General features: G+C 63.9%; 74 protein-coding genes and 1 pseudogene (1 of these 75 only partly in view). 13 read left to right on the plus strand and 62 right to left on the minus strand.

The features are described from left to right. From NN4_RS09610 to dapF, 5 genes are all read left to right on the plus strand, one after another. Positions 1-50: the 3' end of an acyl-CoA dehydrogenase family protein gene (locus NN4_RS09610; protein WP_246180802.1), read on the plus strand. Its footprint begins 880 nt before the window's first position; the window shows 50 of its 930 coding nt (coding positions 881-930); the start codon falls outside the window, past its left edge; it ends in the stop codon at positions 48-50. Positions 51-52: 2 nt separating this feature from the next. Next, entirely contained in the window at positions 53-1966 is a 1914-nt protein-coding gene (locus NN4_RS09615) for an aminotransferase class III-fold pyridoxal phosphate-dependent enzyme (protein ID WP_147129582.1), read from the plus strand. A 13-nt stretch (positions 1967-1979) separates the two neighbouring features. Then, positions 1980-3812, plus strand: a complete 1833-nt coding sequence (glmS, locus tag NN4_RS09620) for a glutamine--fructose-6-phosphate transaminase (isomerizing) (RefSeq protein WP_147129583.1) — start codon at positions 1980-1982, stop codon at positions 3810-3812. A gap of 141 nt (positions 3813-3953) precedes the next feature. Continuing rightward, positions 3954-5480 carry a class I tRNA ligase family protein gene (locus NN4_RS09625; RefSeq protein ID WP_147129584.1) on the plus strand — a complete coding sequence of 509 codons (1527 nt, stop codon included), beginning with the start codon at positions 3954-3956 and terminating at the stop codon, positions 5478-5480. A gap of 28 nt (positions 5481-5508) precedes the next feature. Then, positions 5509-6336, plus strand: a complete 828-nt coding sequence (dapF, locus tag NN4_RS09630; RefSeq protein ID WP_222595012.1) for a diaminopimelate epimerase — start codon at positions 5509-5511, stop codon at positions 6334-6336. 64 nt (positions 6337-6400) lie between these two features. On the opposite strand, the gene NN4_RS09635 is transcribed toward dapF, so the two are convergent. The 26 genes from NN4_RS09635 to NN4_RS09750 form a co-directional block, all read right to left on the minus strand. Then, on the minus strand, positions 6401-6721 hold the full coding sequence (locus NN4_RS09635) for a hypothetical protein (protein ID WP_147129585.1): 321 nt from the start codon (positions 6719-6721) through the stop codon (positions 6401-6403). A gap of 101 nt (positions 6722-6822) precedes the next feature. Further along, the gene (locus NN4_RS09640) at positions 6823-7191 is read right to left on the minus strand and encodes a hypothetical protein (RefSeq protein WP_147129586.1); all 369 of its coding nucleotides are present in this window, start codon (positions 7189-7191) and stop codon (positions 6823-6825) included. Then, complete coding sequence (locus NN4_RS09645; protein WP_147129587.1) at positions 7188-7553, minus strand: hypothetical protein; 366 nt, start codon at positions 7551-7553, stop codon at positions 7188-7190. The genes NN4_RS09640 and NN4_RS09645 overlap by 4 nt, the downstream gene beginning before the upstream one ends. Positions 7554-7797: 244 nt before the next feature. After that, on the minus strand, positions 7798-8982 hold the full coding sequence (locus tag NN4_RS09650) for a DUF7275 domain-containing protein (protein WP_147129588.1): 1185 nt from the start codon (positions 8980-8982) through the stop codon (positions 7798-7800). Beyond that, positions 8982-9299 (minus strand): hypothetical protein, encoded by a 318-nt coding sequence (locus tag NN4_RS09655; RefSeq protein WP_147129589.1) that lies wholly within the window; start codon positions 9297-9299, stop codon positions 8982-8984. The genes NN4_RS09650 and NN4_RS09655 overlap by 1 nt, the downstream gene beginning before the upstream one ends. A 1-nt stretch (position 9300) precedes the next feature. Next, entirely contained in the window at positions 9301-9573 is a 273-nt protein-coding gene (locus tag NN4_RS09660) for a DUF7427 family protein (RefSeq protein ID WP_147129590.1), read from the minus strand. Between the two features lie 5 nt (positions 9574-9578). Next, positions 9579-9806: a hypothetical protein gene (locus NN4_RS09665; RefSeq protein ID WP_147129591.1), complete on the minus strand. Its 228-nt coding sequence runs from the start codon at positions 9804-9806 to the stop codon at positions 9579-9581. Continuing rightward, a complete protein-coding gene (locus NN4_RS44865) occupies positions 9799-9936 on the minus strand; it encodes a hypothetical protein (protein ID WP_186818337.1) in 138 nt (45 codons plus the stop codon). The genes NN4_RS09665 and NN4_RS44865 overlap by 8 nt, the downstream gene beginning before the upstream one ends. Further along, positions 9933-10154: a hypothetical protein gene (locus tag NN4_RS09670; protein ID WP_147129592.1), complete on the minus strand. Its 222-nt coding sequence runs from the start codon at positions 10152-10154 to the stop codon at positions 9933-9935. Before NN4_RS09670 ends, NN4_RS44865 begins: the two co-directional genes overlap by 4 nt. Further along, the gene (locus NN4_RS09675) at positions 10141-11079 is read right to left on the minus strand and encodes a phosphatase domain-containing protein (protein WP_147129593.1); all 939 of its coding nucleotides are present in this window, start codon (positions 11077-11079) and stop codon (positions 10141-10143) included. The genes NN4_RS09670 and NN4_RS09675 overlap by 14 nt, the downstream gene beginning before the upstream one ends. A 3-nt stretch (positions 11080-11082) precedes the next feature. Then, a complete protein-coding gene (locus NN4_RS09680) occupies positions 11083-11280 on the minus strand; it encodes a hypothetical protein (RefSeq protein WP_147129594.1) in 198 nt (65 codons plus the stop codon). After that, entirely contained in the window at positions 11277-11615 is a 339-nt protein-coding gene (locus NN4_RS09685; protein ID WP_147129595.1) for a hypothetical protein, read from the minus strand. Before NN4_RS09685 ends, NN4_RS09680 begins: the two co-directional genes overlap by 4 nt. Further along, positions 11612-12034 (minus strand): hypothetical protein, encoded by a 423-nt coding sequence (locus NN4_RS09690; protein ID WP_147129596.1) that lies wholly within the window; start codon positions 12032-12034, stop codon positions 11612-11614. Before NN4_RS09690 ends, NN4_RS09685 begins: the two co-directional genes overlap by 4 nt. After that, entirely contained in the window at positions 12031-13347 is a 1317-nt protein-coding gene (locus NN4_RS09695) for an RNA ligase family protein (protein WP_147129597.1), read from the minus strand. The genes NN4_RS09690 and NN4_RS09695 overlap by 4 nt, the downstream gene beginning before the upstream one ends. 37 nt (positions 13348-13384) lie before the next feature. Next, positions 13385-13552 (minus strand): hypothetical protein, encoded by a 168-nt coding sequence (locus tag NN4_RS44870; protein ID WP_186818338.1) that lies wholly within the window; start codon positions 13550-13552, stop codon positions 13385-13387. A 19-nt stretch (positions 13553-13571) separates the two neighbouring features. Further along, on the minus strand, positions 13572-13982 hold the full coding sequence (locus NN4_RS09700; protein ID WP_147129598.1) for a hypothetical protein: 411 nt from the start codon (positions 13980-13982) through the stop codon (positions 13572-13574). Continuing rightward, a complete protein-coding gene (locus NN4_RS09705; RefSeq protein WP_147129599.1) occupies positions 13979-14332 on the minus strand; it encodes a hypothetical protein in 354 nt (117 codons plus the stop codon). Before NN4_RS09705 ends, NN4_RS09700 begins: the two co-directional genes overlap by 4 nt. Before the next feature lie 64 nt (positions 14333-14396). Further along, the gene (locus NN4_RS09710; RefSeq protein ID WP_147129600.1) at positions 14397-14993 is read right to left on the minus strand and encodes a DUF7341 domain-containing protein; all 597 of its coding nucleotides are present in this window, start codon (positions 14991-14993) and stop codon (positions 14397-14399) included. A gap of 111 nt (positions 14994-15104) precedes the next feature. Then, a complete protein-coding gene (locus NN4_RS09715; protein ID WP_147129601.1) occupies positions 15105-15656 on the minus strand; it encodes a hypothetical protein in 552 nt (183 codons plus the stop codon). 13 nt (positions 15657-15669) lie between these two features. Continuing rightward, positions 15670-16434: a hypothetical protein gene (locus NN4_RS09720; RefSeq protein ID WP_147129602.1), complete on the minus strand. Its 765-nt coding sequence runs from the start codon at positions 16432-16434 to the stop codon at positions 15670-15672. Positions 16435-16472: 38 nt separating this feature from the next. Next, positions 16473-16694 carry a cold-shock protein gene (locus NN4_RS09725; RefSeq protein WP_147129603.1) on the minus strand — a complete coding sequence of 74 codons (222 nt, stop codon included), beginning with the start codon at positions 16692-16694 and terminating at the stop codon, positions 16473-16475. A gap of 426 nt (positions 16695-17120) precedes the next feature. Next, on the minus strand, positions 17121-17486 hold the full coding sequence (locus tag NN4_RS09730; protein WP_147129604.1) for a hypothetical protein: 366 nt from the start codon (positions 17484-17486) through the stop codon (positions 17121-17123). A gap of 36 nt (positions 17487-17522) precedes the next feature. Continuing rightward, complete coding sequence (locus NN4_RS09735; protein ID WP_147129605.1) at positions 17523-18038, minus strand: hypothetical protein; 516 nt, start codon at positions 18036-18038, stop codon at positions 17523-17525. Positions 18039-18041: 3 nt separating this feature from the next. Further along, positions 18042-18296 carry a hypothetical protein gene (locus NN4_RS09740; protein WP_147129606.1) on the minus strand — a complete coding sequence of 85 codons (255 nt, stop codon included), beginning with the start codon at positions 18294-18296 and terminating at the stop codon, positions 18042-18044. Beyond that, a complete protein-coding gene (locus NN4_RS09745) occupies positions 18293-18796 on the minus strand; it encodes a hypothetical protein (RefSeq protein WP_147129607.1) in 504 nt (167 codons plus the stop codon). Before NN4_RS09745 ends, NN4_RS09740 begins: the two co-directional genes overlap by 4 nt. Before the next feature lie 261 nt (positions 18797-19057). Further along, complete coding sequence (locus NN4_RS09750; RefSeq protein WP_246180796.1) at positions 19058-19324, minus strand: hypothetical protein; 267 nt, start codon at positions 19322-19324, stop codon at positions 19058-19060. A 208-nt stretch (positions 19325-19532) separates the two neighbouring features. Here NN4_RS09750 and NN4_RS09755 point away from each other — a divergent pair, with 208 nt between their 5' ends. Next, entirely contained in the window at positions 19533-20363 is an 831-nt protein-coding gene (locus tag NN4_RS09755; protein ID WP_147129609.1) for a DUF5753 domain-containing protein, read from the plus strand. Positions 20364-20368: 5 nt separating this feature from the next. Beyond that, complete coding sequence (locus tag NN4_RS09760; RefSeq protein ID WP_147129610.1) at positions 20369-20743, plus strand: DUF397 domain-containing protein; 375 nt, start codon at positions 20369-20371, stop codon at positions 20741-20743. Between the two features lie 110 nt (positions 20744-20853). On the opposite strand, the gene NN4_RS09765 is transcribed toward NN4_RS09760, so the two are convergent. The 21 genes and pseudogenes from NN4_RS09765 to NN4_RS09860 all read right to left on the minus strand — a co-directional run bounded on the left by NN4_RS09765 (position 20854) and on the right by NN4_RS09860 (position 32473). Further along, complete coding sequence (locus NN4_RS09765; RefSeq protein WP_147129611.1) at positions 20854-21150, minus strand: hypothetical protein; 297 nt, start codon at positions 21148-21150, stop codon at positions 20854-20856. Further along, positions 21147-21347, minus strand: coding sequence for a hypothetical protein (locus NN4_RS09770; RefSeq protein ID WP_147129612.1), 201 nt, complete (start codon positions 21345-21347; stop codon positions 21147-21149). Before NN4_RS09770 ends, NN4_RS09765 begins: the two co-directional genes overlap by 4 nt. 3 nt (positions 21348-21350) lie before the next feature. Next, positions 21351-21560 carry a hypothetical protein gene (locus NN4_RS09775; protein WP_147129613.1) on the minus strand — a complete coding sequence of 70 codons (210 nt, stop codon included), beginning with the start codon at positions 21558-21560 and terminating at the stop codon, positions 21351-21353. Positions 21561-21562: 2 nt separating this feature from the next. Next, complete coding sequence (locus tag NN4_RS09780; RefSeq protein ID WP_246180797.1) at positions 21563-22018, minus strand: RusA family crossover junction endodeoxyribonuclease; 456 nt, start codon at positions 22016-22018, stop codon at positions 21563-21565. Positions 22019-22029: 11 nt separating this feature from the next. Then, complete coding sequence (locus NN4_RS09785) at positions 22030-22299, minus strand: WhiB family transcriptional regulator (protein ID WP_147129615.1); 270 nt, start codon at positions 22297-22299, stop codon at positions 22030-22032. 48 nt (positions 22300-22347) lie between these two features. Beyond that, entirely contained in the window at positions 22348-23004 is a 657-nt protein-coding gene (locus tag NN4_RS09790; RefSeq protein WP_186818339.1) for a PE-PPE domain-containing protein, read from the minus strand. Positions 23005-23114: 110 nt separating this feature from the next. After that, positions 23115-23561, minus strand: a complete 447-nt coding sequence (locus NN4_RS09795; protein WP_147129617.1) for a hypothetical protein — start codon at positions 23559-23561, stop codon at positions 23115-23117. A 62-nt stretch (positions 23562-23623) separates the two neighbouring features. Next, a pseudogene (locus NN4_RS09800) lies at positions 23624-24037 on the minus strand (single-stranded DNA-binding protein); the annotation flags it as partial. Between the two features lie 200 nt (positions 24038-24237). Further along, positions 24238-24501 (minus strand): FDXHR family putative zinc-binding protein, encoded by a 264-nt coding sequence (locus NN4_RS47120; protein ID WP_425574262.1) that lies wholly within the window; start codon positions 24499-24501, stop codon positions 24238-24240. Between the two features lie 116 nt (positions 24502-24617). After that, a complete protein-coding gene (locus NN4_RS09805) occupies positions 24618-25307 on the minus strand; it encodes a hypothetical protein (protein ID WP_147129619.1) in 690 nt (229 codons plus the stop codon). Then, positions 25304-26833: a DnaB-like helicase C-terminal domain-containing protein gene (locus tag NN4_RS09810; protein WP_147129620.1), complete on the minus strand. Its 1530-nt coding sequence runs from the start codon at positions 26831-26833 to the stop codon at positions 25304-25306. The genes NN4_RS09805 and NN4_RS09810 overlap by 4 nt, the downstream gene beginning before the upstream one ends. Then, entirely contained in the window at positions 26833-27072 is a 240-nt protein-coding gene (locus NN4_RS09815; protein ID WP_147129621.1) for a hypothetical protein, read from the minus strand. The genes NN4_RS09810 and NN4_RS09815 overlap by 1 nt, the downstream gene beginning before the upstream one ends. Continuing rightward, positions 27069-27653, minus strand: a complete 585-nt coding sequence (locus NN4_RS09820) for an NUMOD4 motif-containing HNH endonuclease (RefSeq protein WP_147129622.1) — start codon at positions 27651-27653, stop codon at positions 27069-27071. The genes NN4_RS09815 and NN4_RS09820 overlap by 4 nt, the downstream gene beginning before the upstream one ends. Then, positions 27619-28137, minus strand: coding sequence for a hypothetical protein (locus NN4_RS09825; protein ID WP_147129623.1), 519 nt, complete (start codon positions 28135-28137; stop codon positions 27619-27621). The genes NN4_RS09820 and NN4_RS09825 overlap by 35 nt, the downstream gene beginning before the upstream one ends. Further along, positions 28134-29027 carry an LvrA C-terminal domain-related protein gene (locus tag NN4_RS09830; RefSeq protein WP_147129624.1) on the minus strand — a complete coding sequence of 298 codons (894 nt, stop codon included), beginning with the start codon at positions 29025-29027 and terminating at the stop codon, positions 28134-28136. Before NN4_RS09830 ends, NN4_RS09825 begins: the two co-directional genes overlap by 4 nt. 3 nt (positions 29028-29030) lie before the next feature. Beyond that, positions 29031-29336 carry a hypothetical protein gene (locus NN4_RS09835; protein ID WP_147129625.1) on the minus strand — a complete coding sequence of 102 codons (306 nt, stop codon included), beginning with the start codon at positions 29334-29336 and terminating at the stop codon, positions 29031-29033. Further along, positions 29336-29716 carry a hypothetical protein gene (locus NN4_RS09840; protein WP_147129626.1) on the minus strand — a complete coding sequence of 127 codons (381 nt, stop codon included), beginning with the start codon at positions 29714-29716 and terminating at the stop codon, positions 29336-29338. The genes NN4_RS09835 and NN4_RS09840 overlap by 1 nt, the downstream gene beginning before the upstream one ends. Positions 29717-29850: 134 nt before the next feature. Further along, positions 29851-30288 carry a hypothetical protein gene (locus NN4_RS09845; protein WP_147129627.1) on the minus strand — a complete coding sequence of 146 codons (438 nt, stop codon included), beginning with the start codon at positions 30286-30288 and terminating at the stop codon, positions 29851-29853. Continuing rightward, a complete protein-coding gene (locus tag NN4_RS09850) occupies positions 30285-31079 on the minus strand; it encodes a RecT family recombinase (protein WP_147129628.1) in 795 nt (264 codons plus the stop codon). The genes NN4_RS09845 and NN4_RS09850 overlap by 4 nt, the downstream gene beginning before the upstream one ends. 30 nt (positions 31080-31109) lie before the next feature. Beyond that, complete coding sequence (locus NN4_RS09855; RefSeq protein WP_147129629.1) at positions 31110-31520, minus strand: DUF2493 domain-containing protein; 411 nt, start codon at positions 31518-31520, stop codon at positions 31110-31112. Next, complete coding sequence (locus tag NN4_RS09860) at positions 31517-32473, minus strand: YqaJ viral recombinase family nuclease (RefSeq protein WP_186818340.1); 957 nt, start codon at positions 32471-32473, stop codon at positions 31517-31519. Before NN4_RS09860 ends, NN4_RS09855 begins: the two co-directional genes overlap by 4 nt. Before the next feature lie 441 nt (positions 32474-32914). On the opposite strand from NN4_RS09860, the gene NN4_RS09865 reads away from it, so the two are divergent. Next, positions 32915-33292: a hypothetical protein gene (locus NN4_RS09865; protein WP_147129631.1), complete on the plus strand. Its 378-nt coding sequence runs from the start codon at positions 32915-32917 to the stop codon at positions 33290-33292. 53 nt (positions 33293-33345) lie between these two features. Here the strand turns inward: NN4_RS09865 and NN4_RS09870 are convergent, their stop codons facing one another. After that, positions 33346-33582, minus strand: a complete 237-nt coding sequence (locus NN4_RS09870; RefSeq protein WP_147129632.1) for a hypothetical protein — start codon at positions 33580-33582, stop codon at positions 33346-33348. 753 nt (positions 33583-34335) lie between these two features. On the opposite strand from NN4_RS09870, the gene NN4_RS09875 reads away from it, so the two are divergent. Then, entirely contained in the window at positions 34336-34764 is a 429-nt protein-coding gene (locus NN4_RS09875; RefSeq protein ID WP_246180798.1) for a helix-turn-helix domain-containing protein, read from the plus strand. Between the two features lie 7 nt (positions 34765-34771). On the opposite strand, the gene NN4_RS09880 is transcribed toward NN4_RS09875, so the two are convergent. From NN4_RS09880 to NN4_RS09900, 5 genes are all read right to left on the minus strand, one after another. Continuing rightward, positions 34772-35395, minus strand: coding sequence for a phosphatase PAP2 family protein (locus NN4_RS09880; protein WP_246180799.1), 624 nt, complete (start codon positions 35393-35395; stop codon positions 34772-34774). Continuing rightward, a complete protein-coding gene (locus tag NN4_RS09885; protein ID WP_147129633.1) occupies positions 35392-36399 on the minus strand; it encodes a hypothetical protein in 1008 nt (335 codons plus the stop codon). The genes NN4_RS09880 and NN4_RS09885 overlap by 4 nt, the downstream gene beginning before the upstream one ends. Positions 36400-36488: 89 nt before the next feature. Further along, positions 36489-36974, minus strand: coding sequence for a hypothetical protein (locus NN4_RS09890; RefSeq protein ID WP_246180800.1), 486 nt, complete (start codon positions 36972-36974; stop codon positions 36489-36491). Positions 36975-37154: 180 nt separating this feature from the next. Continuing rightward, positions 37155-37607 carry an NUDIX domain-containing protein gene (locus tag NN4_RS09895; RefSeq protein WP_147129634.1) on the minus strand — a complete coding sequence of 151 codons (453 nt, stop codon included), beginning with the start codon at positions 37605-37607 and terminating at the stop codon, positions 37155-37157. A gap of 71 nt (positions 37608-37678) precedes the next feature. Then, positions 37679-38290 carry a 2'-5' RNA ligase family protein gene (locus tag NN4_RS09900; protein WP_147129635.1) on the minus strand — a complete coding sequence of 204 codons (612 nt, stop codon included), beginning with the start codon at positions 38288-38290 and terminating at the stop codon, positions 37679-37681. Positions 38291-39184: 894 nt separating this feature from the next. Here NN4_RS09900 and NN4_RS09905 point away from each other — a divergent pair. After that, positions 39185-39403, plus strand: coding sequence for a type II toxin-antitoxin system HicA family toxin (locus NN4_RS09905; RefSeq protein WP_147129636.1), 219 nt, complete (start codon positions 39185-39187; stop codon positions 39401-39403). After that, on the plus strand, positions 39400-39702 hold the full coding sequence (locus NN4_RS09910) for a helix-turn-helix domain-containing protein (protein ID WP_147129637.1): 303 nt from the start codon (positions 39400-39402) through the stop codon (positions 39700-39702). Before NN4_RS09905 ends, NN4_RS09910 begins: the two co-directional genes overlap by 4 nt. A gap of 71 nt (positions 39703-39773) precedes the next feature. On the opposite strand, the gene NN4_RS09915 is transcribed toward NN4_RS09910, so the two are convergent. Then, the gene (locus tag NN4_RS09915) at positions 39774-41384 is read right to left on the minus strand and encodes a tyrosine-type recombinase/integrase (protein WP_147129638.1); all 1611 of its coding nucleotides are present in this window, start codon (positions 41382-41384) and stop codon (positions 39774-39776) included. A 744-nt stretch (positions 41385-42128) separates the two neighbouring features. After that, positions 42129-43334, minus strand: coding sequence for a DNA polymerase III subunit delta' (locus NN4_RS09920; RefSeq protein WP_147129639.1), 1206 nt, complete (start codon positions 43332-43334; stop codon positions 42129-42131). 119 nt (positions 43335-43453) lie between these two features. Between NN4_RS09920 and NN4_RS09925 the strand changes: the two genes are divergently transcribed. Continuing rightward, positions 43454-43999: a DJ-1/PfpI family protein gene (locus tag NN4_RS09925; RefSeq protein WP_222595013.1), complete on the plus strand. Its 546-nt coding sequence runs from the start codon at positions 43454-43456 to the stop codon at positions 43997-43999. A gap of 19 nt (positions 44000-44018) precedes the next feature. On the opposite strand, the gene NN4_RS09930 is transcribed toward NN4_RS09925, so the two are convergent. From NN4_RS09930 to NN4_RS09940, 3 genes are all read right to left on the minus strand, one after another. Further along, complete coding sequence (locus NN4_RS09930; RefSeq protein ID WP_147129641.1) at positions 44019-44522, minus strand: mycothiol transferase; 504 nt, start codon at positions 44520-44522, stop codon at positions 44019-44021. Between the two features lie 64 nt (positions 44523-44586). Further along, positions 44587-47493 carry a type I DNA topoisomerase gene (gene topA / locus NN4_RS09935; protein WP_147129642.1) on the minus strand — a complete coding sequence of 969 codons (2907 nt, stop codon included), beginning with the start codon at positions 47491-47493 and terminating at the stop codon, positions 44587-44589. A gap of 323 nt (positions 47494-47816) precedes the next feature. Continuing rightward, positions 47817-48023, minus strand: coding sequence for a cold-shock protein (locus NN4_RS09940; RefSeq protein ID WP_011206895.1), 207 nt, complete (start codon positions 48021-48023; stop codon positions 47817-47819). Between the two features lie 436 nt (positions 48024-48459). On the opposite strand from NN4_RS09940, the gene NN4_RS09945 reads away from it, so the two are divergent. Next, positions 48460-50832 carry a DEAD/DEAH box helicase gene (locus NN4_RS09945; RefSeq protein ID WP_147129643.1) on the plus strand — a complete coding sequence of 791 codons (2373 nt, stop codon included), beginning with the start codon at positions 48460-48462 and terminating at the stop codon, positions 50830-50832. 314 nt (positions 50833-51146) lie between these two features. Here the strand turns inward: NN4_RS09945 and NN4_RS09950 are convergent, their stop codons facing one another. The 4 genes from NN4_RS09950 to NN4_RS09965 form a co-directional block, all read right to left on the minus strand. Further along, entirely contained in the window at positions 51147-51554 is a 408-nt protein-coding gene (locus NN4_RS09950) for an Rv3654c family TadE-like protein (RefSeq protein ID WP_371865637.1), read from the minus strand. After that, the gene (locus tag NN4_RS09955; RefSeq protein WP_147129644.1) at positions 51551-51865 is read right to left on the minus strand and encodes a TadE family type IV pilus minor pilin; all 315 of its coding nucleotides are present in this window, start codon (positions 51863-51865) and stop codon (positions 51551-51553) included. The genes NN4_RS09950 and NN4_RS09955 overlap by 4 nt, the downstream gene beginning before the upstream one ends. Positions 51866-51927: 62 nt before the next feature. Beyond that, positions 51928-52113 (minus strand): DUF4244 domain-containing protein, encoded by a 186-nt coding sequence (locus tag NN4_RS09960; protein ID WP_135237768.1) that lies wholly within the window; start codon positions 52111-52113, stop codon positions 51928-51930. Between the two features lie 159 nt (positions 52114-52272). Next, on the minus strand, positions 52273-52681 hold a 409-nt coding region (locus tag NN4_RS09965), incomplete at its 5' end, for a type II secretion system F family protein (RefSeq protein WP_186818341.1).

The raw sequence follows: 52681 nt of genomic DNA on the forward strand, positions 1-52681 counted from the left end.
TGGACGAGTTCGGGACAGAACTGATCAAACAAGGTGGGGAGGAACGTTAGCTATGAACAACCCTGTGATGACAGCGTTGCGGCCGGTGTACGCGCCGATCGTCGATGCTGAGGGCGGGTACTTCACGCTCAGGGATGGTCGCCGTTTCATGGATCTGGCATCGCAAACGCTGAATCTGGCTTTCGGGCAACGCGCGGCGGCTGTCACCGACGCTGTGATCGGACAGGCTCGATGTGTCCAGTTCGCCTCCAGTCGGTTCTCCACGGTGCCGTTTCTGGAGTTGAGCGCTGAACTTGCCCGGCTGGCCCCAGCGGGCTTGGATGCGGTGTCGCTGAAGATGAGTGACGGAAGCGACGCCGTGGAGACTGCGATGAAGATCGCGATGCTGCACACTCGCCGCCCCCATATCGGATGCCTGCCGGGAGCGTGGCACGGAGAAACCCACCTGACTCTCGGTCTGGCCAGTAGCCATCGTGGACGCATCCTTGCCGACGACCGTGTCGCGGTGCATGCCGATGAGCCGACGATCGCGGCACTGACGCAGCTGGTCGCGGCTCGCCGCGATCTGGCAGCGGTGATCATCGATCCGTTGATGGTGGCTCAGGGCCTGCCTGTCGAGGACATGCGCGAACAGCTACAGCGGCTGCGCGAGAGATGCGACGGCGCGGGAACGCTGCTGATCTTCGATGAGATCCAAGCGTTCGGATGGTCGGTTGGCGGGCTTTTCACCACTGATGTGCACGGAGTCTCCCCTGACATCGTGTGTCTGGGTAAGGCGTTGGGGGCAGGTATGCCGCTGGCGGCCGTCGTCGCTCGCGACGAGCTATCGGCGGTGCTGGGTTACAACGACGCGGAGTTCACCGGAGGTGGTGGGCCGTTGGCTTGTGCGGCCGGGCTGGCGGGGCTTGAGGCATTGATCGGGATACAGGACGAGCTGCCGGTGCGGGCTGAGCAGTTCGGTGCCGCGCTCTGTGAGGTCTTCGACCGGTCGAAGTTCGACGTTCGCCGGGTGGGTCTGGTTGCCACGATCGCTCCGATTCAGGGGCGTTTGCGTGAGACCTGGGCCAATCAGGTCGTCGAGGGGGCAGCTGCCGCTGGGCTGTTCGTTCGCCTCACCGATCAGAATCGGCGATTGCTGGTCAAGCCTCCACACGTCCTGGCGATGGAGGAATTGCGGGCAGGGCTTACGCGGTTGGGGCGCATAGCCGATGAGGCGGCCAGTCGCGTGTTGTGGCGGCTGCCGGGATCGCTCGCCGACGAGACGACAGTGGTACGCAAACCTCTGAGGTCGAACCGGCATGCGGGTTACGTGACCGCGCTGCTGGACGTTGCCGCCGGGGATCTGGGAATGAAGGTCCGTGGGCCGGGTGCACAGCAGAAGCTCACCAGGGACCTGGCGGGCATCGGCGTTCCTGTGGCACCGATGTACGCGGTGCCTGGTGCAGATGCCGTGGACTACGGCTTCGTGCCTGGGCGCACCCTTCAGTGGGTGCTGTCGGCGCCGGAGACACCCGATTCGTGGGTGAACGGACTGGCATTGCGGCATCTGGAGGTGGTGGTTCGTGCCCACGACAACGGTATGGTGATTGGCGATCGGTGGCCAGGTAATGCCATTGTGAACAACCGCGCCGAGCTGACGCTGATCGATTTCGAGCTTGGCTACGACGGGCCGATCCATGTCGCGGCGCTGTTCGAGGAGGCATTCTGCATCTTGCAGACTCTGGTAGCGATTCCCGCTGATCGGAGGATCAGAGACGATCTGTCGGCGCGGATGCTGGACCAGCTGGTAGCGCGGCACGGGAGCCAGCAGGCGGCAGCGATGCTGCGCGGACTTGTCCGGTTCTACGGTGATCCGGCTCGGCCGGTGCATTCGCACTCGGACCCCGCGTCGCATTACACCGGGCTACTGTTGGCGGCATTGTCTCGGGTCACAGGCGATCAGCACCAGGACAACACACCGAATTGACGGAGGTTTTCGAATGTGCGGCATTGTGGGGATGACCTCACCAAATGCGAACGTCACCGGATCGGCGGCGACGCGTTTGGCGGTCCTCGAATACCGCGGCTACGACTCCTGGGGCGTGGTCGCCCTAACCGAGGATGCTGGGCTATCGGTTACCAAGGACGTGGGGTCCATCGGCAGGGCGCTCGGAGCGGGTCTCAATGACCGGCTCCCGGCGTCGTCGCTGGCGCTCGGGCATACCCGATGGGCTACCCACGGCGGTGTCACTCAGGCCAACGCGCACCCGCACCTGTCCTTCGACGGTTCGGTGGCGATCGTTCACAACGGAGTGATCGAGAACCACGCGCAGCTGCGCCGGGAGTTGGAAGCCGACGGCATCAGTTGTGTGTCTGGCACCGATTCCGAGATTGCGGCGCACCTGATCGCGCGCTTCCTCGGACAGGGGCACTCGATTGTGGAAGCCATTGCGGCGGCGACGAGGCGGCTGACTGGCGAGTACGCGTTGGCGGTATTGGCCGTGGCTGACCCGGTGACGGTGTGGGGAGCCAAACGCAAGAGCCCGCTACTGGCTGCGCACGACGGCACGCTGGGTGTGTTGGCTTCGGATCAGATGGCGTTGGATGCGACCAGCGTTCTGATCCTGGAGGACGGTGACATTGTGGCGCTTCGCCCTGATGGAGCCGAGCTGTTCACCACGGGCACCGATGGCGCTCCCGAGCCGATTGAGCGTGCGTACACCCGCCTCGATGGCGGGCACGAGAAAGCGGACAAGGGCCAGTACCCGCATTGGATGATCAAGGAGATCCACGAGACCCCGGATGCGGTTCGCAACGCGCTGACCTTGCCCGCTGATCAGTTCTCCTCGGTTCTGGCCAGCGACCGTCCGGCGACGATCATCGGTGCGGGCAGCGCCTATTACGTGGCGTCGATGGGGTCCTACTTGTTGTCCTCGCTGGCGGGTGTGCGAGCAACAGCACTTCCTGCCGACGAAGCGGAGTACTTGACCCATTTTCGGGCCGGTGACCCGCTCATCGCGGTGTCACAGAGCGGGGAGACCTTCGACACCTTGGAAGTGTGTCGCGCTGCTGTCGCTGAGGGCGCGGTGCTGACTTCCATCTGCAACGTGCCGAATTCGACCCAAGAGCGGTTGGCCACCCACCGATTGCAGCAGCGCTCCGGCCCGGAGATCTGTGTGCTGTCGACCAAGAGCATCGTTTCGCAGGTCGTGCTGCTGGCGCGTCTGGCGTTGGAAACCGGCCGCGCGAACGGCACCGTGACCGATGCGGGGTACCGCCAGCACATGGAGTCGCTGGAGCGGCTGCCCGAGACCCTGACCAACTGCATCGCAACCCTCAGCACAGCCGTGCAAGGGCTGGCGGCGAAGTACTCGACGGTGGCCGACTGGTTCTTCCTTGGTCGGGGCATCCTTTACCCCGCAGCGTGCGAAGGCGCGTTGAAGTTCAAAGAAGTCAACTACCACCATGCCGAAGGCATGGCGGCTGGGATGTTCAAGCACGGCACCATCTCGTTGATCGACGAGAATTTCTACACGGTGGCGTTGTTGCCGTCCAAGCAGGCTGCGCCGGACCGCTACGGGGCAACGTTGGCAGCAGTGAGCGAGGTCGCGGCCCGCAGCGGACCGGTGATCGGTATCGGTCCTGCCGACATCGAGGCCGACGACGTGGCCGACTTCGTGGAGTACCTGCCGCTGCCCTATCACGGCGACGACATCGCCGATCTGGTGTTGCAGCTGGTCGCCGGGCAGATGCTTGCCTACTACTGCGCGCTGGATCTGGGCCGTGAGATCGATCAGCCCAGGTCGCTGGCCAAGTCGGTCACCGTGCGTTAGCCGACCACCCCCCAACCATAAGAACCCCGACCGGTTTCGACCGGTCGGGGTTCTTTCGTTGTGGGCGTATGGCGGCGGAAAACCACACAGAATCCATTGATACGAAAGGGGTTATCTCAATTGCGTTGGCTACTGATTCCCATGCAACCCACACCGAACGGCCGCCTGCACATCGGGCACGGAGGCGGACCGTACCTGCGAGCCGATGTCATCGCCCGCGCGTTGCGCCGCGACGGCGAACACGTCGAGATCATCAGCGGCAGTGATGCTTACGAGAACTGGGTACTCGCCGATGGCCTCGCCACTGGGCGCACGCCCGAACAGACCTGCGCGGTGTATCACGCAGGGATCAAATCTGATCTGGATCGGCTTGGTGTCGAGCTGAATCTGTGGGTCGACCCTCTCAGCGCCGAGCACAACAGTGGCTACGTCCACGTTCAGGAACGATTGCTCTCGACGCTGTCTGATAGTGGTCGCGCCGAGCTGTTCACCGAGCGGGTGCCTTTGGGTGTGGAATCCGGTCGGCCGCTGATGGGAGTGTGGATCGCGGGCGAGTGCCCCAACTGTGGCGCGGCGGCAGGCGGGAACTCCTGTACCGCATGCAGTGACAGCTTCTCCCCCGACTTGCTGCGCAATCCGCGCTCGCGGTTGACGAACGAGCAGATCACTTGGGTTGATCGCCCGAATTGGTTCGCTCCTGCCCCCCGCGCGGTGTTGGAAGCGTTGGCCGCTACCGGCCTGCCGGGGCAGTTCCAGGTTCCGGTGCAGACGTTCCTCGACAGAAAGGGCGCGCGAATCCGGTTGTCGCTGCCTGGCGAATGGGGCGTGCCTAGCTCGCTGGCTCCGACTGATTCGGTGCTGTCGAACACCTACTACGGCTATAGCGTGTATTGTGGCCAGCTCTACAGCGACCTGCGTTCCGGTGTCGGCAACGCGTTGGACCGCGATTCCGGAGTCACCGTGGTCGGGCTGTTCGGCAGCGACAACTCGATCGCCGGGTTGGTGGCTCCGCAGGTGCTGGCGGTTGGTACCGCGTTCAAGGCGTTCGACCACACGGTGATCAACCACATGCTGCATTTCGAGGGCCGCAAATGCAGCACCAGCCAGCAACACGGCATCTGGATCGAAGACGTGATCGACAAGACCAACGTCAGCAGCGACGAGCTGCGCTACTGCCTGACCCAAATCCCGTTGGACCGCAACGTTTCCGACATCGATACCGGAAGGATCGTCACCACGGTCAACCGGCTGAGGGTGTGGCGAACAGCCACATTGGGGCCGGTGCTGGAGGCGCTGAAGCCTGGTGCCAGCACTCCGACAGCGCCAGTTGAGTTGCGGGCAGCACTTGAGCGCCAACAGCAATACTTGCGACCTCCGGTGGTGGACCTGGTCGATGCAACCGATGTTCTGACTGACTGGATGTTCAAGCGCGATCCCCAGCATTGCGAGACTGAGGCCGTTGCCGAATGGCTGCTCGGTGTCGCACTTCTGGGCGCGCCGATCCTGCCGATATTGGCCGGGCAGCTGTGGACGGAACTCGGGTTGCCTGGTGTCCCATCGCGTTCCGTACTGAATCACGCGGTGCAGCTGTCTCGAACGTCAGCGGGGCTTGATCTGAGGATGCATACGCCTCTGAATGCCGAGGACATCGCGGGCATCGCCAGATAGCCGCGAACACCAAGGCGGGGCGGGCAGTGTGCCCGCCCCGCTTTTGTTTGAAAGGAGCAGTGACATCATGTATTTCGACAAACTGCACGGGGCTGGCAATGACTTCATTCTCGTCGACAGCGTCGAAGCCGGTTGGGCAGATAGAGCAGAAGAGCTGTGCGCTCGCCGCACCGGCATTGGTGCGGACGGACTGGTCATTGTCAGTCGGCTCAGCGCCGATCCGGTGGTTGTGGATGTGGCGGTGTTCAACCGCGATGGTTCGGTCGGTCCCATGTGCGGCAATGCGTTGCGCTGTGTGGCGTGGGTCGTGGCCAGGGACTCGTCGGTGGCGGAGATGACGCTGATCATGTCCGGCGTTGAGCATCAGGCGCGGGTAGACGCTGCGGGGGTATGGGTGACCGCCGAGGTCGGCGAGGTTCACTCGGAGTTCCTGCGTGCCGAGGTGGATGGGCACACGATGTGGTTCGACTCGGCTTACACCGGCACCGAGCACATGGTGACGATCGTGGAGAACGTCGATGAGGTCGATGTAGTCCGATGGGGCCGGGTAGTTCGCCACGATCGCGCACTTCCGTTGGGAGCGAACGTCAACTTCATCGAAGCTGTCGGCCCTCGAGAGCTCAAGATCCGGACCTATGAACGAGGAGTGGAGCAGGAGACCCTGTCCTGTGGCAGTGGAGCCGTTGCTGCGGCGGCGATTGCGAGTACACGTGATCTTCTCGAAGGTGATGGGCAGATAACCGTCCACAATCGTTCCGGGACACCACTGTTGGTGCGTCCCCACTCCGTACGGACCGCCCGAACTCGCTGGCTCGGCGGCCCTGTTACCCACGTCTTCTCCGGTCGGCTGACCTAGCCTGCTGCCCGCAATCCCAATCGGAACGGCGAGCCGCAGGCGGAGTACCTCGGTGAGAAGCCGGTCAGCGGCGGGTGGTGTCGATGATGTTGGGGAAGCTGCTGGCGGCTCCTGAGCGGCGGCCGTTGGTGCGGATGTCCCAGCGGGTTCCGGGTGTCAGCTGCGCGTAGCGGTCGAAAGACCGGTTGCCTGCGCCGTATCCGTCGTTGACTGAGAACGTTCCGCAGGAGGTGATGACGCGTTTGTCGCCTTGGCGGCCGTCGATGATCATGCGGTCTTCGATGCGGCAGTTGGTGTGGAGTTGTTCGTTGCCGGGCGAGCAGCCGGTGGTGAGGGCCAGTGCTGCGAGAGTGGCCGCGATCAGTGCGGCGCGGGTGGTGGTCATGGGGTGTTCTCCAGGTGTTGGGCCGCAGCGGATGCTGCGGCCGGGTGATCATCTTGCGGAGCTGGCCGGCATATGGTTGACCTGCGCTTTTCGTGCGGTGATCAGGCTTTTTCCCAGATGTCGACGAGCTTGGTGGCGGGCCGGACTTCCTCGAATGCGCCGTCCCAGTGGCTGCCGCCGTGGGATTCGTAGACGCCGTGTTTGCGGAAGTGCTGGATATCGCGGTTCGTGTGTTCGACCTGGAAGACCATGTAGGTGGGCTTTTCCCAGTCGCCTTCGCCGCCGCCTTCGCAGTCGGACACGGTGATGCTCATGTCGCCGAGGGTGATTTTCGTGTCGTCGGACCAGACGAGGTGTTCATGGACCGTCCACCAGCCCTGGCTACCCCGGTATTCCTGACGGACCTTGGGGTCACGCTCTCCGGTAGGCCAGTTCGCCAGCAGCTCTTCGAGTTCGGAGGCGGTGATCACGCGATGGCCTCCCACACGGTGACGACCTTGTCCACGCCGTGGACTTCCTCGGTCGGTCCTTCGTAGTAGCCGCCGTCGTGGGAGGCGTACCAGCCGTTGCGCTTGAAGGTGCGGACCCTGTCGTGTTCGTCGGTGATGGTGAAGATGAACCAGTAGTCGTCGCCGGAGCCTTCGCCGCCGAAGTCGTCGACGATGCGGGCGGTGCCGATGTTGGGCAGGATGGCGGCTTTGTCGCCGTAGCTGATGGCCTCGTAGAACTCGTCCCATGCGGTGTTGCTGGCGTCGCTGTGGTAGTCGTCATCCCAGTCCTCGTCGTCGAGGCGGGCAACGGCTGCGCCGATGTCATCGATGGTGTAGCTCATCGTCGTTTTCCCTATTCAGTTGTGGGTGTTTGGTTTTCAGTGGCGTTTGTGGATGAGCGGGCAGTCTGGTGTCGGAGCCGTTATTCCGGTTCGTTGCCAGCGCCTTCCGTGCGGGCTACGCTGTCGGCAACTCCCTTTCCGAGGACGACGCAAGAGCGTCGTTTGTGGCGAGAATCGGCGAGCCAGAGGACCGTCTACCCTGCGCACAGCGGGAGAGATATAGGCGGTCCTCGCTCATGGAAGTTCACGCCGCAGTTGCGGTGACCGGTTCGTAGACCGTGCGGGTTTCGGTACGGGGTGTGACCTGGTAGAGCCTGCCGTCCCAGGTGCAGTCCCAGGAGTCCCAACAGCCGTCGATCCGGTAGTGGAGCTGCCCGCCCGTCTCGAAATCGATTGCCACGACCAGGTACTGGTGTGTCCTGCCAGCGTTGCAGCCGTGGTCGGTTTGGCGAACGTGGCCCAGGCCGGGGACATCGAAGCCGTCCGGGTGCTTCGCGCACATGTCCCTGATGGCCATCCAGCCGGTGCCGGGTCCATACGAGGTGTCGAATTCGTGGGCGAGCAACAGCCGCTCGACGTGCTTGTCATCCATGTCGGTTGTTTCCTTCCGGGCGGGGAGATCGGTTGGTGCGGTATCGAGTTCGATCAGGTAGCTGGTGTTGGAGAGGTGGTGGGCCAGGTAGTCGTGGTCGGGGCGCAGGAACGTCAGGTAGTTCTCGGCGACGAAGCGGGAGGACCAGCCTTTGAGCAGGCTGGTGATGGTGCGTTGCAGCGCCCACCTGTAGGCCCACGTCGGGGATGCGGTGTAGCCGGAGGGGATGAGGATGCGCTCCAGCGCGGTCGCATAGATCTCCTCCCGAAACAGTCGGACCTTCTCTTCGAATGCCAGTGCGCGGATCTTGCCCATGTCCATCTCGACTTCCGCGCCATCACGAAGCACGTTCTCGTACAAAGGCTTTCCGGGCGTGTAGGCCACCGACCGGTGCAGGCTGTCGTGGTCGTAACGTCGTTGCACAGCGTCGGTGAAGAACGAGCGGCTGTCCTGGTTGAGGTTGATGGGTTTGCGTCCGTGCAGCCGTTCCCAGGCCGGGCGCAGCAGCTTGTAGAGGTCCTCGTCGACCTTGCCGCCGCAGGCGCGCAGGATCACGAAGTCGCGCATGTGTTTGCGCCAGGAGCCGTTGCGCAGCTCCCACGCCGAGTGGCTGAGCTTGAGCGTTGTCAACTCGTCGAGCGTGGCCACGCGGTTGGTACCTTCGGGCAGCCAATCCTCGAAGGTCACGTCCCACAAGATGTCGACCTTGAAGCCGAAATCCTCATTGCCGATACGCATTTCGACGTTGTCGGCGATGTAATCCCAGTCCTTGGGGTCGCGACCGAAATCCACGCGATGTGAGTGGGCCGCCCATGACCCGATCAGCAGAGTGCGCATCAAGCCGCCTGCTTGTAGTGCACGGCGTGGAGGAGTTGGCGGGCGTAGCTGACCGCGCCGACGACGATGGCGTTTTCCACGGTCATGCCCAGGTATTCGGCGGCTTCGTAGCAGACGGCCAGCTCGTCGTCGGTGAACCGCAGATCCATGCTCTCGACAGTCGGTCCTGTCCGCTCCAACCTGGCGAACACGGTGTCGAAGGTGTCGGTGGTCGGAAGGGTGCCGGAAGCGAGCAGCGGGCGTTCGATCTCGGTCACGAAGTACCGGATGACGGCGCAGAAGTCCCGGACACGCTCGCTGTGCGTGGGGTTGGTCAAGTCAGTGTCCAATCGTCGTGCCCATGGCGTGGTAGAGGTCCACGCGGGGCGGCAGGATGTTGAGAATGTGTGCGGCGGTGTACACCACAGCGAACGTCGTTGCAGTGCGGTGTCTTTCGAGGAGACGATCGAAGGCGTGGGAGATGAGTTGCCCTTCGGGGGCGGCGATCTCGTAGGCCAGGATCGCCACCGCCAAGCCGATGAGTGCTCGCTCCCCCGTGAGGTGCCGTCTCCACACGATCGGTCCGGTCGTGGCCGGTGTGGGTGAATCCATGCCGGTTACCGGGTGAGCAGGGTTTCGAGTTCAGCGAAGATCGGCTTGGCCAGTTCCCGCATGGTTTCGCGGATCTGGCCTTGCACGTCGGCCAGGTCGGCGGCCGAGGGCTCGGGGCTGGCCGAGAGTTCGTGGTCGACGACGATCAGCCAGATGTCTGCGAGGGGGCAGACTTCGCCGAGCTGGTAGGTCACGGCGTAGAGCGCGGCGAGGCGCTTCTGGAGATCAGTCACAGTCGAAGTCCTCAGTCTCGCGCGGGTATTCGTCGTCGGCGTCGTATCCGTCGTAATCGGTGTAGTAGTCGCCGCAGTCGCATTCGCACGGCTTGCCGAAACGGGGCTCATAGGGATCGCAGCCGCTCACCGGGTCTCCTCCAAGTCGATGATGAAACGCAGCCCGAACCGGCGCGCGATCAGGTCGAGGTGGCGCAGCAGCTGGCCCGCGATGGCGAGCAGTTCTCCAATCGGAGGTTGGCCCCCGCCATCGGCCGGGGTGTCTGCCAGGGGGATGCCGATCACCTTCGCGGGTGCGGGTTCGCGCTGGAACCGGTCGGCCACGGGGTTCGGGTCAGAAGCTGGCATCAGGGTCTCCCACCCGGAACACGGTGAGCCCCAAGGCATGCCACATCCGGACAACCTGCTGCCGGTCGTCGATGACACCGATGATGTGGTAGCGGTCGCGGACCTCATCGAACATCTTGTACTTGACGACCGCGTCGGGCCTCTTGTCTCCCTCGTCGCGCAAAGACAGTTCGTCCCAGGCGATTTCCTCGTTGTCGAGCCACTGGGCGCAGTCTTCGATGCAGATGTCGTCGCGTCCGGAGAAGATCAGGATGTTGATGCCGTCGTTACCGGTGTCGTAGTCGTGGTCGCGGTCGTAGTGCCAGGCAAGGGCGTTGACAAGGGTCTTGGTGGCCTCGATGACCGGGTCTTCGAGGACGCGGGTGTAGTCGAACGGATTGCGCCAGGAGTTGTCGGCCAGTGTGCCGTCGAGGTCGACGATGATGGCCCTGGGCTTGGTCACGTCCGGCACGTACGGGGTCAGGTCGAGCCGGTCGAAGGTGGGGGTGATCGGTGGCCACGGCGGCGGGAACCGCCGGAAGTAGTCCTTGATCGCTTCCGCCGGAACGGTGTGCCCGCCAGCGGCGGCGCGGGCCTCGACGTTGGCGATGCACTGCTCTTCGGTCGCGACCACATCCAGGCAGCGGAACTGCGCGCCGTGGGCGTGTGCGAAGTCGGCCCAGCGGCGACCGTCGCGGACGCGTCCATGGGTGGCGTCGATGATCGGGCTCCAGCCTTTGCGAAGCCCTACTTCGGCGCACGCGGTCATCAGCTCGGTGATCAGGTTTTCCTGCCGGTAGGACAGGATGCCGGACTGGCCGAAGACCATCCGCCGGAAGTCGTCGCGGGAGAAGCGGGCGGAGCCGGGTTCGGAGCGGACCAGGGAGTACGCGAGTTCGGTCTTACCTGCGCCTTGCGGGCCGCGCATGATGGAAAGTGTTGTCATTGTTCAGTTTTCGATCTCGATGTCGGCATCAAGGGGCAGCGCGACCTTCAGCAGACCCTTGGCGGGGTAGTCGACGGTGGCCAGGACGTAGGAACTCGCGGTGAAGTCCAGATCACGGATCGTGCCGCGTTTGCGTTTGCTTCCTTCTCCGGTGACCAGGATCTTGTCGCGATGCTCGACGGTGAGGTGTTGTGCTTTCATGCCGCGTCCGCCATCTGCGCCCAAGCGCGTTGTGCCTGAATGATTTCGGTGCGCGAGACGACGAAGCTGCGTTCGCGGGTCATCATGCGGTTGGTCAGCACGACGACCACGCCGCGCTGGGTGACCATCGGGTTGCCCTTCCAGGTGCGATCCACGGCCCCGATGCGTGCGCGGATGATCAGGGCGGCGGTGGCCAGGTCGGTGCGCTTCCCGGCGTCGCTTTCGCGCAGCTTCAGCAACGTCCGGTCCGGAGAGATCGCGACGGTGGTGTAGCCGGTCGGGCTCACCTTGACCTCCAACGTGGGGGTGAGGGTCGCGGGCTTGCACGGGGTCATGACGGGCTCCTGTTCACGAGGGAGGGATGGCCGAGTGAGTGCGCGGCGGTGATCAGCCGGGCAGCCAGATAGAGGGATTCGTCGGGGGTGAGCCACAGTTCGCGCTCGTCGTCGCCGAGGGAGACCATGCGCGGTTCGTGGCAGGCGATGACGCTGTGGCGGTCGGCGACCGGCCATTCCACGTAGCCGGGGGTGATGGTCGCCTTGTCGGCGGCGTCGGGGAGTTCGACGACCACGACCCGGCTGCGCAAGCGCTCGGCGATGTCTTCGAGATCGAAGAACCCTTCGAGACGTACTTCGTCGGTCGCGCCGTCGCTGCTCACTCGTGGTGAGGTGGCCCAGTACTGTTCTGCGGCATGGTCTTCGAACGCGCCCAGCAGTGCTTCGCCGATCTGCTCTTCGGTCAGGAACCCGCTCATGCGGCGTCCGCGAGTTCGGTTGCTGATTCCACGGATTCGATGTCGGCGACACCTGCGTCGAGTTCGCCGGTTTCGTGGCGCAGGAACGCGGGGGACTTGGCCTTGAGCAGGGTCGGTTTGAGGCCGTCGCGGCGGATCACGACGCCTTCGTCGACGAGGTCGCGGTTGCCGAATTCCATCGGGATCGCCTGCACGTGTCCGGCGTCGAAGTAGCGGATATCCATCCACTCGTCGACGGCGAAGTCACCGGCCTTGCCGCGCCACAGGACCGGGACCGGGTTCAGGCCGATGGTGTGGCAGAACTCGACGAGCTGATCCCAGCTCAGATCGGTCTGGTAGCCCTGGGCGTTGATCCGGGTGACCCGGTAGACCCACAGCTCGGCCATGTTGGCGGGGATGTCGTAGGTGTAGCCGCGCTGGATCGGGGTGCCGTCCGGGTTCCAGCCGATCAACTCGCCGTAGACCATGAATCCCTCGGGCAGCAAGCCATCGAGCAACCGGCCGTGCCGAGTCCACAGGTCCACACCATCGACGGCGGCGTAGTGATGGTTCTGGCTCGGGTCGCCTGCGTCCTTGATCACGCGCCGCGACCCGTAGGCGGGGGCGTATTCGTAGGTCTGGATCGGGACGCCTGTGCGTTCGGCGATCCAGTGCCCGAGGCGGGCCAGCCGCGTGCGGGGCTTGGGCAGCCGGGTGGGGACCATACCGACACGGATGGAGGTGCCGTGGACCTTCTGGCTGACGATGATCTCTTCGTGGTCGCCGATCAGGTCGCGGTTCCTCCACCAGTTCGCGGTGTCCACGTGCTCCGGGAAATGCCTGGCGGCAACGCGGGTCTGCTTGGGCCGCTGCATGTTCGGTGCGCGGCCTTCACGGACAGGGATGGTGTACTTGCGGCAGATCTCGACGCCGCCGAAGTGATCGAAGACATCGCCTTCACGCAGCAGCGTCGGATCGAGGCCCAGACCGGTCAGCGAGTTCAGCGGCATCACCAACGCGTCTGAGCGGTGCCCTGCGAACTTGATCGCCTTGACACGGGCGTTGAGTTCGAAGTATCCGGCTTGCAGAGGGTCGGCGTTGTAGTGCGCTTCACGAAACAGGTTGTTGGCGTGGGCGTACGCCTCTGACAGCTGTACTTCGGTCGGGAAGAACAGTGCCAGCTCACCGACTTCGTATTGGTCCTTGGAGACGATGGCTTGGCGTCCGTAGATCGGGACACCGACGATGCGGTCACGGCCTTTCAGGGCCACGGTGGCGGGAATGCGCACGACGATAGCGGCGTATTCCGGGTTTTTGGGTCGCGGGATATGCACGATAGTTCCTATGAAATTGTTTGCGGGAGTGAAGATTTCAGAGGGGTATCGCGCAGATGATTCCCGCGCAGAACATCGCGATGGAGGCGCTGACCTGGAGCCGTAATCGGGCTGCGGTGAGCGTGCGATGGTATCGGGTGTAGTCGGCGACGGCGTGGCTAGGCAGCAGCATCGCGAGACAGGTGAGGATCAGCCAGAACAGCATGGGCGGTTCCCTGTGGGAGTCAGGCGGCGAGGTTGTGTTCCTGGACGCACCGACGAATTCTGGCTTCGGACATACGGTTTTCGGCCAACATCTGATCAGCGATGGACGCGTTCAGGTACAGCCGGGCGAAGACATCTCGGGGTACATGAATGACGGGATAGAGCGGTCGCGGCGGCGCGCTGGTGCGCTTGGCTTTCTTGCGGATCTTGTCGAGTTCGGTGACTGCTTTGCGGCAGGTGTCGCAGTTCTCGCCACGTCTGCGGTGGCGGCCCCACATCGCTTCGGTGCCACAGACTGGCGGAGACTTGGGATTCGGGTTCTTGTGTTGCGCCTCGGCGGCAAGGCATTCCGTGCATGCTGGCTCTTTGCGCCTGCGGTGCCGGTTGTATCCGGTGCGGGTGCCGCGCCGATCGGCGCAGGCAGCGTTCATGCCACGCCAGCGCGTTCAAGGGGCGGATCGAAGCTTTCGACAATGCGGCGGGCGCGGGTCAGATAGGTTTCGCCGTTGATCGTTTTGCCTTCCCACGACAGGACGACTGCGATTCCTGCCTCCACCGTGTGCGGTCCGTCGAGATCAGCGGTGGTGTGGACGTTCTCCCACGAGCAGGGACGCGTGCCGCCTGGCTCTGTGCCGCACCACAGTTCACCAGTGTTGGGATTGTGGAACACTCCGCCGATGAACTGGCCGCGATCGGATTCGAAACTGCACTCGGCGATGAGGCGAACGTCGCCGAAGCGGGCGGGATCGCGGCTCTCGAGTTGGATGATCTTGTCGGGCATGAAACGAACCTAACAGGCGGTAATGCCCGAAACCAAGCAAAATGGCAGTTCAGAGGCATGTGATCTACGACACAGCTGCTAACTGATGTAGAGCGTCGAGCCCGACCCACTCCTGTCCGCACGCCAGACACGAGCACGAAGGCCGGTCCGTGGCCTGCAGCGCATCCTTCCGTACCCGATCCCCCACATCATCCCGCGTAAACACCTGTGCTACAAGACATTCCGGGCACCTGCCACGGATTCCGAACGTGCGCCGAGCGTTCAGCAGGGTCTCCGCGTCGGCGACCCAGCCATCTACCGTCGTGGCCATGGCCTCGATCGCCGCCGTGTCTTGCGGACGCCACCGCGCCGGGCTGCCCAACCCGAACACCGCATCCTGCGACACTTCTCCCCCGCACCATTGCCCCACCTGCTGCTCGACCGAGCGCAACCAGTCCAACACGTCCAGGCGGAGCGGCGGCACGGACTTGGCGACCGAGCGTCTGCGAATACCGTTGTCGTGCTGCAACATTGGATGCTCGGCCATCTCATCCCATAGGCTCGGCCGCCGCGCGGTAAAGGTGTCGTTCACCCGCAGGAAGCGCGGGCTCGCCAGCTGATCGATCGCGTCGGCCAGGCGGGCGACCGCCAACCGGAACCGTAGTTCAACGACATCGCCCATTCTGGCACCTCACTATTCAGTTGTGTGGCCAGCATATCTACCGCGCTCATCCGAGACGAGATCAATCGCCGGTATACGTCTCCGGTGCGTGGTCGTACAAAGGGATCGATACTACAATTCCTCGGTGTCGGGGCTGTCGCCGGTATCGGGTTCAGAGAATTGTTCACCGAACATGCTCGTCAGTTCGGCAGCCGATGGAGTTGCCACCGTAAACTGCGAAACCCAGTTTCGCTCCCGATAGATCAACCGGCGCAGCTTGGTGTAATCAAAGCGAGCCCACGTCAGCTCTGCCACAGAACTATGACTGGCGACACCCCACAAGCCTCCCGACCTTGCATACTCAGCGAACGCATCCGCCAGGCGGGCCACCGCCGATCCGATATCCGGATGGCCGACTGACCGATTGATCGCGTCCTTCAAAGGCGTGGTGACACATTCCTCCAGGCAGTAAATTCCCAGATCGTTCAACATCGTCATGCCGTCTGTATCATCCTCGGTCTCGACGTTGAACGGCTGCATCCACTCTCGCCTGGTCGAGATCATAAAGGCGGCTCGCAGAATATCCACCCCCGGATGATCTTTCGGGATTCGGCCGCTCATCGCGGAGACCAAATCTCGGGTGGTCGGGATCGACGCGCGGCCAACCCGGACATTGTGCGTCATTGCTCTTTCTTCCTCATTCGTTCGGACTATCTGTTGCGCCACCGGGGATTTGATGAACGCCGATACCGCCAACCGGGTCCTGCGCCCGCAGGAAGGCTCGTCCGTTTGCTTGCACTGCGCCTAACACGTTGTTGTTGGCGACAGGGTCCAGCGTCAGGGCTTGGAGCCACGACAACGCGACGGGGCTGGGTCGTGTGCAGTCAGTGACCCAGTCTGCGGTCTGGAGACGAGTGTCGCAGTAGTGGAAGGTGGGAATGGTGTCATCGTCGTGCACGTCAGGAAGTGCACACGCGTACAAGATGCCGCGAGGATCGAAGATCATCGCACCGATGACCTTCCCGTTCTTGGCCGTGGATGCTCCGAAGAGGGTGGCCAGCCTTATCTCGATGGGGATTTCGGAGGGCCTGGCGAAGGCTTCGATCCCACCGCGCCAGCTGAGCCCGATCCCCCATAGATCCGGGTACCTGGCACGGAACTGTCGTGGCAGGTTCAGTAGCGGCAGCCAATCCTCCTGGGCGGCAGGCCAGCAGAAACGGGAGTACGTGAACTTCCTGGAGTCCGGCGCGTCAGCGGCTACACCCCAGTAGAGGGTGCCGTCCGTAAGCGGATCACTGGGTTCTGCTCTCGCATGGATGTGGTAGCCGATCATGGTCCACAATGCAGCGCGGACGACAGGTTCTTGCGGAACCGTGACAGGATGGCTCCCGGAATGGCTCACCATTCCTCTCCGCATAGGCGCTGTCTCGGCCACCTTCTCCGGCCCTTCCGCTTCATTCACTCGGCCATTCCTATTTCCGTATTCATATTCCATTGCGTCTAGTTGACCAGCCGGATGTCGATCGCTTTGAGCCGGTCGTTCTCGCCATCGGCGATTTCGAACTCGACTCGCTCCTCCGGGCGGAGATACCGGTAGCCATCTTCGTTCTTCCGGTTGCTCGGTATCTCCGTATAGTGGACGTAGATATCACTTCCGTCGTCGTTGGCGATAAAGCCGAAACCGCGCTCGATGTTGAACCACTTCACTGAACCTTCAGGCATTGGGTGTAGCCCTCTCGCGTCTCACTACTGCTCTACCTGTGGCCTCGCGCCTGGGCGGCCCGCAGACCTTCAGAGTTCTCGTCGTATTCCTGTTGGATCTTGTCCCAGAGCGGGGTCCATTCAGGTCCGAATTCGTCTCGCAGATACTTCAGTGCTGGGCGTCGACTATCGAGGCCGAAGCTGATCTGGCCTGGGTCGCCGATTGTCGGACTTCTGTCCCACCATCGGAATGCGGGATGGCCATCGGTCGGATAGCAGATGGAACTGACCCGGATTCCGTCCTCCGCGTGGCCGACCCACTTGGCCCAGCGCCCGCAGCTCGCACCGGTATGGAACAGCCAAGTGACTCCGTCGCCACGGGAAACGATCATCGTTCTGCCTCTAGGTCCCATGGCGGCGGAGTCTCCTGGGGGCCGTATCGGAACGTCATCTTGCACCGTCCTCGTCGTCGTCGGTCAGCGCCGCCGCGCCATTCGCCTTCAGTTCCTCCACACCTTCGGCCAACTGCAGTGCGCTGATGTTTTCGCCGAGCCGCTGGTCAAGGTCGTCGTTCGACGTGCCGGGAACCGCTTCGGACGGTGAAACTGCTGCGGCAGTGCCGAATTCGGCGTATGGCACTAGCGACGGCCGCGTGACGCGACCAGATGTGAGATTGCGGATCGCGAGCAGCCGCCTGCGCACGGCCGCCCCCGTTCTGCGCAGATAGCTCTGCCGGACGACGCGACGGTCGAACGGGGGGTTGAACACGCGAGACCCGAAATAGAAATCCATTACTCCCCAATCCTCGGTCATTGAAATTCGTTGTGGTTGCGGGTATTTGACGGCCGTTCACGTTGCGGTCGAATGGGCCACGGATCGTGGGCGCATCAGCGTCCGGACAATCTGCTCGGCCTCGACCGGCGGTAGGCGGAACCGGTGCAGCATTGATGTCGTAATCCATCCCCGCGCAGGGCAAGCGCGGGCAAACAGCATCGTGCGGGCGTGGAGAGCCTCGACCAGCATCGCCGTCGCGCTGATCAATGCGTCCTGGTCCTGTTGCGCTACTGCGGATCTCACGAGGCTCTTAGCGACGGAGACCGTGGCGACAGCATCGGCGATTTCGGCGTCGGAGACCGCGCATTTATCGTCGGAGGCCACGATGACGGACGGGTCGTCGAGTTGCTGGGCGCGCTGCCTCAGCACGCATTCTGCGAAAGTGCAGCGGGCGTGAAGATCAAGGATCATCGTCGCCATCGCCTGCCCGACTGGCCCCGGATCGAAGATGCAGCAGGCCAGGAGAGCGTGGTCGACACTCACGTGCACTGTGGGCGAGAAGGGACCCGTTGCGCTGTCCATGACATCCATTGGTCAGCCCGCCATCCTCGACAGCTCGCGCCGGTCGTCCCTCCACGGAGGGAAGATCGGCAGCTCCAGCGTTGGCGGGTTTGGGTCGGCGACGATGCGCCGAGCAAGTTGCGGCTTCACGCGGCCAACCTCGTTCAGCTCGCGCTCGGCGCAGCGCGCCAGTTTGCGCGCGTCACGACGCTCCAGGAGCCACAATCCGAGGAAGAAGCAGCCGATGAAAGTGGCCGTGATCGCGAGACTGATCGCCGCGACGATCACGACGGCCCCATCGTGGTGAATGTGTGCCGGATGCCGTCGACAAGGTCGCGGAATAGCGGGATCTCATCCTTCACCGGTGGGTCGATCCAGATGTGCCGAGGGTCGCCGGGCATGGGCAGCGATATCCGCAGCCCGAGGAACGCGGTGACCTTGTGCACAAGCAGTACGGCGCTGAAGGCGAGTTCCCGCTGCAGCCCTGCGTCCTCGGGCGCGGCGGTAGCGAGGAACTGCCAGCGGCGGTCGTGCCCGCAGGCATCGGTCACGGAGACATGAGAGATGACCGGTGCGCGAATGTCCAACTGCAGCAGGCGTGTTCGCATCAGTGTGCCGATGGACTTGGGCATGCTCACGACCCGGATACCGCTTTCGGGTCCAGCGTGCATGTACAGGGTTCCCAGATAGGGATCGAGCTGTGCGTTGAGCCCGAATTCTTCGGCGTACTGGTCGCATCGCTGTTCTGCGGCAATCGAGGATAGGGAGTGTGTTGTGTTGGTGCCCATAGGAACTCGCAATTCAATCGCTCGTACTTGAGTTGGCCGTCGTCGACTACGAAGACCTTGAGTGCTGGGGAGTGGCTGTTCTTCCACGCGTCAACAAAGCCGCGTGCTGCTGTTTCGCACGCACAGCGGTCGATGACCAAGTCGCCTGTCTCGCTCACGTAGACCAGCCGGATATGGACATCCGGCTCATCCGGTCGCGGGCTGCGTCGCGGCGACATACAGATCACCCGGCGCGCATCGCCCAGTTGATAGACATGGCGCTCACCGCTGAGGGAACAGCCGGAGTCCGCATCGCCTGGGCTGCAGCGGAGGCGGCCACGGCTGCTCCTGGATCACGAGACCAACCGTTTCCAGAACGGTGAGCCCAATGCTCTCGGTGAGCGCCCTGACTGTTTCTACAGCTTCAGCCGCCTTCATAGCATCGGCGGCCTGCGTGACCGTCAGCGTCCGGCCCGGCAAGAAGGAAACGACCCAGCCCCCGTCGCCTACCGACTTCGCCTGATGCTCGGTCTTGTCGCTGGTCATCATCGGCTGTCCTAATACATGTTCTGACATGGCCTATCTCCCCGTCTGACACTGCGGATCGCGTGTGTCGTCTATGGTGACGATCGACACATATGACGTTAGCGCTGTCAACTTGTCAACGCAAGGCGTAGCCCATAGTTTTGGTTGAGCGGTAGGATTTGCTCACTGAATGGAAGGAGCTGCCTTGCCGAAGTCACCCACGGTTGCGCGGATGGAGCTGCTACTGCGCCTGAGTCAGTGGAAGACCAACCTCAACATCGACCCGGCGACCGGCGCGAAGGCGCTGAAGATCACCTCAAACTACTGGCATCAGTTGTTCTCGGATCGGCGCGCGCTGACGGACGAGCACTTCAACGCCATGCTGAACCTGTTCGGCGTGGACGACGATGAACGGGAATCTCTGGTCGGCTTACGCCGTGATGCCCGCGAACGCGGATGGTGGATGCAGTACCAGAGCTTGTTCGATGACGAGAACTTGAGGCTGCTCGGACTGGAGTACGGCGCGGAATCCATCCAGTCCTACGAAGGGCTGGTCGTGCCCGGCTTGCTGCAGACGGAAGAGTATGCCCGCGCCATCATGGCTTCTGATGTCGCGCGCATTCGCCCGCTGGACGCGGACTTGTACATCGAAGTTCGAATGAGGCGTCAACAGCGCTTGTCCGGAAGCGATCCGCTCCAACTCACCGCGCTGATCCACCAGGCCGCGCTCGAGCAGCTGACCGGCAATGCAGCAGTCACGCGAGGCCAGCTCCAGCACATGGCGTCGATGATGACGAACCAGCCGACCGTCGACATCAGAATCGTGCCGTTCACGGCCGCGACCCGGCCGATTCTGTCGGGCTCACCGTTTCACATCATCTACTTCGCGAGCCCGATGCTCAGCCCGCTCGTGTGGCACGAATCGGTGGTGACACGTGGCATCGTCGACGATGCGAGCAAGATCCGCGACCTCCGCATCCTCTTCGAGCGACAGCTGGAGCTAGCGTTGAGTCGTGAGGACTCATTGACCTTGATCGAGCAAACGGCAGATAGGATAGCCTGAGAATTATGAGCGCAATCAAGCCCGCGATCCCGGTAGGCGGTGGCTTCTACAAGCCATCTCGCTCTAACGATGGACCCAACTGTGTCTCTTGGAAGTTCGTCGATGGGCGGGTGCTCATCCAGGACTCCAAGTACGCTGGCGACCCCGACAAGCAGCCGACAATCGATTGCACAGACGACCAGTGGGCCGCGTTGCTCGAACTGACTCTGAGCGCCAACTCCGGCACGACCGGCAACCTCGAAGTCGTCCTTCACTCCAACGGCGCAGGCACTCTCAAGGGAGTTGACGTGGAAGGCCAGCCGGTGAGGTTGGACTACACCCCGACGGAGTGGGATTTCTGGGCGAAAGGTGTCGCGGACGGCGAAGCGCACCGCCCCTGACACCGCTCGCAACAACGTACAGGCCCGGTCCCCAAGGACCGGGCCTGGCTCAGTTGCGGAATTCGAGTTCGTGCCCTCCCGGACTCCAGCTGTCGGCATCGGGACCAACACTAGCGACTCACGGTGGACTGAGGGGTTGAACCACCCCCGAAGTTGCAGACGTGGACCGTGAGCAGGTCTGCTTCGTCGAGTGGGGTGAGGGCGCGTTGCAGGCCGGAGACCAGCACTTCCCCGCAATGTCCGCAGGAGTAGCTGATGCCGTCGACTTCCTCGGCATCGTGTTCGGTCAGATAGGTTGCGCTGCCGCCGAACTCGATCAGCGTGTCATCGTCGTCAATGCCGTTGTCCCACATCAACGACAGCAGCTCGCGGCCGAACAGGTACAGGGTGAACGATTTCATGCTCATCGCATGTCCTGGGCCATATCCCAGAGCACCCAGGCGATCACGGCGAGGGTGAGCACTGGCCACAGCGGGACGATCAGGAAGCCGATACCGACCGCGATCAGGTGGTCGATCGGGTCCATCTCGTGGACAAGGGATTCGGCGAACACGAACACCAGATACAGCGCCGCCAGGACGAACCCGCAGATCAGATAACCCATCGGCTACACCGCGTTCTTGGCGGTGAGGATGCTGCGCACGCTGAACGCGATGCCAGCAAGGTAGAACAGTGGCCACAGCGCGATCATCGCGAAGAACACCGCGACCGACAGCGCCAGTTCGAGGCCGGAGATGTCGTCGACGGCGACGCGGACGGCGACCAGGACGGCGAACCCGATGGCCATCAACAGCCCGAACAGCAGGTAGGTACCCACAACTACTCCAAACAGGTTGTGTAACAGGAACAAACAGGAGCCGCGTACAGCTGGGCGAGGACTTCCGCCACCGCCGCCGGATCGCACGGTGCGACAAAGATCTTGACGCCTGGCAACTCGCCGGCCTCGGCCACACGTTTGGCCAACGGCATGACCGTGACCTGCGCGTCATCACCGAAGAACACACCAGTAAGCGCATCGGAGACCGCGCGGGCTAACTTCTCGATATCGGGTCGGCGGACCGCAGGTGGTGTCGGACGAGTCTTTGGTGTCGCTTTCGGCCTGGGCATGATGAACTCCATGCCCAGCACCACCGGCCCCTCGATCATCGTGGGCCGCTGCGCGCGAGCCGCGAGCGCGACCGTGGCCCGCCACGGTTTGAGGTGGCGGGAAGTTTCATACAGGTGCCCGGTGCGGCTGATGCTTTTCGAACCCTGTGGTGCGGGCCGCCCGGCCACGAAGAATCGCGTCACCACACGCGGGCCTGCCCGTCCGCGATACCGCGCAGCCGCTCAACGGCGCGCTTGTAGTAGCGCGTGTTGGGCATCTCCGGCACCGGGATACCCGCCCACACCATGCCGCCCGGCCCCGTAGCGAGCCCGTAGGCGGCGCAGTCGGCCATGACGGGACATCCCCGGCACGCTTCGACCACTGCGGCCTCCTGGCCGCTTCCCCGGTTGTCGGACTCCCAGGTCCCCAACTCCTCGGCGGGCGCGCCCCTGCATTTTGCGCGCACCATCCAATCTCTCTCGACACCCAAAACCCATCCCCCACAACCACTATTGAGTTATTCACGCACCTGCGTGTTGATCAGCCGCGCCAGCTCCTCGCAGTAGGTGCGGCCCTGAAATGTCGTCACCGGCATGCTCAGATACGCCGAATGCTGTCCCCTGACCAGATAGTTCAGGGCGTCGTCGACGGCGCGGCGTGCACTCCACCAGCCGATCTCGAATCGCTGGCTGTGACGGTGCTGGATCGCACGCTCCACCAGGTCCACACCCCAGCGGGCCGGATCGGAGAACGAGAACCGGGCGGTCAGATCCGCGAACCCCCGCAACGGCGAGTTCGCCGGACAGCAGGGGATCGGGTCGCGCGGATTGGCGACCTCCCAGACCGGGAACCCGGTCGGCCACGGCGCATGTGCTCCGGCGATGCCGTAGCCGACGCTGCTGCCGTCGATACTCGGCCAATCCGGTGCCCGGAGCGGGTTGGCGATCAACGCCGCGAAGGCCAGCTCCACATCCGGATACTGCCCGGCCGCCATCCGTTCCAACAGCATCGTCAGTACCGTCGCGCCTTGGCTGTAAGCGATCACGCCGACCAGATTGTCGGTGAACCGGATTGCCGAGATCAGCCGCGCCAGCCCCAGCTCCACCGATGCTTCGTAGTCGATGCCCCACAACTGAGGTGCCGGACCGTAGGACGCCGGGTACTGCACAGCCACGCAGTCAAACCGCGAGGTATCCAGCTCACGAGTGACGTGGGAGGGCATACCGTAGACGCGGTCGCGTTCTGGCTGCGGCTCCCCCGTACCAGCGAGGGTCAGGACGGTGATCACTCGGCGAAGGTGATCTTCTTGGCCGTGTTCGCAATCCGCAGGCGCGCCACCGCGTCGATCAGCTTCGGGTCGATCGAACGGGCGTTGGTCAGCACGGCGGTGAGATCCTGTGCCAGCGTGGGTGTTTCGGTGAGCTTGAGCTTGACGGCCATCGCGAGCGCGCCGACCGCGATCAGGTCGTCGAGCTGAGCTTCGGCGATGCGGATGCCCCGGCCGCTGCTGCCTTTGGGCGACCAGGTGTCTCCGAGGAGGCTCTTCTCCGGCTCGGGCAGCTCGATCACCGCCGCCGGACGCACGTCGCTGAACGCGTCCATGTCATAGTCGTGGCGATCGGTGTGCACGTAGTAGCGGTCGTTATCCCAGTCGTTGGCGGACACGACGAAGGTCGTTCCGTCGCTGTCGCGGTCGCCGATGTTGACCTTGAAAAGCTTGGCGTTGGTCACGATGTCCCTATTCAGTTGTGAGAGTGCTTGTTTGACGGTCAGAACGGTGGCGCTGCGTCGAAACCGCCACCGCCGCCGGTGTTCTGGGCGGCATCACGGATTCCGGAGCTGTCACGGGAGGACTTGACCACGGTCGCGGTCGAGTAGCGCAGCGCCGGGCCGACCTCTTCGACCTCGAGTTCGTAGGTCGTGCGCTTCTCGCCGTCCTTCTCGTAGGAGCGCTGCTTCAGCCTCCCAGTGACGATAATCCGCGCACCCTTGGTCAGGCTCTCAGCGACGTGCTCGGCGTACTCGCGCCAAACGTTGCAGCGCAGGAAAAGCGCCTCGCCGTCTTTCCATTCGTTAGAATTCTTGTCGAACACACGCGGCGTCGACGCGACGGTGAAGTTCGCCACGGCCGCGCCAGCGGGGACGAATCGCAATTCGGGATCTGCCGTCAGATTACCGATCACGGTAATGACCGTATCGCCTGCCATATCCAGTTATGTCCTATTCAGTTGTGCGACAGGGCCACCCGCCGTCCCGCTGCAACCCCCTGCTGCAGCGGGACGGCCCACCCCATTCGAATGGATTCTCGATCGCTGCGTTTCAGATCACGCAGCCCGCGTCGTCAGATTCCGACGCCTTCACCGACAGAATACCCGCCGAGGCAACCCTAGACAATGCCGAAACCTGTTTAACGAGTGGGAAGTTCGTCCGCCAGTTCCCAGCACAAGTACGGCATTCCAGCGTATGTTCGTCCAGCGTCCACAAGGCCCGCGTCCGGTGGTGTCAGACACCGCACGTATGGCCGTCTGCGGTTGTATTGCACATCCTGATGCCGCAGCACAGCTGCTTCCCCGGCGAAGGTCTGATGGCATTGCGTGCAATGGTGGACGGTGTGAGAACTCAGTGGCCATACATTGGTGCAGCCCCGGCATTTCACCATCTCGGCCGACATCGTCTTCACTATCCTTCATCCAATCAGCCGCATTTCGTTCACGGCCTAGACACGTTTTTAATCGTCGAGCAGCACGCCAGCCGCGACATGACGAACATCGTTGCCTGGCATCAGTTCTACGCGTCTTCCGTTTCTGGTTCGTCGCTGTCAATCTCGCCACCATCGCGCACGTATCGCGCAGCCTCGGCGACGGGAATAGCCAGCGCCAGGGCGCGGCCGAGCATCGCTTCGAGCGTCCATGGCTCCACGGGAGGATCGGGCACGAGGTGGCGGAGCGGGCTGTCAGCCAGCAGTTCATGGAGGGCTGTCCGCATGTAATCGACGCCGAAGACGTTCAGGTCCTCGGCGCGCCACCAATCATCGCCGTGCATGGTGTCGACACCCCAGAGACCTTCGTTCTGCCACGTGACACCCAACCCGCCGAGCTGGCGCGGGCTCACCGAGGCCAACTCCTCCGGCACCCGCACATACGCGCACATACCAAGCTCGCCGACGTGTACGCACACCGCGACGCCGTCGTGCTCGGCGTGCGCGGCCACTGGCAGAAAACTGCGTGGGCAATCATGTGGATCGGTTGCTCCGAGCCAGTTGACCGGGGTCTCGGCTCCCAGCCGGGCGAGCAGCTGCTTCCAGGTCAAGATGAGTGGCGGCCCGTCCAGGGCGGCTCCCGGACAGTCACGCTTAGGCAGGCCGTGCCAGTCGTCCCCACATCGGCACTGGTCATACATGGCGAACGGCTCGTCGATCAGAACCTGATCGATGGCCGCAAGCACGTCCGCCTCGGGGTTCTCCACCGCTTCCCTCACCCAATCCTTGCCATGTGCCCCCGCCACGGCAGCGTAACGATCGTCGGTGCCGGGCCTGTTCGGTTCTTGCCCACGTGGATCTCGACATCCCCCGTGCGCAGTCCTTCAAATGTTGGATGGTACAGCAGGGCAACGACATCGGCGTTCTGCTCCAAATCGCCGGATTCTTTCAAATCGCTGGGCTGTGGTGGTTTGTTCTCATGCTCGGGACCGCGATTGAGCTGGCTGGCGATGACAACCGGAATGTCGAGTTCTTTCGCCATGATCGAGCATTGCCACGATGCGTGCGCGATCACTTCACGTCGAGGCAGCCCGCCTTTCGACGGTTTGACGAGCCCGATGTGGTCAATCGCCAACAGCCCCAATCCCACCGAGCGCTTCATCTGCTGCGCGACCGAACGAATATGCTCAATCGTCATCGACGAGTGGTCCAGCATCCACAGCTCAGTGTCATCGACACGGCCGGAGTTCAAATAGGTTTGCACTCGATGCATGTGTGTCTCGTCGAGTTCGCGTTTGGTGATCTGCCCGTAGTGTGCGCCCGCGCCCGCTGCGACGAGACGGCTGGTCATTTCCAGCTCCGGCATTTCCAGAGAGCAGACCAGCGTTGCCACACCTGCTTCGGCGATATGTTGCGCGACATTCAACACCGAAATGGTTTTGCCCGCACCGGGGCGGCCCGCGAACACATACGTGCGTTTGGGATGCAGTCCGCCGGAAAGGACTTCATTCAGCGTCTCCCATGGTGTCGGGTACACGCGCTGTTCGGACGGTGGCGCGTTGAGCCACTTCCACCAGTCGCCGATCACTTCGTCGTACCGGCGTACGCCTTCCGGTGCTTTGCGGCGCAGCAACACGAACTCGTCGAGCTGGTGTTCGGCGGCGATGTGGTCGGCGGCGTCCTTGCCGGTCGCTGGCTCGACGATGACGACTTCGGCGTGCTCGCTCAGCAGCTCCGCGACGCGCTCGGCGTGCGCCAAGCCGACCTCATCCATGTCGCGGACGACGAACACCAGACGACCGCGCAGCGGTGTCCAGTCGAACCGATCCGGTGACGTGCTCGACCCTTGTGGCGGCGAAACAGCTTGTGCACCAATGGATGCCAGTGCTCGAACATCCTTCTCTCCTTCGACGACATACACGGGGAGGTCAGGGTCGGCGGCCAGGTGCTCGACGCCGAACAGTGCGGTGCCGCTCTTGTTGCCCGACTGCGCGAACTTCTTCTTGCGACCGGTGTCGTCGTAGAACCGGACGACGCGGCGACCATCGGAATAGCTGTATTCGGTTTCGGCGGAATCGAACAGGTCCGACATGGTCAAACCGAGCAGTTCCAGAATGTGGTCTCGGTCGCCGTTGTGGACCCACAGCAACACCCCATCGGAGGTGCGGCGAAACACCGTGCCGCGATCCTCGGGGCTGTGGCCGGGTGTGGAGGCCGAGCCGTGATCACCCTTGTCATCGACGATGCAGTTGTTGAGGCGGAGCCGATCAAGGAGGCGTTCGTAGGCCGTTGCCTGATCGGGCATCAGTTACCCGCAGCGTCGCGGTAGTCCAGGTGGCGCATGCCCGCCATGACCATCGCGCCGCAGTACGGGCAATGGTATTGCCCCAGCGGTGCACCGACGAGTTGCTGCGGTTCCCACGGCCATGGGCACGGTTCACCCGACTCGTTGACCGGCCCGTCGATATCTGGTTGCGGCAGTTCGATATTCATCGCGTCGACGGGCTCGATGTCGAACCAGTTGCGCCTGCTGACGGCGCTCATGCTGCGACCCCTCCGGCCAGAGTCGCGTAGAAGTAGTCGGCGACGGGCTGAAGCATCGCCAGGTTGTTTCCGCGCGGTCGCAACCACGTGCGGGCGCGGTTGCAGGCCAGGCATTCGCGGTGTCCCTTCGCGAGCTTGCTGGGGATCAGGTTCTTCTCGGCAAGTTGGTGCCCACGCGGGCAATGGGCTTTCGATGCCAAGAAGTGGGTGCCGTGGCGAACTGAGTCGAGCTGGTTCTCCGAGGGTGTTCCGTAGCGCAGGTTGCTCAGCCGGTTGTCGGTGGCCTTGCCGTTGTCGTGGAGAACCTGGTATCCCGGCGGACGTGGACCGAGGAATGCGGCGGCGACGAGGCATTGCAGTTCGATGCGCCTACAGGTGCCGGGTCGTGACAGTTGGACGCTGAGGTAGCCGTGGCGGTTCAGCGTCGGCGACAGGGTCCGGGGGTGGATGGTTTGGGGGACACCGTTGCGACGCTCGATCACGCGAGGGAGTGAGCGGACGCGGCCCCGGTCGCTGACCTGGTAGTAGCCTTCCCAGCCGGGAAGGTCACGCCAGTTCTCGATTCGTTGTGGGCTGGGCATTGTCGAGTTCCTTTGCGGGGATCTCGCGCGCCAATGCCGCACGCATCATGGTTGTCCAGTTGTCTCGCACCCATTGCTTGAGTTCGGCGACGTGGTAGGCGCGTTCGGCTGCCGGATCGCCGTGGATGCCTTCAGGGGTGGGATAAGTTGGTTCCCAGCACATTCCGGTGATGCGCTGGATCTGCCCGGAGTACGGGTACTCCGACCAAGCGCGAAACCATGACCGCAACCGCGCTTCAGAGGTGTTGGGCGGCAACGTCTTCACGATGGCGATGACATCGCCGGGCATGATCGGGTAGGGGTTAGGTCGCTGGTAGTAGATCCGGACCGCTTGGACCGCTTCGTCGGGCCATACGTCGGTACCGGTGAGTACGTCGGCCCATGCGCGAATGCGCACGGGGTCCGGATCGGGCAGGCGTGGGTCGAGCGCGGCGGCGTAGGCGTAGGCGCGGCTGGCGCTGTCGACCGCCGCGTCGGCGCTCACCCTGCCGCCTTCAATTCGCGAGGCGGATCGAATTCGACAGCGAATTCCGGGGAGACAATCTCCGTGGAACTGCCTGTGCGGCGTAATTGCTGTCCGATTTGAATGGCGGACATCGCGCGTTCTTCGGCGGTCTTTCGCTGATTCTTTTTCCGCCAGGTCGGCAGCGGAAGGTCATTCCACCGTTCCTGATTCAGCCATGTCGCTGGATGCGGAATGAATTGTGCTTCGTCTCCGGCGGGGAGATTCGGATCGGTGATGAATACTCGAGTGAGGCTGATCAGCTCGACATAGCTCATTTTGCGGAGCGCGCTGTTGAATGCTCGTCGCGCTGCCGGTTTTCCGACTTTGCGAGGATAGCATTCCCACCACTCGTCGAACAAGACGTTTGCATCGGCGGGGGGTTTGGGGGGATCACCCTGGTTCTTGTTCTTTGAAAGATCGTAGTCCGAAGGACGGAGATCTTTTAAAGAACTATCTTCTTCTTTCTCTGTTCGATGACGAACCACCTGGTCTGTGGCGGCCGTCACCGCCTTGCCCCTGCTCTTCTGCCTACGCACAGCACCGGATTTCACACCCGCTGAGCTGGCCTTACCACGCTGCGCGTCCACGTCGGCGCGGCTGCGCTGATGCTCGGTGTAGTCCAAGAACTGGATGCCGGAGCCGTCCTCGAGGAATGCAACTCCGTCGAGTTTCCGCAGCAGTTCCACGACATCTTTGCGGCAGATCTGCCGCAGAATTGTGGTAGGAACGAAGCCGTCACTGTGATGCAGGGCGCAGTACACCCACAGCCGGATCAGCTTGAACCGCGCTGAATCCGACCAGCCCGCGAACTTCGGATGATCAGGGAAATCCAGTGTCAGTGTGATGTACGCGCGAGGATCATTCGGCATGACTCACCTCGATTCAGCATTCCACACGCTGTTAGCGATATCGATCGCACGTTTCCGAGCGATATTTTCCGGAAGCTTCCTGTCGTCCCAAACGATGAACAGGAAATCGTCGCGGCTATACGCAGTTCTCGGCTTCCAGCCGATATTCTTTCCGGCTCGCAACGCCGCCTTACGAACGGCGCTCAGCGCATTTTCCGCGCAGTCCACGACGAGCATTCCGCAGTAGCCGTCATATCTCGAATCAAGACTCTGTTGCATATGTTCTTCGAACAGCGACACCAGCTCGTCGAATTCGATCAGCTCGCGCATCAGCGGACCACCCGGCCACGAAGACGCGCGTCGGCACGCTCGACGGCAGCACCCCACTGGCCTCCGTAGTCCTGGTGGCGCTGAACCTCGTCGAGCCAGCCGCAGGCGTCTCCGGCGAGCCCGTACAGATCTTCGAGCACGGTGGCGATGTCACAGCCGACCGGCCGGGAATCCCAGTCCTCCAGCACGGCAAGAGCAACCCCGGCCCGCGCGGCGGCGTGGCCGATGATGCAGGACGGGCGGCCGTCGCGGACGTAGCGGCAAGTCGGCCCGCCGTCGTCCTCGTAACCTGCACTCTGGTAGACGAACTCGGGGTTTTCGCGGGCAACGGCCCGCACCTGCTGGACGAGGGCGTCGAGGTCGATCACGATGTCGGTCATTCAGTAGTCCTCAATAGCGATTGGTAGCGGATCTGGGTGCCGGTGGGGGGAGGGCGTCGAGCTGGCTGAGCCGCCGAGCTGAGTGAGGTGTCCGGCGGGACGCTCGTCACCGCCGGACACCTACGTTGTCGGGGCTACTCCTGCGGCTCCGCAATTTCGTCGCCGGGTTGCAGGGCTGCGACCTTGCGTTGGAATTCGGGGAAGTGGGTGTCGTGTCCGTACCACTGCAGGGCGTGGTCGGAGGCGTCGTCGCTGCCCGGTGTGCCTGCGACGAAGGTCTTCAGTTCGGCCAGACTCTCGAACCAGCGCGCGGTCTCCAACAGGCTGGCGCAGTGTTCCAGCTTGCCCTTGGCCTCGCCGTGCAGGCTTTCCCACGCATCGCAGCCGCTACAAGAGCCGTAGCCGATGATCAGCACGCCGAAGCGATGGTGCTCGTCGAGTGGTGCGCCGGGCCACCAGCCGCTGTTGCGCACGACGGCCGCGACAGTGCCTTGGTAGTCCTCGTTGAGGTCGACGGCCACGACGGTCTGGACACCAACTTCGTTGAGCACCCGCAACTCTGGTGTCCTCACAGCGCGCCCTCGCCGTCGTGCTCGGCGATCTGGTCGGCAGTGATGTCGAGAACATCGGCGTCGAGCGGCTCGGCGTCGTCGTAGGTACTCGGGTCCATGACCGCGCCCCGGCTACCCGCATTGTCCTGGCGCGGTTGCGGTTCGGCCGAGGTGTGCACGTACGGCTCAAGCTCACGGATCGCGGTCTTGCGATACATGACCCCCGTCACCGACTGCCACGGCGAATCCTTGCGGTCGGTGCCGTAGCTCTTGGCCTTCGCAGCAGCGATCCGCTCGGGACTGGCCTCGGCCACCGTCGAGGGTGTGCCGTCCCAGTGCAAGGCAAATGCGTAGGCGCTCACCGGCTTTCCCCGTTCACCCGACGCCGGGACGTGGGTGGGCAACTGATCGGTCAGAGGGTCGAAGGAGTACTCGTCACGCTCGAACACCGTGCGCGCCAACACCTTCTGGTAGTGCCCTGAGTTGAGGACGCGCTTGATGATTCCGTGGTAGCCCTCCTCGCCGCTGATCTGGTTGCCGCGAGGGACGAGATAGAAGTACTTGGTGCCGGGCTCGTGGCCGAGCCGGGCGCATTCGATCAGCGCCCGCATCAGACTCGCGCCCTGGTCGGCTTGCACAATGGACAGCAGTTTCGGATTCTTCCTGACCGCCATCTCGGCGACCATCATCCAGCGCCCCACATCGCCACGGATCGCAGCGGGCATCGACTTACCCAGCTCATTCTGATACTTGGCGACCACGGCAAGCGGGTTCGCCTGGCGTGCAACCTCTTTCGAGATGGACTCAGCCACTCGGATCTCCTCTATTCAGTTGTGGTGTAGCTAGATGCCGCGTCGCTCCGGCAGCACCGGGACGGCAGGCTGGTCACCTGTCGCGATGGTCAAAGGGATTGCTGCGCGCTCGATCCGCCGCACGCAGTCATGGGTGCCACGCGAACCCGGCAGCAGCGCCGCGACAGCGTGGACGTAGCCGCCGAGGTCGACCATTTGCTGGTTGCGGATCACTCCGGCGGGCTTGCCGTAGCGATCCCAGTCGGCGGGGACCGTCCGCACCGGCAGGCCAAGGCCCGACCAGATCGCGGCGGCCATCCGGTCGGCACCGCGAGCACCGCCGTGCACCAGCTCCAGATCCGGCGGACAACCCAACTGGGTCCACACCGACACCAGCACCCGTTTGAGCAAGTCGTAGTCCGTCCAGCGCCGCGATCCCGTGAACAGGATGCGGGCACTCATCCCGCGACGGCCGCCCCGGCGATGCTGCTGGCATCGGCCTTCGGGCGGGGCGCGGACTTGAGGTAGGGGTCGCCGTCTCCCGACCACGGCCGCATGCGGTAGGCGATGGCCTGCTCACCGCACACCGCTTTCCAGCCGGTGCCCATCCGGGCGGCGATCTCGATGCGAATCCCCGACAGGTGGTCCTCGGCCTTCTCGGCGGCGGCTTGGGCCTCCCACCACCGGTCTGCGAGTTCGGTGGGGATCTGGATGATTTGGGAGCGGTCGATGTCGGGATGCAGTTCGCGCATCGCCCGATAGGTGGCAGTGTGACTATCGAGGTTCGGCAGGATTCCTCGCTGCAGCTCGTCCCAGAACTGAGCACCCTCGGCGACAAGGTATTCGAGGTCTTCGGTGGTGGGGCGGATGCGATAGGAGCGCGGGTCGTTACCGCCGATCAGTGCGCGCAGGACCATGCTGTCGAGGTCGAGAACTGAGCAATACCAGGCGATTTGGCAGCGGTAGTAGATCGGAATGTTGTCGGAACCGTCACGACCCCACTTCTCGTAGTGGTCGGTGCCGGGCGCTTTGATCTCGATGCCGTCGACGAGTTCGCCGCCGGACCAGATCAGGCCATCCGGGTTGGCGATCTGCCACGGCCGGTCGCGGTGGCGGTAGGTGCCGCCGGTGGTCATCGTCAGTCCGGCAGGCAGGTGGTTGCGCTCGTACTCGGCGTAGATGACCGGTTCGAGAAGCGTGCCCCACCGCATCGGATCGGATTCCTGCACCGGCCGCAGCCGGTCCTTCTTACGGTGCCACAGCGAGTATCGAGATTCCCAAGGTGAAAGCCCCACGACAGCCGCGATCTCGCTACCGCCGATCCCGCTGGCGCGTGCCTCGTGCCAGTCCAGCGAGCCGGAGGGAAACTGGCCGACCAGGACGGCGTTGTTGACAGTGGCAGTGTGGTGTGACAAGAAACTGTTCCTTTTGGAAGGAACATCCAGCCCGGTTCAGGATATTGCCGAATAACCTGACCCTTATTCTTGGGGCTTTCGGACGCGAATCGAATGATTTAATGCACGGCAAATTCACGCAGCACCCCTCGGGGAAGCTGCGTTAAGGAATTCGCGTACTGTCACGCGATTTGCGGAATCGGTCAGGGCGGTTCATCCGAGAGAGCTTCGCTACCCTCAGAGCCACTGCGCTGACCTGGCGTTTTGCTCGGTTTTGAGCATCATACCCGCGCTTCCGGGATCGTGTCAAACGCGCCGATATTCTGCTACAAAGATGCTGCAAAACCGCCGAACATCAGGACACGATTCAATCACATCGAATATTGACGGAGCCGTGTTACATGCGGCAATATACCTTGAGCCATGATCACGAACTGATCGGTAAGTATCGTTAGGAGCACCATGCCAGCGCCCAAGCCGCTTCCTCCAGAGTGGGCGAAAGACATGAGGGCCGCTGGGCTAGTCGACGAGGACGGGAAGCCGAGCCGAGCAGCACTACAGGCAGCGTCGGCGCTGAACCCGTCCCAGATACACAACGCGATCTACGGCAGCCTCACCGCCACCGGAGGCGTCAAAGACACTACGATCAAGGCCCTAGCGAAGGCACTACGGCAGTCCCCGGAAGTCATACGCACGCGAATCAACAAGAACCTCCGAGTCAAGGTGGCGCTAACAGCCGCCGAACTGGACCTCCTCACGTGGTACCGCAACCTAGACGCAGACGCGCAAGCGAGGGAAGACCAGAAGGTCGCCGACTCCAAGAAGCAGGCGAAACCCTAAGCCGTAGAGGCGGACCTACCAACCGTAGGCCCACCCTCACGGTCTACCGAACTTCAGCGAGCGCGCCCCTGCGGCGGATAGACCGACGATGGCGGAACGTCGCGCACCGCCGCATCCCGTTGCTCGAGTTCGCGCTGACGAAGCAGCTCATCAATCAAGGCATCGCGCCCGGCGCTGTTGATATCGATCGTGTCATCGAGACCCGAGCCGTATCGAATTGTGGTGTGCGTACAGCCATCCCACTCGATGCTGTCGATCTCCAGCGAGCCCGACAGCGCCGGAATCGTCACAGCCCTCCCGCCAGTGTCCCCACCTTCGTCTTGATCCCTCATCGACGCGCTTTCTCCCCCGACCTCAAACCTGTTGCCCCCCTTAGAGGTTGATGGAAAGTCGAACCTGCTGTGCGAGGTCAATACGTCGTGTTGCCAGCGGGTGATCGACTAGTACCAATCTCGATGAGGACATCCATCTCTCGGATTTCGTGAAACTTCTGCCGTTCCGGAACCCCACGGGCGCAATGGCATTCGTGCCGTGGTCTGCACCATGCGTCCCTGGACCGCGCCTGCCGCTACCTCCCTTGAGTTGATTCGAATACTTGTTCGATTGCCACCTATAGGGTAACCCCGAAGTATTCCCAAAGTAAGCGGCGATGTAACCGTGATGCCTGTCACGTTCAATTGTTGTGGAGTTGATCTTGCGTTGCCCGACTCGGTCGTGTCAACGCCCCGGTTACAGGACTTAGAGCTTCCACAGACCCCCGACGATTTCGACACGATTTCACCGCCTCCCGCGCGCACGTCGACACCCCTCCGGCCGACGTGAACACGAGACGGCAGGACGCGCGCATCCCACTGGCCACGGCTTAAACCATGACCTGAATCACTGCACGCCGGAAGGATAAGCCGTTGCAACTTGCTAGTGCAAGTTCTGTGGGCTAAATTCGAACGGGGGTACATCGAAGGCAGTGCCATGCCATCATTTAGCCGCCGCAGGCCAGCAGGCCCCTTTCGGGACCAGCCAGCACACAGGAAGGGCTGAAGAAGATGATGCCGAATACCGGCCACGGCAAGTCGGCGGAACCCGATGACGGTCCCCCGTTCGCAGAGCGTCTGCGCTTCCTTTTCGACCGCGTCCATCCACGCGATCGACGCCCCTACACCCAGACCGAGGTGGTCGACATCATCCGCCGCAACGGCGGCAAGATGACCACTGGATACCTATCGCAACTCTTGTCTGGCAAGCGCCAATCTCCTTCGCTGGACACCGTCAACGACATCATCGCTGCGTTCGGTGTGCCCCTGGACTTCTTCGGATCGCGAAAGTCATACGAGGAGATACGGAGTTACATCGAATGGATGGCCAGCGTGCGCGACTCCGGCGTCAAGCACGTCGCCAATCGCGCCTACGACCCCACCCGTGTGTTTGAAGTAGGGTTCGCCGAACTGCGCCGCACAAGTGGCGGCGAGGACTGACCCGGATTCAGACGACGAGCATGTAGGCAGCCACAGATATTGCCGCACCCAGCAGCGCACCGACGATGACCTGGCCGCGAGTGTGATCCCCCAGATAGACCCTTGACCAGGCGATCACCGCTGTGACTGGCACCGCTGACAGGAGCCACGGTGAGATCATCATCGCCAGTAATACGGTGTTACCAGCCGCAACAGCGGTGTGCACGCTGACCTTCCAACGCCCCACGATGGTCACCACTGCGACAACGACCAGCATTGCCACGCAGGCCACGAGCCAGGCAATCAGCTCTCTCGGTGCGTCGGCCAGGACCTCGATGACCAGGCCGACGGCGACAATCGCCAAGCTCCCTGGAAGCACCCAACGCCGCCCTTTGATATCTGTCACGTGATGATCGTTGGCTGAGCCGAATCGCATCCCGACGAAGATGAGCGCCATAGGAATCACGCTGGTGAACATTGCGATGAACACACCCCACAACGGCGCAGCTACCGCGAACGAGGCGAGGATGGGCGTGACGATATTGATGACCGAGGGTGCGCCCAGCTCGGTGACCATCCGCGCCACTCGCCCACGGATCGTCGGCACAGCGGCAAGGGTCGTCGGCCCGGTCACGTCCGTCGTATGGGTCACGCCAGCGCCTTCCGTTCTTTTCGATATGCCTTCGCCAACATCAGCGCCCAGCGACGTTCTGATTCGTCGTCGAGAACGGCTTGGATGTTCTCACTCGACAGTGCCGGTCTACGACGGCCGTGGACGAGCCATTGCGCCACTGCCGTTGCCATCTCTGTCGGCTTGACGGCCACCTCGGTCGGCAGCGCGCCATCGGCGTGCGCGAGGCCGCTATCCATCGCTCCAGTCTCCATGCTCAGTGCGTCGAACAGCTCAGTGATTCGATCGTCGGCTTTCTCGTCGGCGCTACTTCCTCGACGAGATTGACGCCGTACGCCCGGCCACCGTGCCACGAGTTCCCTGTAGACCGATCCGACACCAAGCAGAACCAGGCGCGCACGGACCCACGACACGACCGGCGAGAGCATCAGCCCGACGAAGATCGCCAATACTCCTACCGCCGCCACAGCACTGGTGATCTTGAACACTACGGGTGTATGAGGCACAGCTGCGTATCGCACCATCACGAAGTAGACGAACCGAATCCACGCCCAAATCGTCACCGCGACAAGCCCGGTCGCCCACAGTGTCAAGCTCCACCCTCCGAGGCTGCGCAGATCAGCCGCCCGGACAGACATCACAATCAGCACTGGACACAACACGCCGGGAAACACCACGCCAGCAATCCCGGCCTCCGCGTAGCCCGGCAAATGGCCGTATGCCTGGTCGAACTGGAAGCCTCCAGCGACCTGCGGCATCTGTGGAGTGGCGAGGAAGATCGCCACTGCGCTCAACGAACCAACCACCGCGATCGCGGAAAGTACTGCCGCCCCGCGCTTCACGCGCTCATGGGTGGATGTGACCGCGAAAGTCAGCACGCCCAGCGACGCCGCCATCGCATTGAACAGCACGATCCGCAACGCGGTCGAGAAGTTCGAGAACGGCACCAGCTCCTGCACAGCCGCTTCACCGAATGGGGTATTCATGGTCAAGTGCAGTGCCGGGGCAAGGATCGCCAGCGACATGCTGCCCAACACCCAAGTACGCGACCACCACCAACGCCAAGCCCGAGACGCGAACGCGATCCACATCAATGGCGCAAGATACAACGCATTCAACTGAAAGCTTCTCCCCACCGAGAACGCAATCGCGGCGCTCCGCGACTGCCAAACTGCAAACGGTTCAACAACATACCGGCGAACTGCTCAGCCGCCGTCTCCTCATCGGCATCCCCTGCGCTGCCGCACTCACGCCGCAGCATCAGCGCAGCCAAGCCATGCATGCTTTCCGGCAGTATCGACTGGGCTAGATCGACGACCGGACGGCCTCGATGCCCCAGAACGATGTGCCCCATTTCGTGAGCGACCGTGCGGTCCACCTTGTACACCCACGGCGCATAGGAGACTTCGTCACGGTCGGCGAAGTGTGTCCACTGGCCGAAGACCCCTGGCGGCATGCTGTCGTCCTTGGACACAGTCAGCGGACGACCCCGTTCCCGCGCGATCGCCTGCACGACACCATCGAGAGATGCGGCTTCCTCAGCCGTCGCCACTGTGAACACGCGGTCAATCGCGGCCACGATGGTACGACTGTCGCTCACGGCGTCATACAACCATGAAAAGCGTTCCAGTCAAACTGATTCATGCACGTTTGTGCAGAACGCAGGCACACCGCCTAGCGAACTGGTCGCATGTCCACAATTGCGGCATCATCGCTGAACCTGCTGTTACGCAACAGTTCACGCAACCACCGGCCGGAGCATGGCTGCACGCAACGTGACTCACCCGGTACGGGCCGAAGCGGGCCAGCCTTGTTCGCTGTAGGTAGCGCCAGTGAAATGGGCACCGATGCCTGCGGCGGAGTACGAGATGATGGCTTCCGGCAGTGCATCCAAGGCGAACCAGCGCAGTTCATGGCACTTGTCCGGCTCACGGTTGGTCGGCTCGCCGGTCCAGAGACGTACCTCGAAGAACAGGCCGAGGCGCGGATCGCGACCAGAGCCGACGACATGCGCGGTGTGGATGTGACGCAGGTCGGCCGGGTCGATATGGACGCCGGTTTCCTCGTTCGCCTCACGGGCCGCTGCGGCTGTCGCCGATTCGCTCGCCTCCAGCTTCCCCGCAGGAAGGTGCCAGAGGCCATCGAACTCATCGGCGCTGCGGCGCTTGCTGAGCAGCAGGCGGCCGTTGCGAATGAGCAGAACGTGAACATCGACCAGGTGCCCGGTTGTCATGCAGCTCTCCCACTCGTTCCGCACCCGCCAGTGGCCGACATCAGCAAGGGTCAGTGATCATCCGGATACTTTCACAACGCCGGGAGGGCATGTGATGAGATCACATCCCAGGTGAAGATTCCCTGATCGACGTCGACATCGACCGCCAGGAAGTACAGAGTGTCGACGGCAAGCGATACTGGAGTTTCAACACCCGCGAGCGCACGCTCCAAAGGAGCGGAGTCGCGCTCGGCGGTTCCGTAGCCGAGGGAGACGTGCGGCAACGGCGGAGGGGCAGGCAGAGCCCGTTCTGTCCCGAATACCTGCTCAGCCGCGTCGCGGGTCGCGGTGTAGAGCTGCTTCCACTGCGTGTCTTCGGGAGCGGCCACCAGAACGCCATAGTCGTGCAACAGCGGCCCATTCATCGGGATCGCGAACGAGGAGCTATCGGCGGCGACCGCCGAGAGAGCTTCGGCGTATCGGTCGAGCGCGTCTTGATCTACCTCGTTGCGCCACCACGGGATTCTGGTAACTGTCGCATGCTGCCAGCGAGGTTCAACCGCTGTACAACCCTCGAACGCATCGACGGCATCAACGACCGGCTGCACCGACGCGATGAATTCAAAGCTCGGTACGACGTAGACGTGCAGCGAACCGTGCAGCTGCGGCCAGTCGAGATGGGGTGAATTGAAGAAGTTCCGCACGGCACGATCCTATGGGGCACGAGCACCTCGGGACCGATCGGACGGCTTGCGCGGCGGCTCTGCCCCGGTCCGTCGCCTTCAGTCTGGGGTTCGTTCCCTAACGACGCCTCGATGCACTGCTCTGGTGGGGTGCTGCTGGTTGGTGGCGAGGGAGGAAGTACCCCGTACCGCACAGGCATGGATACACCCCGAGCGCCGCTCCGTATGGGTATGCAGAGGCAGTTCGGGTCGGTCGATGTGCACGCGCGACGGGGATTACTCGTCGCGCCGGGACTGGGAAACTCCGAGGGGCCGATACACCCAGCCATGGGTGTGCCTGTCCGAGTCCGCCTTTACCAGGTCGGCCCGCTCGTGATCGGAAATGTGACCGTGCCCGACTCCGGACTGGAGCAGGGCACGGCCGCACTTGCCCCTCTGACGGGCGACGACTCCGGCGGCTAAGACGGTTAGACCGATACCGGATCACCCGTAAGAACTCCACGGGCGCAGGGAGGCAATGCATTTGGGGTTTCGCGGAGATTCAGGTACACCGCAGATCCGTCGTTGCCGTGCACTCCCGGTTCGCTTGGGGCGCAGCACAACTGGCCGATCTCGCGGTACCAAACCGCGTTCAACGCACAGAGCAGAAGCCTCGACGGGCTTCGAATGCCTGCTCGCGCTGCAAGAACCACAGTCTGCGGCATACCTATCGCGTCGGACAACCGTCACGACGCCCAGTGATACGTCTGCCGATTCTTCCCACCTAGGTGACGCCTCAATACTGTGGCAATTCGTTGACGCCGCAACGCGTCTCGTGTCACGATCAGATCCGTCGCAGTCAGCGACACCCCCAGGCGTGTGAGCTACGCGCGATTCTTTGAGCCGTCCACCAGGACGGCGCGAATGGAGTCGCGCATGAGCAAAATCCGATTCGACCGCCGTCGCCCCGACATCCAATGGGCACTCGCCCACGGATGGGAATTCACCAGATACAGCAAAAGCGGCCACCTCAAGTTCGTACACACCCGAACCGGGGCCACCCTGTCACTCGCCAACACCCCCAGCGACTACCGAGGCGCACAAAACGCCATCGCCCGCATCCGCCGCAAGACCCCACAGGCGGTGTACGCATGAGCCTGCCAGAGCTCTACACCACCGAGGAAGTCGCCCAGGCCCTCCGACTCCCATCAACAAACTGGCTCGAAGACGCCGCACGACTGGACGAGATCCCCCACACTCGCCTCGGTCGCCGACTTCGATTCACCCGCCAGCAGTACGAGCAGGTCATCGAGATCCACGCCAAGAACGTCAAGCCACCAACACCACTGCAGCCCAAGCCCACCCGCACACCCCAGCCCGCCGCCGAGCCCGTCACGAAGGCACGGCGGCTTCAGGCTCGCATACCCGCTCGCATGCGCAACGCGGCGGCGTAGCGCGACACGACGGGACCGACCACCATCAACAGCCAGCCGTGGCGACTGGGCAACGGCTGGCTGTTCTGTTGTTATGCGGACAGCCTCAGATCCGGCTGCGCCAATTCCAAGGCCCGCTCACGCAGCAGCGAATTCAACACTGCGACCGGCGAAGTCGGCGACATCTCCAGCCTCGCATCCAACGCCGTGAACCACGCCTCGGTCAGGTCGGCCATCAGCCGGTCGATCATGACCTGGGTGATGTGGGTATACCGTGCCTGCATGGACGAGTCCTCGTGACCAATACGTGAGTCGATCAGCTTTTGTGGTGTTCCCAACTCCTCCAGCAACGTCCTGTGCGAGTGCCGATTTCCATGCGGGGTCATGCCTTTCGCGATAGGCATCCAACACCCGTCCGATCTGCCGTGCGCGTTCCGCCCCCGCACAGGGATGCCGGGGAAGCTTTCGACGCTCACCGGCACCGGATGCTCTGGCGAAGCCTTACCGCGACTCGGGTACCAGCCTGATACTGCTGGTGTGTAGAGCCATGCGTAGAAGCCCGAGCGCCGCCAGTGCGCGGCTTCTGGCACTGCAATAGGTTTGGTGTACCCCAGCTCGTCAGCGGCGCGTAACACACGGCGACGCGTCAGCTCGGACACGTTGTCCCGGCCGCGCAGCACCGCTGATACAGCGTGGACTGTCACTTGTGCGTGCTCAGCGATCATCTTCTGCGTGATTCCGCTGGCGCTGCCTCGGCTTCGCCGTTTCGCCTGCCCTCGGAACAAATAAGTGAAGCCGTGGCATTCGCACGGCTGCGGGTTCGTTCGAGTGATGAAGTCAGCGATCAACCGCCACAGGAACTCTGGCAGGTCGATGTCGCGCTTGGACCCGTTCTTGGGATCGCACCGCACGAGCTTTCCGCCGATTTCGGCAAGCTGCCATTCCACACGCAGGCGGCGTTTAGTCACGTAGGTGGTTTCCAGGCCGACCAGCTCCCCCAAGCGCACCCCTGTGAAGAACTTCACCATCATCGCGACAAACTCGTCGTCCCTGCCGGACAGCAGTGCCATGCGCTCGGCAATCAACAGCGCGCCGAGGGCGTTGGTGATGACCTTCTCCGGTGCCCGGTTCGCCTTCCTACCGACCCGGCGGCCTCGGTTCCGCTTACGTCGAGCCGGGTTCGTTCGAATCTTCCCGGCATCGACAGCGTCTTCGAGGATGACGTGCAGCACAGCGCGGTAGACAGTAATGCTGTCGACGGCGTAACCCGCTGCGCGCAATGCCTTCTCCCAATCGGCGACAGCTTTTCGACTGATCTCGCCCAACCGCATCGGCCCGAACGTCGGCAACAGATGGCACTGGATGTGGGACTCATAGTTATGGATCGTCGTGTCGGCCAGATCCTGATCCTCCAGCCACTCTTCGACGAAGTCGGCGAACAACTGGTCGCCTCCGTCGGAGAGGTGCACCGTCCTCGACTCGAAGGGCAGTGTGGTGATCGCCACTGTCGGTGTGACATTGACCGAATGGGTTGTCGTCGTGATGATCCGGTACTCGATTTCCTTGACCTGGATCGCCTCCAGGGCAAGTTCCTTCGTGGGGTATCGATGGGGATTGCCATGCTCGTTACGGATCGTCTCGTATGTGCTCGGAGCGGTCTTGAAGCGGGCTTCCCAGTAGGACTTGCGGTTGATAGCAGGCATGTCACGTCTCCCACGTGTGCGGGTGGGAGACGTACAGCGCAACGGACGACTGTGCGACGACTTGCGTCATGGGGATCTCCTGGCGTCGTGCGCCGGGTCCGGCGCGAGGGACTAGGCCGACAACAGACACCCGTGTAGGCGTCGGTGTTGCCGGAATTCGCGCCGATCAAGTCCCTCGACGCACCTGCGGTGAGATACACCAGCAGGTCAGTTGCGATAGCACGCCCAGCATAACCAGGTAATCGGATGGCGCGCAACGCTGTTCGCTGTCACCAGCAGCGGACGGCGACACGATCGGCGACACGCCGAAGATCGAGGCCGAAATCTGAACGGGCTTCGCTGCCGGTTAGCTCAGTCGGCCGCCGTGCCGGTCGGCTGCTCGGCAATCTCGGCAAGATCTCGGTAAAAAGTTCCGTGCCGAACCCGGTCGAACCGTACCGAATCCCACCGAACGCAGCGGTCCGCCTGTCCGGCAGGGCGAAGTGGAAGGGTCGTTTTCTACGCGGAATGCGGTCCTATAAGCGCATGTAGAACGCATTGGCGCTGGTTCGACGCGATTCGCGCGAACGATCACGAGGAGTACGCGAGGCGATGGAAAATGGCTCACGGCTCAGAAGGGGGTCTCATTACGAGTGAAGCGCTCTACCGACTGAGCTAAGGCGGCGTGCCTTTCGGCGTGGCGAGTCTATCGTCTCGGGGGGTGGAACGCGAAAACGGGTGGTCACCGGGGCGGATCGGTCGGCGTCAGGTGGTTTGGGCGGCCATCAGGGCGGCGGCCAGGGCGGCCAGGGCGAAGCGGGGTTTGACGTTGAGGTCGAGGGCTTCGCGGCAGGCCAGGACGGCGTCGATGGATTTCAGCAGACCCTCGGGGCGGACGCGTTGGGCCAGGTCGTGGATCTGGTCGGACATGTCGGGGTGGGTGAGGGCGACGCCGGAGCCGTTGCGGGCGGCGCCGAAGCGGACGGCGAGGGCGTCGCGGTAGACGCCGGCCACGTCGATGAGGGCGCGGTCGAGGGAGTCGCGGCCGGTGCGGGTGGCGCGCGACTTCTGCCGTCGTTCCAGGTCTTTCAGTACGCCGGCCGAACCTCGGGTGGCGCCTGCGGCACCTTTACCGGTGCCGCCCGCGCCCATCGCGGTGGCGAGTTCTTCGCGTTCGCGGTCGTCGCGGGTGGCGCTCATCTGTTTGGCTTCGTCGTCGGCGGCCTTGACCAGTTCGTCGGCCGCGGCATAGGCGGCGCCGGGCTTCGAGGCGGCGCCGACCAGGGCCAGCGCCCGCTGGCGGCGAGCCCGCGCTTCTTCGTCGGTGGCCAGGCGCCGGGCCCGGCCGACGTGTCCGCCGCTGATCGAGGCGGCCCAGTTCGCGGTCTTCTCATCCAGTTTGTCGCGGTCGCGCAGCACCTGCGCGATGGCGGGCACCGACGGCGTGACCAGGTGCACATGCCTGCAGCGGGAGCGCAGCGTCACCGAGATGTCCTCGGGGTCGACCGAGGGCGCGCACAGCAGGAACACCGTTCGTTCCGGCGGCTCCTCGACCACCTTCAGCAGCACGTTGCCCGCAGCCTCGGTCAACCGGTCGGCGTCCTCGATGACGACCACCTGCCAGCGCCCGGTGCTCGGCCTGCGCGAGGCGATCTGCACGATCTCGCGCATCTCCTTGGTGCTGATGCTCAGCCCCTCCGGGATCACCCGGCGCACGTCACCGTGCGTGCCCGCCATGGTGGTGGTGCAGGCATGGCAGCGGCCGCAGCCCGGCGAGCCGGGGTCGGTGCATTGCAGCGCCGCCGCGAAGCACAGTGCCGCAACGGATCTGCCCGATCCGGGCGGCCCGGTGAACAGCCACGAGTGCGTCATCGCGCCCTGCACCACCTCGGCGCGAGCCGCGACCGAGGCGGCCGTCAGCGCGGACTCGACCGCATCCTGGCCGACCAACCGATCGAAGACACCTGCCACGCCGTACACCCTAGCCGCCCGTACCGACACGGATCGCGGGGTCGGCTCGGTGCGACGCGCGGACCGGTATTGCTTCTGTCGCGGGCCGGGCGGATCCTCGACAGGGAGGTGTAATCACCGTGAAAATTCTGTTGATCACCGGCGATGCGGCCGAAGACCTCGAGGTCATGTATCCGTATCAGCGCCTGCTCGAAGAGGGCCACGAGGTGGACATCGCGGCCCCCGCCGTCAAGAAACTCCAGTTCGTGGTGCACGACTTCGTAGACGGCTTCGACACCTACACCGAAAAGCTCGGGCACAGTTGGCCTGCCGACGTCGCGTTCGCCGACGTCGACCCGGCCGGTTACGACGCGTTGGTCGTGCCGGGCGGCCGGGCACCGGAGTATCTGCGCAACAACCCGGACTGCCAGCGCCTCGCGCGGCACTTCGCGGAGGCTGGCAAGCCCATCGCCGCGCTCTGCCACGGACCGCTGATCCTCGCTGCCGCAGGGGTTTTGGTCGGTCGCTCGTGCAGCGCCTACCCGGCCTTGGCCCCGGATATCGAGGCAGCCGGGGCCAAGTTCGTGGACAGCGAGGCTTATGTGGACGAAAACATCGTCACCGGCCGCGCCTGGCCCGATCACCCCGCTTGGATGCGTGAATTCCTCAGGGTGCTGGGCAAATAGCGTCGGCTGAGCACAGAGCTCAGGAGATCCGCGAGTAGGTGGTGTTCGCGCCGTCGAGTTCCTCGCGGATGATGTCGGCGTGCCCGGAGTGCTGCGAGATCTCGCGAAAGATGTGCAGCAGCGTGTAGCGCACCGTCCACCACTCGCGCTCCGGCGACCACGGGGCGGTCGGGGTCGGGACCGAGATGTCCAGGCTGTCCACCGTGCGGATCAGCTCCGCTGTGGCCGCCGCGACCTCGTCCCATTCGGCGAGCAGGCCGTCGACGGTCTCGCCCTCGGCCATCAGGTACTCGCCCGCCATTCGCGAGACATCGAGCTGGGCGTTCTCATCGCGCTCGGTGAGCACGGTGATCCAGTGGCGTTCGCAGCTGATCAGGTGGTGCAGCAGCCCGCCGAGGGTCAGTTCGCTGGCGGTGGTGCGCCTGCGTGCCTGTTCGTCGTCGATGCCGCGCACCGTGATGCGGAACAGTTCTCGCTGTTCGGCGAGCATGCTGATCAGCTCTTCGCGTTCCTGGTCGGCCATGGGCAATCCTTTCGCGGGTCGTGCACTTCGGACCGTAGGTTACGGCCCGGCACGACCCGCGAGCTCAGGAATTACCGACGCCGGTCTTCTTCGCCGCCGCCTTCTTGGCAGCGGTCTTCTTGGCGACCGTCTTGGTGGTCGTCGACTTGGCGGCAGTGGCCTTCTTGGCCGCCGTCTTCTTGGCAGCGGACTTCTTCGCAGGCGCCTTCTTGGCCGCCGCCTTCTTCTTCACCGGTCCACGGGCCCGGCGGTCGGCGAGCAACTCCATCGCCCGCTCCGGGGTGATCGACTCGATCTCGTCGCCCTTGCGCAGCGTAGCGTTGGTCTCACCGTCGGTGACGTACGGGCCGAAGCGACCGTCCTTGATCACCATCGGCTGACCGGAGGCCGAGTCGTTGCCCAGTTCACGCAGCGGTGCCGCGGCGGAGGCCTGCCTGCCGCGCCGCTTCGGCTCGGCGTAGATCTTCAGCGCCTCCTCGAGCGTCACGTCGAAGATCTGATCCTCGCCGGTGAGCGAACGAGAGTCGGTGCCCTTCTTCAGATATGGGCCGTAGCGACCGTTCTGCGCGGTGATCTCCTCGCCGGAGGCCGGGTCCTTGCCGACCACCCTGGGCAACGACAGCAGCTTGAGCGCGTCGTCGAGGGTGACCGTCGCCAGGTCCATCGACTTGAACAGCGAACCGGTGCGCGGCTTGGGCGCGGTCGCCTTTTTCGCCGTCTTCTTGGCGGGTGCCGTCGTTTCCGCCGCGGCGGGTTCGGGCAGCACCTCGGTGACGTACGGGCCGAAACGTCCTTCCTTGGCAACGATTTCGTGCCCGCTCGCCGGATCCGTGCCCAGCGAGCGCCCCTCCTGCGGGGTCGAGAACAACTTCTCGGCGACCTCGCGGGTCAGCTCGTCCGGCGGCAGATCGTCGGGCAGGTTGGCCCGCTGCGAGATCGAATCACCTTCGGGGTCATCGGGATTGGTGACCATCCGCTCCAGGTACGGACCGTACCGGCCGACCCGGACGACGACGTCGCGTCCCTCTTCGTCGGCAAACAGCTTGATGGAGTTGATCTCTCGCGCGTCGATGTCGTCGAGCCGCTCGCCGACCATCTTCTTCAGCCCGCCGGAGCGCGCGACCGAGCCCTCGACACCGGTCTCGCCGCCGAAATAGAAGCTGGACAACCAACTTCCGCGCTGTTCGCGACCGCCTGCGATGGCGTCGAGGTCGTCCTCCATGCCCGCGGTGAAGTCGAAATCGACCAGCCTGCCGAAATGTTCTTCCAGCAGCCCGATCACGGCGAACGCCACCCACGACGGCACCAGCGCGCTACCGCGCTTGTACACATAGCCGCGGTCGAGAATCGTCTTGATGATCGACGCGTACGTCGACGGTCGGCCGATGCCCAGCTCTTCGAGCGTCTTGATGAGCGAGGCTTCGGTGTATCTGGCGGGCGGATTCGTACTGTGCCCATCGGGATTCAGCTCGACCGCGGTGACGCCCTGACCCTCGTCCAGCGCGGGCAGCCTGGACTCGGCGTCGTCGGATTGACCGCCCGCCTCCTCGTCCACGCTTTCCACGTAAGCCTTGAGGAAGCCGGCGAAGGTGATGGTGCGACCCGAGGCCGAGAACACGCATTCCTCGCCGGTGGTCGCGACGCCGGTGATGCGCAGCGTCAGCGTGGTGCCCCTGGCGTCGGCCATCTGCGAGGCGACCGTGCGCTGCCAGATCATCTCGTAGAGCCGGAACTCGTCGTTGTCCAGTCGCGCGTGCAACTGGCCGGGGGTGGCGAAGGTGTCGCCGGCCGGGCGGATCGCCTCGTGTGCTTCTTGCGCGTTCTTCACCTTGCGGGTGTATTGGCGCGGGGTGGGATGCACGTACTCGGCACCGTACAGCTGGGTCGCCTGCGACCTGGCCGCGGCGATGGCCGACTCCGACAGCGTGGTCGAGTCGGTACGCATGTAGGTGATGTAGCCGTTTTCGTACAGTCGCTGCGCGACCCGCATCGTGCGCTCGGAGTTGAAGCGCAGCTTGCGCCCGGCCTCCTGCTGCAGCGTCGAGGTCATGAACGGCGGGTACGGCTTGCGGCTGTACGGCTTGGCCTCTGCGGACGAGACGACCAGGTCGGCGCCGTCGAGGGCTTGCGCCAAGCGGCGCGCGTAACCCTCGTCCAGCACGACGACACCGGAGGCGGTCTTGAGCTGACCGTCCGAGCCGAAGTCACGACCGCTCGCGACGCGCGCACCGGCGACACTGACCAGCCGCGCCCCGAAGGTCCGCGGATTGCTGGTGTCCCCGTCTTCACCCGGGCCCGCGTCGAGTTTCGCGGCGATGTCCCAGTATTCGGCGGAACGGAAAGCCATCCGCTCGCGCTCGCGCTGGACGATCACCCTGGTGGCGACCGACTGCACCCGGCCTGCCGACAGTCGCGGCATCACCTTTTTCCACAGCACCGGGCTGACCTCGTAGCCGTACAGCCGGTCCAGGATGCGGCGGGTCTCCTGCGCGTCGACCAGGTCGTTGTCCAGGTCGCGGGTGTCGGCGGCGGCCGCCTGGATGGCGGGCTCGGTGATCTCGTGGAACACCATGCGCCGAACCGGAACCTTGGGCTTCAGCGTTTCCAGCAGATGCCAGGCGATGGCCTCGCCCTCGCGGTCGGGGTCGGTGGCGAGGTAGAGCTCGTCGGCGTCCTTCAGCAGGTTCTTGAGCTCGGCGACCTTGGCCTTCTTATCGGGGCTCACCACATAGATGGCCTCGAAGTCGTGGTCCACGTCGACGCCGAGCCGGGCCCAGGACTCGCCCTTGTATTTGGCGGGAACGTCCGCCGCACCACGCGGCAGGTCCCGGATATGTCCGACCGAAGCCTCGACCGTGTAGTTACGGCCTAGATAGGGCGCTATCTTGCGGGCCTTGGTTGGGGACTCGACGATCACGAGACGACGCAGGGGACGGCCCTGGTCGGCTGCACCGCGGTCTCGTGTTGCCACCGGCGAATACACCTTTCCTGTCGACCCGCGCGGGCGCTTTTCGGCGCTGTGCGCGGCTGGGGCAAGCGGGGACGACGGCTGGGCGTCGCCACCAGACACGTTTATACCTTGACGCTACGTGTGGCCGAGTGCTTGCGACTTGAACCACAGAGCGTACGCGCGTCACTGCGACTCAGTATGCCTTGTGTTCAGGCCCCGGCTGTGCCACGGCGTGTTCACAGGCTCCTGACCTCAGTCGCCGGGTGTGTCTTTGCCCCGGATATAGCTCGTCCCCCACCTCCGGCTGACCGGCGGTGAGGGACGAGTGTGTTGGATTGCGTCGCTCAGCTGAGCGCGCGAACTCCGGTGGCCTGCGGGCCCTTGGTGCCCTGGCCGACCTCGAACTCGACCTTCTGGTTCTCTTCGAGGGTGCGGAAGCCCGACCCCTGAATTTCGGAGTAGTGGACGAAGACGTCAGCGGAGCCGTCCTCGGGCGCGATGAAGCCGAACCCCTTCTCCGCGTTGAACCACTTCACAGTTCCCTGTGCCATTCTGTTCCTTCTCTTTTCTTACCGGAACGGCGGACAACTGGGTTCGTCCACCGGGCCCGTTCCGACCGCTGTACTGTTGGTTCCCCCTGCAGGAAAGCACCAAGCACACCGTTCGCAACATCGATCCTGCTGACGGTTTGGACTTTGGATCCGACCCTCGAACACAGAAGCTTGCGACCAGGAACCAGTGAACCATGTCTTCGAGCAATTCAACAGTCGAGTTACCGACAATTTGCAAAAAAGTTGATCTTGCGAATGCGCAGGTGCGGGACACAATGCCGGAATCCAGACTTGAGGTTCGTTTGCCTCCCGATAACCGAGTGCGCGTATGGCAAAGAGCCTGTGACCCAGGTCGCTATTTGGTATCGAATTGGCAGGTAGACGTTCCTAACCGTCCACGTTTCACACTTTCTGAGCGTGTCGTGGCGCGCGCCGCATGAATCCGACCAACTCGACCGCTCGCACGGCACCCCCTAACGGCCTCAGCTACGGGACATCGTTGCTGAATCGTGTCCTAGTCGGAGTGCCCGCCGACGAGCCCCGGTTGACCCACGTCGTCGAGCTACCCGCCCGCGCCGCCGAGCTCACCACCTGGCCCGATTGGACATCGCCGGAGGTGATCTCGGCATTACGGGACACCGGCGTCGACGCGCCGTGGAGCCATCAGACCCGCACCGCCGACCTCGCGCACGGCGGCGCCCACGTGGTGGTCAGCACCGGCACAGCATCCGGCAAGTCGATGGGTTATCAGCTACCGGTATTGACCGCGCTGCGTGAAGACCCGCGCGCCACTGCCATTTATCTGGCACCCACCAAAGCGCTCGGCGCGGATCAGCTGCGGGCCGTCGGCGCGCTGACACACGAGGGACCGCTGCGCGATATTCACCCAGCAACCTATGACGGCGATACTCCCGCCGAGATCAGGCAGTGGGTGCGGGCGAACGCACGCTGGGTTTTCACCAATCCCGACATGCTGCATCTTGGCATCTTGCGCTCGCATCAGCGCTGGGCTCGGGTGCTGCGCAGGCTGCGCTACATCGTGGTCGACGAATGCCATGCCTACCGGGGCGTTTTCGGGTCGCACGTGGCGCTGGTGCTGCGCAGGCTGCGGCGGATCGCCGCGCGCTACGGCGCGGATCCGGTGTTCGTGCTGTGCTCAGCCACCACGGCGGAGCCCGCGGCCGCCGCCTCCCGGTTGATCGGAGCGCCGTGTGTCGCGGTCACCGAGGACGGATCACCGCAGGGGCCACGCACCGTCGCGCTGTGGGAGCCGCCCCTGCTCACCACTGTGACCGGCGAAAACGGCGCGCCGGTGCGGCGGGCGGCCACCACGGAGGCCGCGCAGATCATGGCCGACCTGGTGGTCGAGGGCGCGCGGACGCTGACCTTCGTGCGGTCCCGTCGCGCCGCCGAGCTCACCGCGATGGACGCGCGGCGGTTGCTGAGTGAGGTCGATCCGGACCTCGCCGAGCGCGTCGCCGCGTACCGGGCCGGATACCTCGCGGAGGATCGGCGCGAGCTGGAGACGGCGTTGTCGGACGGTTCGCTGCTCGGCGCGGCCACCACCAACGCACTCGAACTCGGGGTCGATATCGCCGGGCTCGATGCCGTGGTGATCTGCGGTTTTCCCGGCACCGTCGCCTCGTTCTGGCAGCAGGCGGGCCGGGCGGGCCGGCGCACCCAGGGGTCCTTGGTCATCCTGGTGGCCAGGGACGATCCGCTGGATACCTACCTCGTGCATCACCCGGAAGCTTTGCTGGACAAGCCCGTCGAGGCCACCATCACCGACCCGCGCAATCCCTATGTACTGGGTCCCCAGTTGCTCTGCGCGGCGTTGGAGCTGCCGCTCACCGACGCCGAGGTGGACGAACTCGGCGCGCGGGAGGTGCTGGCCGGTCTCGCCGAGAAGGGATTGATCAGGCGTCGCGTGGTCACGGGCGCCGAGGAGCGGGGACGCTGGTACGTCACCGCGGAGACGCAGCCGCACGACGCCGTCGATGTGCGCGGCGGGATCGGTACGCCGGTGGCCATCGTCGACGGCGAGACCGGGCGATTGCTCGGCACGGCCGATGCCGGACGGGCGCCGGCGACGCTGCATCAGGGCGCCGTCCACCTGCATCAGGGTGAGACCTTCGTCGTCGACGAGCTGGATCTGGAGGGCGGCGTCGCGTTCGTGCACGCCGCCGAACCGGGGTGGACCACCAGCGCTCGCTCGGTCACCTCGATCGCCATCGACGAGCTGACCGACGAGCGGCGCTACGGCCGGGTGACCATTGCGTTGGCGCAGGTCAGGGTGACCAGTCAGGTGGTCGGGTATCTGCGCACCCTGGTCACCGGCGAGGTGCTCGACCTGGTCGAACTCGACATGCCCGAGCACACCCTGCCTACCAGGGCGGTGCTTTATACGGTGTGCCCGGAGTTGTTGACGCTGGTCGGTATCGACCCGGCGGACGTGCCCGGCGCGCTGCACGCCGCCGAGCATGCGGCGATCGGGCTGTTGCCGCTGGTGGCGACCTGCGATCGGTGGGATATCGGCGGGGTCTCCATCGCCGAGCATCCGGATACCGGGCTGCCGACGGTGTTCGTCTACGACGGTCAGCCGGGCGGGGCGGGCTTCGCCGAGCGCGGGTACGCCCAGTTGCAGCGCTGGCTGGCGGCCACCCTCGCCGTGATCGAGTCCTGCGCCTGCGCCGCGGGCTGCCCGTCGTGCGTCCAGTCGCCCAAGTGCGGGAACGGGAACCATCCGCTCGACAAGGCCGGTGCGGCGCGCCTACTCACCGCAGTGCTGGCCGAGCTGTCGGTCCGGTGACGACGCCGAGCTCGGTTCGTGACGGCACCGAGCTCCGCGTGTGATCGAATGTCTACCTGACCTGGGGCGATCCGCCCGGGAGCCGGACTCGGTAGCCGCGGACCGCGGTCCGGGCTCCCTGGTCGAATAAAGAGGAATGTATTCAGGTTAACTGCGCTATTGCCACATCGCCGCCTGCGTACATGCGCATTCGTTCGTTTCTTTATCCGCGTCGCTGCGGACAATTGTGCCGTCTGAAATTATTTGGCCAGGCTATTTACCGATTTCCGCTACTCGCGACAACGCCTGAGTGCGAGTCCGCACTTAGGTTTCTCTCAGTTTTCAACAGGTCCGGCTCGTGCGACAGCGCGCACCCTGTAGGTTCCTAACAGACCCATTGGTACATTCCTGTTAACAATCACAGTCGCGTCCCACTCGGCGACTTCGCACTGTTCCATCCGGGCCGCCATCCGCCGCACCACCGCTGCCGCCGCAGCGCATCCCGCGTCGACCCCCTCGGCCAATGCCGCAGCTGCCGCCAGCGCCGCCGAGTCGGCTGCTGCCTGCGCCCGATGCCGGGTGACAACCACCACACCGACCTGCCCGATCATCAGCGTCGCCGCGATGAGCGCCGTGAGGGCGAGACACGCGAAGACCGTCGCCGCGCCGTCATCGGCCCGAAGCTTGCCCCTCATCCGCTCCCCCGCCGCTCTGTGACTGCTTCTCTGTTCACGCGCTGTCACGGTGTCGTTCCCGGCTCGCGGACCGCGACGGCGTCCGCGTGCAGCGTGAGCAGCGGCAGCAGGGGCGCGCGGGTGGTGACTCGGGCGATCACGTGGTTGCCCTCGCTGCGCAGCGAGATGTCTGCGGCCGGAGGTGCGACGCGGCGGGCAGCGGCGATCGCGTTCGCTTCGTCGCCGCGGGCGGACAGGCGGGCCGCCTCGCGGGCGGCGTCGACACAACGGACCTGGGTCGACGCCGCCAGCAATGCTCCGATACACAGCACAACCGCGACGACCAGGGTGGCGAGCGCGATCGCCGCCTCGACCGTCACCGAACCCCGATCATCACCGAGAGCCTTTGCACCCCAACGGTTTACCCCGAATCGCCAGGCTGCTACACGGTGGTGTTGAGGGCGCGGTCGATGATCTTCGTCAGCGCGTTCACAATGCTGTCGCCGGTCACCACCCCGTACAGCACGGCACCGAACGCCGCGGCGGCGATGGTCCCGATCGCATACTCGGCCGTGCTCATCCCGTCGTCGGCGGTCGCCGCGTGCAGGATTCGCGAACGCAGCTCCATATATACAGCCCTCGAACCGTGGATCGCGTTGCTCGTCACTCGCTCGATCAGCACCTGATTCCCCTCTCACTGCGGCCCGCGCGGCCGATCCGCGCGGACACGTTCCGGTAGGCCGAGCAGACGGTGCGTGCACGCCGCCAAGCACCCGCCCGCGCTCGCTCACAGCAGCCCACCGCCGAGCACCCGGCCGGCGAGACCGATCACCACCGGCACGATGCCGAGGCAGACGAACGCGGGGAGGAAGCAGAGGCCGAGGGGCCCTCCGATCAGTACGCCGGCCCGCTCGGCCTTCGCCGCTGCGGCATCCTCGACTGCACTCCGTCGCTGTTCGGCCAGTTCGCCGACCGCGACTGCCAGCGAGGCGCCCGAGCGCGCGGACCGGCGCGCCATCCGCGCCAACGACTCCACCTCTTCGGCGCCCGCCCGGCCGGTTTCGTCTGCCGCCGCGCGCTCCCAGGCCGTAGCAGGATCGGCACCGAGGGCGAGCAGGTCCGCGGCTCGTCGCAGCGCCTCCCCCAGCGGTTCCGGCGCGCCGGGTGCCACCGCCCGCGCCGCGCCCGCCATCGGC

Source organism: Nocardia ninae NBRC 108245 (assembly GCF_007990755.1).
Lineage (GTDB): Bacteria > Actinomycetota > Actinomycetes > Mycobacteriales > Mycobacteriaceae > Nocardia > Nocardia ninae.

Bases quoted from the DNA above. Each gene is read 5' to 3' on its own strand.
- NN4_RS09615 (WP_147129582.1), top strand. From the start codon at position 53: ATGAACAACCCTGTGATGACAGCGTTGCGGCCGGTGTACGCGCCGATC.
- glmS (WP_147129583.1), top strand. From the start codon at position 1,980: ATGTGCGGCATTGTGGGGATGACCTCACCAAATGCGAACGTCACCGGA.
- NN4_RS09625 (WP_147129584.1), top strand. From the start codon at position 3,954: ATGCAACCCACACCGAACGGCCGCCTGCACATCGGGCACGGAGGCGGA.
- NN4_RS09635 (WP_147129585.1), bottom strand. From the start codon at position 6,721: ATGACCACCACCCGCGCCGCACTGATCGCGGCCACTCTCGCAGCACTG.
- NN4_RS09645 (WP_147129587.1), bottom strand. From the start codon at position 7,553: ATGAGCTACACCATCGATGACATCGGCGCAGCCGTTGCCCGCCTCGAC.
- NN4_RS09650 (WP_147129588.1), bottom strand. From the start codon at position 8,982: ATGCGCACTCTGCTGATCGGGTCATGGGCGGCCCACTCACATCGCGTG.
- NN4_RS09660 (WP_147129590.1), bottom strand. From the start codon at position 9,573: ATGGATTCACCCACACCGGCCACGACCGGACCGATCGTGTGGAGACGG.
- NN4_RS09670 (WP_147129592.1), bottom strand. From the start codon at position 10,154: ATGCCAGCTTCTGACCCGAACCCCGTGGCCGACCGGTTCCAGCGCGAA.
- NN4_RS09675 (WP_147129593.1), bottom strand. From the start codon at position 11,079: ATGACAACACTTTCCATCATGCGCGGCCCGCAAGGCGCAGGTAAGACC.
- NN4_RS09680 (WP_147129594.1), bottom strand. From the start codon at position 11,280: ATGAAAGCACAACACCTCACCGTCGAGCATCGCGACAAGATCCTGGTC.
- NN4_RS09685 (WP_147129595.1), bottom strand. From the start codon at position 11,615: ATGACCCCGTGCAAGCCCGCGACCCTCACCCCCACGTTGGAGGTCAAG.
- NN4_RS09690 (WP_147129596.1), bottom strand. From the start codon at position 12,034: ATGAGCGGGTTCCTGACCGAAGAGCAGATCGGCGAAGCACTGCTGGGC.
- NN4_RS44870 (WP_186818338.1), bottom strand. From the start codon at position 13,552: ATGCTGTTCTGGCTGATCCTCACCTGTCTCGCGATGCTGCTGCCTAGC.
- NN4_RS09700 (WP_147129598.1), bottom strand. From the start codon at position 13,982: ATGAACGCTGCCTGCGCCGATCGGCGCGGCACCCGCACCGGATACAAC.
- NN4_RS09705 (WP_147129599.1), bottom strand. From the start codon at position 14,332: ATGCCCGACAAGATCATCCAACTCGAGAGCCGCGATCCCGCCCGCTTC.
- NN4_RS09710 (WP_147129600.1), bottom strand. From the start codon at position 14,993: ATGGGCGATGTCGTTGAACTACGGTTCCGGTTGGCGGTCGCCCGCCTG.
- NN4_RS09715 (WP_147129601.1), bottom strand. From the start codon at position 15,656: ATGACGCACAATGTCCGGGTTGGCCGCGCGTCGATCCCGACCACCCGA.
- NN4_RS09725 (WP_147129603.1), bottom strand. From the start codon at position 16,694: ATGCCTGAAGGTTCAGTGAAGTGGTTCAACATCGAGCGCGGTTTCGGC.
- NN4_RS09730 (WP_147129604.1), bottom strand. From the start codon at position 17,486: ATGACCGAGGATTGGGGAGTAATGGATTTCTATTTCGGGTCTCGCGTG.
- NN4_RS09735 (WP_147129605.1), bottom strand. From the start codon at position 18,038: ATGGATGTCATGGACAGCGCAACGGGTCCCTTCTCGCCCACAGTGCAC.
- NN4_RS09745 (WP_147129607.1), bottom strand. From the start codon at position 18,796: ATGGGCACCAACACAACACACTCCCTATCCTCGATTGCCGCAGAACAG.
- NN4_RS09750 (WP_246180796.1), bottom strand. From the start codon at position 19,324: ATGATGACCAGCGACAAGACCGAGCATCAGGCGAAGTCGGTAGGCGAC.
- NN4_RS09755 (WP_147129609.1), top strand. From the start codon at position 19,533: ATGGAGCTGCTACTGCGCCTGAGTCAGTGGAAGACCAACCTCAACATC.
- NN4_RS09760 (WP_147129610.1), top strand. From the start codon at position 20,369: ATGAGCGCAATCAAGCCCGCGATCCCGGTAGGCGGTGGCTTCTACAAG.
- NN4_RS09765 (WP_147129611.1), bottom strand. From the start codon at position 21,150: ATGAGCATGAAATCGTTCACCCTGTACCTGTTCGGCCGCGAGCTGCTG.
- NN4_RS09770 (WP_147129612.1), bottom strand. From the start codon at position 21,347: ATGGGTTATCTGATCTGCGGGTTCGTCCTGGCGGCGCTGTATCTGGTG.
- NN4_RS09785 (WP_147129615.1), bottom strand. From the start codon at position 22,299: ATGGTGCGCGCAAAATGCAGGGGCGCGCCCGCCGAGGAGTTGGGGACC.
- NN4_RS47120 (WP_425574262.1), bottom strand. From the start codon at position 24,501: ATGTCGGCCGAGATGGTGAAATGCCGGGGCTGCACCAATGTATGGCCA.
- NN4_RS09810 (WP_147129620.1), bottom strand. From the start codon at position 26,833: ATGCCCGATCAGGCAACGGCCTACGAACGCCTCCTTGATCGGCTCCGC.
- NN4_RS09815 (WP_147129621.1), bottom strand. From the start codon at position 27,072: ATGAGCGCCGTCAGCAGGCGCAACTGGTTCGACATCGAGCCCGTCGAC.
- NN4_RS09820 (WP_147129622.1), bottom strand. From the start codon at position 27,653: ATGCCCAGCCCACAACGAATCGAGAACTGGCGTGACCTTCCCGGCTGG.
- NN4_RS09830 (WP_147129624.1), bottom strand. From the start codon at position 29,027: ATGCCGAATGATCCTCGCGCGTACATCACACTGACACTGGATTTCCCT.
- NN4_RS09835 (WP_147129625.1), bottom strand. From the start codon at position 29,336: ATGCGCGAGCTGATCGAATTCGACGAGCTGGTGTCGCTGTTCGAAGAA.
- NN4_RS09840 (WP_147129626.1), bottom strand. From the start codon at position 29,716: ATGACCGACATCGTGATCGACCTCGACGCCCTCGTCCAGCAGGTGCGG.
- NN4_RS09855 (WP_147129629.1), bottom strand. From the start codon at position 31,520: ATGAGTGCCCGCATCCTGTTCACGGGATCGCGGCGCTGGACGGACTAC.
- NN4_RS09865 (WP_147129631.1), top strand. From the start codon at position 32,915: ATGCCAGCGCCCAAGCCGCTTCCTCCAGAGTGGGCGAAAGACATGAGG.
- NN4_RS09875 (WP_246180798.1), top strand. From the start codon at position 34,336: ATGATGCCGAATACCGGCCACGGCAAGTCGGCGGAACCCGATGACGGT.
- NN4_RS09885 (WP_147129633.1), bottom strand. From the start codon at position 36,399: ATGTCGCTGGCGATCCTTGCCCCGGCACTGCACTTGACCATGAATACC.
- NN4_RS09895 (WP_147129634.1), bottom strand. From the start codon at position 37,607: ATGACAACCGGGCACCTGGTCGATGTTCACGTTCTGCTCATTCGCAAC.
- NN4_RS09905 (WP_147129636.1), top strand. From the start codon at position 39,185: ATGAGCAAAATCCGATTCGACCGCCGTCGCCCCGACATCCAATGGGCA.
- NN4_RS09910 (WP_147129637.1), top strand. From the start codon at position 39,400: ATGAGCCTGCCAGAGCTCTACACCACCGAGGAAGTCGCCCAGGCCCTC.
- NN4_RS09915 (WP_147129638.1), bottom strand. From the start codon at position 41,384: ATGCCTGCTATCAACCGCAAGTCCTACTGGGAAGCCCGCTTCAAGACC.
- NN4_RS09930 (WP_147129641.1), bottom strand. From the start codon at position 44,522: ATGGCCGACCAGGAACGCGAAGAGCTGATCAGCATGCTCGCCGAACAG.
- NN4_RS09940 (WP_011206895.1), bottom strand. From the start codon at position 48,023: ATGGCACAGGGAACTGTGAAGTGGTTCAACGCGGAGAAGGGGTTCGGC.
- NN4_RS09945 (WP_147129643.1), top strand. From the start codon at position 48,460: ATGAATCCGACCAACTCGACCGCTCGCACGGCACCCCCTAACGGCCTC.
- NN4_RS09960 (WP_135237768.1), bottom strand. From the start codon at position 52,113: ATGGAGCTGCGTTCGCGAATCCTGCACGCGGCGACCGCCGACGACGGG.